This is a genomic window from Paenibacillus sp. FSL R5-0914, assembly GCF_038004525.1.
Taxonomy (GTDB): Bacteria; Bacillota; Bacilli; order Paenibacillales; family Paenibacillaceae; genus Paenibacillus_AQ.
This window is the reverse complement of sequence record NZ_JBBORH010000006.1, coordinates 1-57671: the sequence shown is the minus strand read 5'-3', so window position 1 is coordinate 57671 and position 57671 is coordinate 1. Positions and strand designations below refer to the sequence as shown.

The 57671-nt window shown below is 43.2% G+C and carries 44 protein-coding genes (1 of these 44 running past the window's edge); 13 read left to right on the top strand and 31 right to left on the bottom strand.

The window, feature by feature from the left end; genetic code table 11:
• Together MKX60_RS31255 and MKX60_RS31250 are read right to left on the bottom strand one after the other, a co-directional pair.
• Positions 1-380, bottom strand: the 5' end (the start) of a protein-coding gene (locus MKX60_RS31255) for a cache domain-containing sensor histidine kinase (protein WP_341062057.1). 1336 nt of this gene lie to the left of the window's left edge; 380 of the gene's 1716 nt are visible here — the first part of the coding sequence; it begins with the start codon at positions 378-380; its stop codon lies off the left edge, out of view.
• Positions 377-1948 carry a response regulator transcription factor gene (locus tag MKX60_RS31250; RefSeq protein WP_341062056.1) on the bottom strand — a complete coding sequence of 524 codons (1572 nt, stop codon included), beginning with the start codon at positions 1946-1948 and terminating at the stop codon, positions 377-379. Before MKX60_RS31250 ends, MKX60_RS31255 begins: the two co-directional genes overlap by 4 nt.
• Positions 1949-2192: 244 nt before the next feature.
• On the opposite strand from MKX60_RS31250, the gene MKX60_RS31245 reads away from it, so the two are divergent.
• From MKX60_RS31245 to MKX60_RS31235, 3 genes are all read left to right on the top strand, one after another.
• Positions 2193-3512: an ABC transporter substrate-binding protein gene (locus tag MKX60_RS31245; protein ID WP_076300600.1), complete on the top strand. Its 1320-nt coding sequence runs from the start codon at positions 2193-2195 to the stop codon at positions 3510-3512.
• 68 nt (positions 3513-3580) lie between these two features.
• Positions 3581-4468 carry a carbohydrate ABC transporter permease gene (locus tag MKX60_RS31240; RefSeq protein ID WP_076286224.1) on the top strand — a complete coding sequence of 296 codons (888 nt, stop codon included), beginning with the start codon at positions 3581-3583 and terminating at the stop codon, positions 4466-4468.
• A gap of 1 nt (position 4469) precedes the next feature.
• Positions 4470-5300 carry a carbohydrate ABC transporter permease gene (locus tag MKX60_RS31235; protein ID WP_149646055.1) on the top strand — a complete coding sequence of 277 codons (831 nt, stop codon included), beginning with the start codon at positions 4470-4472 and terminating at the stop codon, positions 5298-5300.
• Positions 5301-5571: 271 nt separating this feature from the next.
• Here the strand turns inward: MKX60_RS31235 and MKX60_RS31230 are convergent, their stop codons facing one another.
• Entirely contained in the window at positions 5572-6078 is a 507-nt protein-coding gene (locus MKX60_RS31230; protein ID WP_042189324.1) for a DL-endopeptidase inhibitor IseA family protein, read from the bottom strand.
• Between the two features lie 508 nt (positions 6079-6586).
• Here MKX60_RS31230 and MKX60_RS31225 point away from each other — a divergent pair.
• Positions 6587-7162 (top strand): hypothetical protein, encoded by a 576-nt coding sequence (locus tag MKX60_RS31225; RefSeq protein ID WP_076286227.1) that lies wholly within the window; start codon positions 6587-6589, stop codon positions 7160-7162.
• A 98-nt stretch (positions 7163-7260) separates the two neighbouring features.
• On the opposite strand, the gene MKX60_RS31220 is transcribed toward MKX60_RS31225, so the two are convergent.
• The 7 genes from MKX60_RS31220 to MKX60_RS31190 form a co-directional block, all read right to left on the bottom strand.
• Positions 7261-7842, bottom strand: coding sequence for a DUF4303 domain-containing protein (locus tag MKX60_RS31220; RefSeq protein ID WP_256716386.1), 582 nt, complete (start codon positions 7840-7842; stop codon positions 7261-7263).
• A 21-nt stretch (positions 7843-7863) separates the two neighbouring features.
• Entirely contained in the window at positions 7864-8322 is a 459-nt protein-coding gene (locus MKX60_RS31215) for an SMI1/KNR4 family protein (protein WP_042189330.1), read from the bottom strand.
• Positions 8323-8384: 62 nt separating this feature from the next.
• Complete coding sequence (locus MKX60_RS31210) at positions 8385-8951, bottom strand: hypothetical protein (RefSeq protein ID WP_076300596.1); 567 nt, start codon at positions 8949-8951, stop codon at positions 8385-8387.
• A 37-nt stretch (positions 8952-8988) separates the two neighbouring features.
• A complete protein-coding gene (locus MKX60_RS31205) occupies positions 8989-9639 on the bottom strand; it encodes a hypothetical protein (RefSeq protein WP_341053248.1) in 651 nt (216 codons plus the stop codon).
• Positions 9640-9773: 134 nt separating this feature from the next.
• Positions 9774-10784 (bottom strand): hypothetical protein, encoded by a 1011-nt coding sequence (locus tag MKX60_RS31200; protein WP_341062055.1) that lies wholly within the window; start codon positions 10782-10784, stop codon positions 9774-9776.
• On the bottom strand, positions 10747-11415 hold the full coding sequence (locus tag MKX60_RS31195) for a hypothetical protein (RefSeq protein ID WP_076286232.1): 669 nt from the start codon (positions 11413-11415) through the stop codon (positions 10747-10749). Before MKX60_RS31195 ends, MKX60_RS31200 begins: the two co-directional genes overlap by 38 nt.
• Before the next feature lie 68 nt (positions 11416-11483).
• Positions 11484-12056, bottom strand: coding sequence for a hypothetical protein (locus tag MKX60_RS31190; protein ID WP_076300592.1), 573 nt, complete (start codon positions 12054-12056; stop codon positions 11484-11486).
• Positions 12057-12396: 340 nt separating this feature from the next.
• On the opposite strand from MKX60_RS31190, the gene MKX60_RS31185 reads away from it, so the two are divergent.
• The 4 genes from MKX60_RS31185 to MKX60_RS31170 all read left to right on the top strand — a co-directional run bounded on the left by MKX60_RS31185 (position 12397) and on the right by MKX60_RS31170 (position 15156).
• Positions 12397-13104, top strand: a complete 708-nt coding sequence (locus tag MKX60_RS31185; RefSeq protein WP_076286234.1) for a glycosyltransferase — start codon at positions 12397-12399, stop codon at positions 13102-13104.
• Positions 13101-13817 (top strand): glycosyltransferase, encoded by a 717-nt coding sequence (locus tag MKX60_RS31180; RefSeq protein ID WP_042189343.1) that lies wholly within the window; start codon positions 13101-13103, stop codon positions 13815-13817. The genes MKX60_RS31185 and MKX60_RS31180 overlap by 4 nt, the downstream gene beginning before the upstream one ends.
• A 342-nt stretch (positions 13818-14159) precedes the next feature.
• Positions 14160-14612, top strand: coding sequence for a MarR family winged helix-turn-helix transcriptional regulator (locus MKX60_RS31175; RefSeq protein ID WP_076300590.1), 453 nt, complete (start codon positions 14160-14162; stop codon positions 14610-14612).
• Positions 14613-14637: 25 nt separating this feature from the next.
• Positions 14638-15156 (top strand): GNAT family N-acetyltransferase, encoded by a 519-nt coding sequence (locus MKX60_RS31170; RefSeq protein ID WP_076300589.1) that lies wholly within the window; start codon positions 14638-14640, stop codon positions 15154-15156.
• Between the two features lie 93 nt (positions 15157-15249).
• Here the strand turns inward: MKX60_RS31170 and MKX60_RS31165 are convergent, their stop codons facing one another.
• The 7 genes from MKX60_RS31165 to MKX60_RS31135 all read right to left on the bottom strand — a co-directional run bounded on the left by MKX60_RS31165 (position 15250) and on the right by MKX60_RS31135 (position 25442).
• Positions 15250-16542, bottom strand: a complete 1293-nt coding sequence (locus MKX60_RS31165) for a galactokinase (RefSeq protein ID WP_341062053.1) — start codon at positions 16540-16542, stop codon at positions 15250-15252.
• Between the two features lie 245 nt (positions 16543-16787).
• Positions 16788-18395: an S-layer homology domain-containing protein gene (locus MKX60_RS31160; protein ID WP_341062052.1), complete on the bottom strand. Its 1608-nt coding sequence runs from the start codon at positions 18393-18395 to the stop codon at positions 16788-16790.
• A gap of 135 nt (positions 18396-18530) precedes the next feature.
• On the bottom strand, positions 18531-20132 hold the full coding sequence (locus MKX60_RS31155) for a hypothetical protein (RefSeq protein ID WP_341062051.1): 1602 nt from the start codon (positions 20130-20132) through the stop codon (positions 18531-18533).
• Complete coding sequence (locus MKX60_RS31150) at positions 20125-20838, bottom strand: ABC transporter ATP-binding protein (RefSeq protein ID WP_076300586.1); 714 nt, start codon at positions 20836-20838, stop codon at positions 20125-20127. Before MKX60_RS31150 ends, MKX60_RS31155 begins: the two co-directional genes overlap by 8 nt.
• A 198-nt stretch (positions 20839-21036) precedes the next feature.
• Positions 21037-21816, bottom strand: coding sequence for a sporulation protein (locus tag MKX60_RS31145; protein WP_076286239.1), 780 nt, complete (start codon positions 21814-21816; stop codon positions 21037-21039).
• Between the two features lie 153 nt (positions 21817-21969).
• Positions 21970-23709 carry an ABC transporter ATP-binding protein gene (locus tag MKX60_RS31140; protein ID WP_076300585.1) on the bottom strand — a complete coding sequence of 580 codons (1740 nt, stop codon included), beginning with the start codon at positions 23707-23709 and terminating at the stop codon, positions 21970-21972.
• A complete protein-coding gene (locus MKX60_RS31135; protein WP_076300584.1) occupies positions 23706-25442 on the bottom strand; it encodes an ABC transporter ATP-binding protein in 1737 nt (578 codons plus the stop codon). Before MKX60_RS31135 ends, MKX60_RS31140 begins: the two co-directional genes overlap by 4 nt.
• Before the next feature lie 151 nt (positions 25443-25593).
• On the opposite strand from MKX60_RS31135, the gene MKX60_RS31130 reads away from it, so the two are divergent.
• The 4 genes from MKX60_RS31130 to MKX60_RS31115 all read left to right on the top strand — a co-directional run bounded on the left by MKX60_RS31130 (position 25594) and on the right by MKX60_RS31115 (position 28305).
• Positions 25594-26463, top strand: a complete 870-nt coding sequence (locus MKX60_RS31130; RefSeq protein ID WP_076286242.1) for a LysR family transcriptional regulator — start codon at positions 25594-25596, stop codon at positions 26461-26463.
• A 210-nt stretch (positions 26464-26673) separates the two neighbouring features.
• Positions 26674-27060 carry a hypothetical protein gene (locus MKX60_RS31125; RefSeq protein ID WP_341062050.1) on the top strand — a complete coding sequence of 129 codons (387 nt, stop codon included), beginning with the start codon at positions 26674-26676 and terminating at the stop codon, positions 27058-27060.
• Between the two features lie 322 nt (positions 27061-27382).
• The gene (locus tag MKX60_RS31120; protein ID WP_341062048.1) at positions 27383-27961 is read left to right on the top strand and encodes an ROK family protein; all 579 of its coding nucleotides are present in this window, start codon (positions 27383-27385) and stop codon (positions 27959-27961) included.
• The gene (locus MKX60_RS31115) at positions 27958-28305 is read left to right on the top strand and encodes an ROK family protein (RefSeq protein ID WP_341062047.1); all 348 of its coding nucleotides are present in this window, start codon (positions 27958-27960) and stop codon (positions 28303-28305) included. Before MKX60_RS31120 ends, MKX60_RS31115 begins: the two co-directional genes overlap by 4 nt.
• Positions 28306-28362: 57 nt before the next feature.
• On the opposite strand, the gene MKX60_RS31110 is transcribed toward MKX60_RS31115, so the two are convergent.
• The 12 genes from MKX60_RS31110 to MKX60_RS31055 form a co-directional block, all read right to left on the bottom strand.
• Positions 28363-31770, bottom strand: coding sequence for a glycoside hydrolase family 2 protein (locus MKX60_RS31110; RefSeq protein ID WP_341062046.1), 3408 nt, complete (start codon positions 31768-31770; stop codon positions 28363-28365).
• 129 nt (positions 31771-31899) lie between these two features.
• Positions 31900-35052, bottom strand: a complete 3153-nt coding sequence (locus MKX60_RS31105) for an alpha-mannosidase (protein ID WP_341062045.1) — start codon at positions 35050-35052, stop codon at positions 31900-31902.
• A 37-nt stretch (positions 35053-35089) separates the two neighbouring features.
• Entirely contained in the window at positions 35090-37384 is a 2295-nt protein-coding gene (locus MKX60_RS31100; protein ID WP_341062043.1) for a glycoside hydrolase family 3 N-terminal domain-containing protein, read from the bottom strand.
• 27 nt (positions 37385-37411) lie between these two features.
• Positions 37412-39856, bottom strand: a complete 2445-nt coding sequence (locus tag MKX60_RS31095; RefSeq protein ID WP_341062042.1) for a glycoside hydrolase family 38 N-terminal domain-containing protein — start codon at positions 39854-39856, stop codon at positions 37412-37414.
• 24 nt (positions 39857-39880) lie between these two features.
• Positions 39881-42619 (bottom strand): alpha-mannosidase, encoded by a 2739-nt coding sequence (locus tag MKX60_RS31090; RefSeq protein ID WP_341062041.1) that lies wholly within the window; start codon positions 42617-42619, stop codon positions 39881-39883.
• Positions 42620-42638: 19 nt separating this feature from the next.
• Positions 42639-43958 (bottom strand): glycoside hydrolase family 125 protein, encoded by a 1320-nt coding sequence (locus tag MKX60_RS31085; protein ID WP_076286250.1) that lies wholly within the window; start codon positions 43956-43958, stop codon positions 42639-42641.
• 50 nt (positions 43959-44008) lie between these two features.
• Positions 44009-44995 (bottom strand): glycoside hydrolase family 130 protein, encoded by a 987-nt coding sequence (locus tag MKX60_RS31080; RefSeq protein ID WP_341062040.1) that lies wholly within the window; start codon positions 44993-44995, stop codon positions 44009-44011.
• Positions 44996-45174: 179 nt separating this feature from the next.
• The gene (locus MKX60_RS31075; RefSeq protein WP_341062038.1) at positions 45175-46212 is read right to left on the bottom strand and encodes a glycoside hydrolase family 18 protein; all 1038 of its coding nucleotides are present in this window, start codon (positions 46210-46212) and stop codon (positions 45175-45177) included.
• Between the two features lie 4 nt (positions 46213-46216).
• Complete coding sequence (locus MKX60_RS31070) at positions 46217-48832, bottom strand: transglutaminase domain-containing protein (RefSeq protein WP_341062037.1); 2616 nt, start codon at positions 48830-48832, stop codon at positions 46217-46219.
• 6 nt (positions 48833-48838) lie between these two features.
• Complete coding sequence (locus MKX60_RS31065; RefSeq protein WP_341062087.1) at positions 48839-49864, bottom strand: carbohydrate-binding family 9-like protein; 1026 nt, start codon at positions 49862-49864, stop codon at positions 48839-48841.
• A gap of 29 nt (positions 49865-49893) precedes the next feature.
• Positions 49894-51180 (bottom strand): alpha-L-fucosidase, encoded by a 1287-nt coding sequence (locus tag MKX60_RS31060; RefSeq protein ID WP_341062036.1) that lies wholly within the window; start codon positions 51178-51180, stop codon positions 49894-49896.
• Between the two features lie 27 nt (positions 51181-51207).
• On the bottom strand, positions 51208-52596 hold the full coding sequence (locus MKX60_RS31055) for an alpha-L-fucosidase (protein ID WP_341062035.1): 1389 nt from the start codon (positions 52594-52596) through the stop codon (positions 51208-51210).
• A 216-nt stretch (positions 52597-52812) separates the two neighbouring features.
• Here MKX60_RS31055 and MKX60_RS31050 point away from each other — a divergent pair, with 216 nt between their 5' ends.
• Positions 52813-55074, top strand: coding sequence for a helix-turn-helix domain-containing protein (locus MKX60_RS31050; protein WP_341062034.1), 2262 nt, complete (start codon positions 52813-52815; stop codon positions 55072-55074).
• 93 nt (positions 55075-55167) lie between these two features.
• Here the strand turns inward: MKX60_RS31050 and MKX60_RS31045 are convergent, their stop codons facing one another.
• Positions 55168-56781, bottom strand: a complete 1614-nt coding sequence (locus tag MKX60_RS31045; protein ID WP_076286256.1) for an extracellular solute-binding protein — start codon at positions 56779-56781, stop codon at positions 55168-55170.
• Positions 56782-56816: 35 nt separating this feature from the next.
• On the bottom strand, positions 56817-57671 hold an 855-nt coding region (locus MKX60_RS31040), incomplete at its 5' end, for a carbohydrate ABC transporter permease (RefSeq protein ID WP_341062033.1).

The following is a 57671-nucleotide window of genomic DNA, read 5'->3' as shown; positions in this document are numbered from 1 at the left end:
TTCTCAGAATACAACATAATCTCAGTCATATCCCCAACCATATACATTAAATTAAAAAAAATAGGTTCAATTTTATCATTCAACGTCTTAAATTGAGCGTACAAATCCTGATCTGGATTACTCATCAAATCAAGAAGCGCAGGATGAAATACAATCGATTTCATGGATACATCCTGTCTCTGAAGACGGTAACTAATTTCTAACGCCAGCTTCCTCGCCTCGTTATCCGCGCTTTGCTGAACCTGACTTTTCAATGAAGCTTTGGAACTTTGATAGGCATACAAGCCCAGTACAATCGTTGGCAGGAAGATAACAATCACATATGAAAGCAATAATTTCTGACGCAGGCGGATATTACGAATAAATTTGAGCAGACTCATCTTCTTCCGCCACCCTCCCGATATTGAATAGGAGTCAGGCCGTTATGCTGCTTAAACATTAAATTAAAATAGGAAGTATTCGCAAATCCAACTGTACTGGCAATATCAACAACTTTAATCGTTGAATCTCGCAGTAGCTCCTTCGCTCGCTCCATACGTACAGCTGTAATATATTTGATTAGGCTTTGACCTGTACTTTTTTTAAAGAGGAAACTTAAATAACTTGGCGATAAAAAGACACGATTAGCTAAATAGTCAACCCCAATATCATTTCCGTACTCCATCTGGATGAGTATCTGTACATCTTCAATTACTTTGCGGCATTGATCATCTGTATTCGTTTTAATTTGCAGCAAATGTTCCTGAAAAACGGATAAAATGACTTGCCTCAACTCAGCAATTGAATTGCAAAGTGCGATTCGCTCCAAACCTTCCTTTAGTAAACTGCTGCTTTTTTTGCCTTGAAGCTCTACTACTTTTTTCAATATTTCTGTAAATAAAAGTTTGGCATACGTAGAACTAAAGCGCTTACTATTTCGCATACTCGCAATGAGATACTCTATTTGATGCTCGAGTGTACGATATTCATTTCGTGCAATGGAAGTATAAATCTCCTTAAGCATAAGCTCTAACGATTCGTCGTCTATATGGTCATGAATGCTTTCGGCATCTTTGGAACAAACGACACTTCTATCCATAAAAAACCGAAAATTCATTAACTCTTCCATTTGGGTGAACTCGCCATGAAGCCCCTCTAGCTTATCTACCGGACTACCGACAATAATTAAACATCGCCGGTCGAAGCGAGTCTCCAGCCATTCTTTAACCTTTTCTCCATAAGTCATAAGCTCTTGCCCGTTATCGCTGTTCTTTGAAGCGGGATCAATTACGACGAGCATGATGCTTTGGTATTCATTGATATGTAATAAAAGCATCTCATGTTTACTAGTCGATTGAAGAAATTCAAACGCTTCTGTATGATGTTGATCAAAAAAGTGATTTTGCAATCCAATCATAATCATATACATCCGCTTATTTTCCAGATGATTTAGTCCAGCAAAAGCTGCCCGTTCCTCGTAATGGACGTCACTTTCCCGACCTTGAATGAGATCAAACAGGAGCTTTTGTTTCTCATACGCCACTCCTTTATGAAAACCTTTGATCAGCAACTCGTCCTTCTCTCTCTGAAGTCGTTCGTCATCTAGTATAGCGATTATGGATTGGAATACTTTGAGGAATTCCTTCACATCGATTGGCTTCAACATATAACTAACCGTTCCAAGTTGAATCGCTTTTTGTGCATATTCAAATTCCCCATAAGCACTGTAAATAAGCACCTTAAGGTCCGGAATGACTATCTTTGCCTGCTTGATTAACTCTAAACCGTCCATGAATGGCATGCGAATATCCGTGAATAACAGATCTACATGATGGCCCCTAATATATTCCAGCGCTACTTCCCCATCGTTGGCCTGAGCAACAGAAAAGGGTAGAGCATGCTTCTGAATAAGCCATTCAATAGCATCGATTTCGGCTTGTTGATCATCGACTACTAGAATATGATACATATTTTCCTCCTAACCGTTCATCGGGCGGTATTTACTCGCTTCCAGAGGATACTCACTACAAACCAAAGCATAGCACACTAGGCATTCCAATTCATACCATGATACATTAACCACATGATTTGGTTTCTATTGTCAGATGGATTCTGTTAGATTTCGCAAAAATCTGTTATTTCGATGGAAATGGTATTTACATTACAATGAAATCTATACCGCAAAACAAATTTTAAATTTGGGAGGTCTTTGTATGAAGAGAACGTGGTTAATTCCCACTACTGCTTTACTCGCCTTGTCAATCCTCATAACAGGCTGCAGTTCCAACAGTACGAACAACAGCAGCACAAAGGAAAGTGCAACACCAAATGATACGGCGGCGCCGAAAGAATCAAAGGCTCCCGAACCGGTAAAAAAAGTGAAGGTTAGATTATCATATTGGAACAAAGAAGACAGTGTAAAGGCACTTCTGCAATTATTCAAAGATAAACTTCCCGATATAGATGTGGAGTATCAGTTCATCGATAACAAGACTTACGTAGATGTCATCAAGACCCAGCTTGCAGCAGGCGAAGGTCCTGACATTATCGGTGGAGTAATCGACGCAAATACCGTCAAGACAGGATATTTCGAAGATTTAACAGAACGTTATGCTAGCAAGTATTATGAAACCGGCACGTCCACCGCGACATTTGATAATAAACTGTACGGATTGCCGCAAGCTAGTTGGTTTAACGGGGTTTACTATAATGTTGATCTATTTGCCAAATATGACCTAAAAGTACCAACAACGCTTGATGAGTATTTCCAAGTAGCTGAAGTACTTAAGAAAAATGGAATTAAACCGCAAGCAATCGGTCTAAAAAATCCTAACGTAGCAGGCCAGTCCTTCCTTGGTTTAGCACTTAATGAATTTATCGGCACAACCGAAGGAAAAAAATGGAACGATGATTTTGGTAAAGGAAACTCAAAAATGGTCGATGCCCTGGAGCCTGCTTTGACGACATGGACCGAATACTTGAAACGTGGTGTCTTCACCAAAGATATGCTTGGGCTTGAAGAAGAACAAGCGATTGATGAGTTTACAAGTGGCAAGGCAGCTATGTTCCAAGCAGGACCTTGGTATATGGAAACCTTTAAGCAAAAGGCGCCTGACATGAAGATTGATATGTTCCCGAACCTGGGTACAAAAGGTGGCCCGGGTTGGATGGTCGGTGGTCCAGGGGTATCGTTTGGTTTGAATGCGAAGTCCAAAGTCAAGGATGCAGCGTACAAGGTGCTTGACCTGTTATCTACACCAGAAGGTCAGAATGCTTACTGGGTCGATAATAAAGGAGGTTCCTCTTTTTTGAAAGGGGTTACTTTTGAAATGCCAGCAGAGTACAACGGTGCTCAAGAAGCTTTCAAGGCGGGCAATGTCATGTACCCTGTTAATAATTGGGGCGTTGCTGGCCCTGCTTTCTCAGATCTAGGAAAAGGTATTCAAGAAATCATAGCAGGTACTAAAACGCCTCGACAAGTGCTAGAAGCGGTAGACAAAAAAGCAGTTGAACTGCTGGAGAAATCTAAATAGGTCGTATAAATTACAAGGGGCAAAGCGATTTGCTCCTTGTACATCCTATAAGCTAAAGGTTGTTGCATATGAACAAACCAAACATTTTCAAACGAGAAATCAATTATGTTCTGCTTCTGCTTCCTGCCTTACTTATTTATTGTACCTTTTTCATATATCCGACGTTAAAGACCGCTGTATACAGCTTTACGAACTGGTCAGACGTACATCCCGTTGTTGTCAAGTATGTTGGATTAAACAATTATATCGCTCTATTTAAAGATTCCCTCTATTTAACAGGGATTAGCAACACATTAATCTATGCAGTACTCGCGATGCTCGGACAGAATTTGCTAGCCATTCCATTAGCGGTATTTCTCAATAAAAAATTAAAAACAAAAAATCTGCTGCGGGCTGCGTTCTTCCTTCCTGCGGTGTTCAGCGTATTGGTTATCGGTTTTCTCTGGAATTTTATGTACTCACCTTCCGACTTCGGCTTGATTAATCAACTAGTAGTTGCTCTTGGCTTCGAACGCATCAATTTTCTCGGAGATCCGCGTCTTGCGCTCTACTCAGTCATTATCGCCTCCGTATGGCAGTGGGTGGGTTACACAATGGTTATTTATTTGGCCAACTTACAGAGCATCTCAACAGATTATTATGAAGCGGCGAAGATCGACAGAGCGAACGGGTGGCAATTGTTCCGTTATATCACGCTTCCTCTACTGCTTCCAGCGATCACCTTCAATACGGTTATGGGGATGATAAACGGTATGAAGGTATTTGATATTGTTTATGCCTTGACTGGAGGTGGCCCGGGGTATTCTACTGAAACGATCGTATCACTCATGATCAAAAAAGGGCTCAGTGAAGGTTTCTATAGCTACGGAGCCGCATTCGGAATCGTCTTCGTGATCCTCGTTGGCTTCATCACCTTTCTTCACTTTACACTAATCAAAATGTGGGAGCGGCGGTAATATGAATCGATATACTAAAGGGTCTGCCGTTACTGAAATTCTCTTGATCGTCATAGCCGCGATTTTTTTGATCCCTATTTACTATTTGATTATCACGACTTTTAAAACCCCAGCTGATGCAGTCTCTAGTCCGATGGGCCTTCCAATTAATATCACATTCGACAACTACGTTCGCGCCTTTAAAGCAATGAACTACTTCCATGTGTTAGGAAATAACCTTCTCATTACGATTTCCTCCGTCGCGGGTATTGTTATGTTTTCTGCGATGGCTGCTTACAGCTTGGTACGACATACGAACCGCTTCAATCGCCTCGTGTTCCTTTTATTCATGGTTGGAATGATGGTACCGTACCAAATGGGGATCTTGGCACTTTATAAACAAGTATCCCAGCTTGGACTTATGAATTCCCACACGGGTGTTATTCTTATAGAAATTTGTTACAGCCTCCCGCTCTCTATCTTTTTAATTAAAAGCTTTATCGGTTCTACCGTTCCATTTGAACTGGAAGAAGCAGCAAAAGTAGACGGCTGTGGGGTGTGGAGAACTTTCTTGCAGATTGTGTTCCCGCTGCTTATGCCGGTGATTGCCACTGTAGCGATCGTGAATACGCTGGGTGTGTGGAATGATTTCATGACACCGCTCTTGTTCTTGCAATCCCGTTCAAAGGGTGTATTACTCTTAGAAGTGTTCCGCAATATTGGGCAATTCTCGACCGACTGGACGAATTTCTTCCCGATGATGCTCCTAGCGGTCGCACCACTCATTCTGTTCTACATTTTCATGCAAAAATATATCATTAACGGCATCACGTCCGGCTCGCTAAAGGGATAGGGAGTTAATGACAAGGGGTTCACACTGAATCATACAGTTGTCAGCAGAAAGTAAAATATTACACTGAACCTAGAAATTAAAACAGCGATAGCACAGGACGAGAAAAAAGTCCTAGGCTGTCGCTGTTTTATTGAAGTAACGTTTTCTGTTAGTTCAATAATTCATTTTACCGATTTGGCTACTATCCATCTCAATATAAAAGCTCTAGCTCTTCTTTCTGCAATCAGTTTTTTCAATGAATAATTTATCTCCCTATATAACAGGCGCTATTTCATTTTTTCCTTCTTAGTATCCTACTCTTTTTTTTGCATGGATCGTAACGGTAATCGGCATATCGGCTTCTGCGTAAATTGATCGTAAGTACTTGGGTGGATGGGTTGCGCAAGATGAAATAACGAATAGTTTCCCCATCAGCGATTGAGTCGCCTGGAATACCTAGAATAGCATCAACTATTATATTTGTGCTTGTCTGTTTTATAATTTTTAAACCCAACACTCTGCTAGGCAATCCCCCCGTATCTGCATCAGGAGAGTAAAGACGTCCTCGAATGTTTTTAAAACCTGCGGAGCAAATCATGCGATTTGCGTACACATTGTTCCAAAATTGGCGATAATACCGAAAAATTTTGATTCGGGTCGAGAATCGCAAGGGAAGTCTGTAGTAATCAAAATCACCGATTCGAATCGGTGGACTGTTTAGATCATACGAAAAGACTACTTTCTCCCATGCCTTTTCCGCATTCTGAATAAATGCCATAAGTCGTTTTCTCGAAACCATGCCGTCCCCCTCCTTATCGCTCTTCCATTGCATTCTATGTATGTTACCTTATGGAAGGCACGGCAAGAATGGATCCTCGTATTTCATGATTTTTCATTTCATGATGTTTGCCGGCTCATAAGTAAAAACCTTATTTTTGAGACAGCAACTTGTAGCAAGGAACGATTACTGCTCGCACTTCACGCATTACAATCTTCGTTGTCAAGGAGCAAATGAAGATGATAGCGGATATCCGAGCATTGAAAAATAAAACAGATTTCATCCTTGTATACCTACATTTCGGGAGAGAATATCGATCATTTCCATGCAAGCTGCAGCACACAAAAAAAACGCGACTAAACCGTTCCTACCGGCAGCCGCGTCATTTCTTGCTAAGTAATTTTCTTATCGTTCTAGCAGTAAATCTAAATCCCGAAAGCCTGGAGTGCTTTTTCGATGAAATGTCCAAACGTACCTTTCCGGTAAAGCATATGTTGCAGATAACTGAATTTTCAAGGAGGGAAGCATATTGAATAAGAAAAGAAAACGTCAACTCCCCGTTCGCAAACAGCAAAACGAATTTATAACACCTGCAATTTTAAGACGAACGATACGAAATGTGCTGCCCTTCTATCGCGAAATCGTGCGCAATCCAGCATACTCAGCTGCATGGGTACAAGCGGTGAATACGATTGATTTTGTGCAGATGGAAAGACTGTTTCAAAAGGTAAGCCATGCCCCAATTGCAGAATTGGGATCAGGGTACAGTTTCGGCTTTCGTACACCTATGCGGGATCGACTATACGTCAACGGTTTTTTTCTTGACCCCGCTCAAAGTAAGTATAAAGTGGGAGAACATCTCGTAGTAGTACAAGCTATTCTTCCCTTATACCTCAGGTTGGCGACTGATATTCCATTTGCAACGCGTGTCACTGCCGCAATTAATTCAGGTAATACGACAAGACTGAACAATTTAATTCGTGGATTAATACGCTCCCGTTTTTTACTAACTATCAGAGCACAAGATTCAGGCTTCAGAATCAGCTTTAGATTTCCGATCAGTCGCAAAATATATACTAATTACACCTTACTAGGAGTGGGCTAGTTAGTTGTGAAGACTGCCGGCTTTCACTGGTGGCAGCAACTGATTGAACTACTCGCGACTAAAGTGGCAAGATTCCAAAGTACGGGAGACTAACGTTTCTACTCCGCCGCTTCCGCCAACCATGCTTGCATAACCGGTGATTCCGCCCGATTTAAACGTAGGGCAATTTCGGTATTAACCTCATCCGGCGGCATGACTTCGACAAGGACGCATACTGACTCTCGCAGTTGATTCAATGCAAACACACCTTCATCATCGAGCATTTTCATTGCCAGCTCCATGGCCTTCAGCCTCAAATCAAACTCGCGATTCCCTTCGTCATTCTCAAGATCCGCAATGAAAGGACGCTCGATGAATCGTTGTTTAACGTGATCGAAGTTCTCATCCCCGAAACAACAATAGGGTGAATCGGCATAGGACCATTTGATCAGTTCAGCAATTGTCGAACCCGGTGTGTCACTTTCGTCTCCTTGTCTGGTCGATTCCATCTCCAAAGCTTCCCACGACCAGGCAGAGATGCTAGGCGCATGTCCCTCGCCAGTAGTATGTAGCGTACAGTAATAATAATGTTCGCCATTTTCAAAAAGAGCACGAAATGACTTTCTGGCAGCAGCGGCGATTTCTATCGCCAGCGTCTCTATTTCTTGCATCGGCTTCATGATAATGGTCCTCCTTTCCATTAGTCGATCAGCTCAGGTTATTTAAGAACGCTCGTCAATCAGCCGTTCTAGAAATTCCGCAAACGTTGAAGCATACTTGTCGATCAAATCATTCATGAGATCATAACACATGATCGGAAATTCCCCCTGTTTATCTCTAGTAGACGTATCAAAAAAATAAAGCTCGTCGCTATCCGGCACGAACAAGTCCAGTCTGTGGGGAAACCGACCTACCCACCATTCCTCGGCTTTATTCAGTCTATGTATGTAAAGAAGGTCGCCGTCGTAATACTCTCTATGTTCCGGAGCTGCGATCGCTAGAATATTGCCGTCTCCCAACCGGGCATTACCGTAATGAACCAGCCACCAGCGATAAGATGGCGGCAGGCAGAATCCTAATTCCTCTTCAGCTTCTGCTATCCAGCTTTCTTCCGCACCATGGCCAGGAAACCATTTTAAAGCGGAGGTCGTTTTCAGTTTTTCTGCCAAACGCTCATACATAAGTTCGATCCCCTCTCCTTATACATGGGTTTATTGTAAGTTTTGGATATCTCTCCAATCTTCTACAAATGATATGGCGGCGCTTTTCCTGCTACAATGTTATCAGGATGAACGTCAGTTGGCTCATAGTCATTCATACGGAGAAGGATATACTCAATCTCTTCTAATGGCATCTGCAATTTTTGGCTGACTTCATAAAGACCCATGTCTTGCGAAAGTAGTTTCCGTGCTTGATTTAGCTTTCCATTTAGCCAATTGTTTTCAAGCATCCATTTTTTCACCAGATCCAGTAGTTGATTTTGAGTTTCCTTATCTGCATGCTTATTATATTTAGCGACTGACTCTGACAAATAGTTACAAAGGTGACTGCCTAATACCTCACGTTGCTCATGCTTGGACATCCGTTGGTACTGTTCATAACTTATGCTGATATCTAATTCGAGGGTATGATCCCTGCTATCAAAACGTCTGGATGTTGTTCGACCATAACTTTCAGGTAAAACACGCAATACAAAAAAGATATCATAGGGAAACTTCCATGTATTTGCTAATTCCTCTAAGGGCAGCAGCTCATCTCTCAATTGACCCACACACGTTCCATGTGTATCCAAAGTAAAAACTAGTTTCATACATACCTCCCTCTCCCACACTTAAGGAGTATCCGGATCATCTGTTATTTTCTGAGATCGCTTCGCAGCCTTTCGACAAGAGCCACTGCTCCATAACTTCAAACGCCTGCCCCGCATCCTGTTCATAGAAGACAGCCACCTCTTGCTGGTAGGCATAATTCAATCGTACATAGCCGCCCAGCTGCCGGTAGAACAGGAAACAAGCATAGGCATTCTCAATGGACAAATCCGGCGGAAATTCGTTTTGGCATAAGTCGGCCAGTTCGGGCAGCGTAAGCTGATCCTGTCCTTGTGGCAAACGCAAAAAGAGATGGCTCCGAGTGCCCGTCCACGGTTCATAGTAGATGCTCTCCCCTTGGCTGATTCCATACACCTGACGATATATTTCATCCAGCACCAAGGCGTACATCCCTTCGTCTTCCTGCTCCCGTGCCTGCAGGGAAATCGCCTTTACGTGCTCCGCATGCCGAGGTAGCCAGAGCAGCCTAGCTGTCTGGGGATGTACTGCCAGAAAATCACCGTCCACCGTTGTACCTATAACGATACACTCGCCGATCTGTTGCTCACTAATGGGGCTGTTTTCGTCATGCTCCCATAATCCGTACTCGGCAAAAGGTTTAAGCACCTCCGCATCGGGAAGCTGAACATTCAACCACCCTCTGTAAGTCCCTTCACCGAATCGCCGCAAAAACCTGAGGTAGCCCTGTGGATAAACAGTAACGTCTTCCTTCGCAAGTGCTTGGTTTTGGCCGTCAGATAGCGGTTTTGGCTGAGATACGATGTACATAAATACTCCTCCTGTTAACTGAACGATCCTAACTTTTATTGAAAACCCAATTTTGCTAAAGATTGTTGTATTTCCCGGTCTGCTTTACTTTTGAAAGTTGCAAACTCCACTGAAGATAAAGATTTCGGAAGTTTCTGATGGATAAAGGAATCAAAATCGATTGCCGTCTTGAGAATACGAAGCGTGTGCAGCAAAGGTAGTTGCTCCATTCCCGCCAAACGGGTTAAGCCTTTACAATTCCTAATAGAAAGTTCCTCCAGTGCCTTCATTTCCTGGTTAAAGCTGATTTCCTTCAGTTGGATTTGATCCTCAATAACAAGTCTCTTCAGCGCTTGAAAGGCTGTAATATTGGTCAGGTCATGGAAGCCGCGGACTCTAGTAATCTCCAGGTTCTCGATTGTATTCTCTTCAATTTCATGAATGTGCTCCCGGCCTCCAAGCAAAATGCGAAGGTGCTCCAGCTTCCTCAGCCGGTTAATACAATGTAACGGCAGTTTGCTGATCGAATGCAGCGCGAGATAATTCAAGTTCTCCAGATAACCTATAGCATCAAGGTTTTTAACCTTACCTCCTACATGCAATTCCTCCAGATCAGAGAACTCTCTAAAATATTGCAGGTTGAGGGTCTTTTTATCCGAGATAATGTTTAATTTATTTAGAGAGTGCAACGTATCAATCCCCAGAATTTCCGAATTCTCCAGCTCGTATATGCCTATGCTCAAACTGCGCAGGTGATCCAGCTTCGCCAATGCTTCAGTGTTATGTGCCTGGGTGAGACTATCGAGGTGCAGCATTTTCACATGAGGAATCCGCAAGAGAGTATGACAATCAAAAGACAGCGAATAGTGGGCGTAGAAACGTACTCCGAAATCCTCATTCCAGCGCGCGCAAAGCTCATCCACTTCTTCCAATATGGAGCCATAAAAATCCGGGTGAGAAAATTGAATAATCACTTGGTTACCGTCGTGCAAATCCCGCTCGATCAGATCCCGGTCCAGCAGGGCAGGATTATTGATCAGAATTCTTTTTTTCCATATTTTCCGCATCCATTAATCCTCCTTTTTTGCCATTGATCACAAGCCCGTATTTACTGAAAATCCACGATTTGCTCAAATCGTGAATCGCATCATGGCTTATACGCACAGAAGGCTTTTGCTCCTTCATAGCATCTGCGTCATGCGCCGAGAAGCGAAGCGGCTTTGTCATTTTATTAATAGAGTCTTTTATTTCATCGAAAAACTTATATGTTAACGGCTTATGATCCCTGATATCCTCATAGATATAATACTTCCCGTTTTCATCTTCCAAATCCATTTGAAAGCCTTTAGGAAATGAAAGCAAGATACACGGCAATTCATCCTCTGCCCATTGTCCGTAATAGGGAAAATGGACACCTTCATTTCTCGCAAAAAATCCGGAGCCTTCATTATCAGACGCAACAGAAATGGAATAAACAAAGAATGGGTGACCATCATTCCTTTTTTCCTCTGCCGTAAAATAATGATAAAATGACTGATACGCCTCATACACCTGATTCTGGTCATGCTCTGTCTGGGCATAATTGGTTAGATAAAATTGCGCTTGCTTATGTTCAAAAAGCTTCAAAACGCTTTCAAACTCTTCCGGCCTTATGAAGAATCTAAGTTTATAAAATCCACTGTTCTTTAATCTATCCATTTCTTTTCTCTCACCGCCATGTTCTAAAGTGTCATCTCAGATGACCTTAGCCATTTGCTCATGTATTTTCAAAATTCATATTTCGCAAATCGTTCTTTGAGAGTTTCTTCGTGCGGGATCCACTCCCAATCGCTCCATAATGACATTCTTACGAGTTCTGACAGCTTATCTACGGCTTGTGCCGGACTCGTAATGCTAATGAAGTCGTCAAAATCCTCATTGCGGATATCCAACGCTTTCTGCAAATAGTCATCGTTAAGACGCTCTTCTTTGAGTTGTTCATATTCATCCCTCGTCCACTGTTCACAAAAGATTCTTTCGGCCTCAATATCTCCATTCTCGAACAACGACAACTCGAATATTTCCTCATTTATATATCCGGCGGTCATCACTGGCTCCTCGATAAGCCGAGACAGCGTTTTGCCGATCTTCTTCACCGTACCCCATACAAAATAATCATGGAGCACGCTGATCCAGTACTCGTTGCTTTTGCTTACGTACATGACAACATTGAACTCTTGAGCCTCATTATTTGGCTTGCCTAATACTGTGGCATGCCCTTCGCTTAGCTCTCTTAATGCTCCGACAGTCTTCTCAAGGTTGTTCGACTTGATATGCAAATTTGCGAATGATCTTCCCACGAGATGGCCTCCTCTAATCGCTTTCTTATTCAGACTAATTCTTATTTATATCCTATAGATTGTATCTAAGTATGTCTCTTATTTCCATTATAGTGATCATTTGTCCTGAGTCTTCCTACTTTTCACCTGAATTTTGAAAATGACCTTTACTAGGGAGAGATACTGTATTGTTGCTTCAAGCTGAGCTAGATCTCGATAACACAGTCATGACTGTGGTTTTGTGTTCTTTATAAAAATCCATATTTGCATCCCTGAGGTTAATATGCCGTTACTCTATTCTAACTTGGACATATCGTATTATGAGACTTTTTCCAAAAAAAGCATCTGAGGGGTTGGTTAGATGAAAGGTGTTTCTATTATTACCTGTACAAATCGTCAAAATTATTTAAACAACCTACTCCAAAATTACAACAGACAACGATATGCCCAAAAAGAACTCATCATTATTATCAATAACAATGCAATTCCACTTTCCCCCTACCAACACTTAGCTAAAAAATACAAAAACATAAAGATATTTCGTAAGCCAGAACATCAAACTCTGGGTTCATGCTTAAACTATGCCGTCACAAAATGCAAATATCATACCATCGCCAAATTCGATGACGACGATTATTATGCCCCTCATTATTTGACAGAAAGTATTCAGACATTAAATAGAACAAATGCTGATATTCTTGGAAAACGAGCTCATTATATGTATTTAAGTGGTTCAAAGACTTTAATCCTTCGTTTCGCGCATGACGAACATCGAACAGTTACCCATCTCCCAGGCGCTACACTCGTCTTCAAACGTAAAGTATTCGATCATGTGAAATTCCCTAATAAAAACGTGGGTGAAGATGATCTTTTTTGCAGCAGAAGTAGAAAGAAAGGTTATAAGGTTTATTCTGCGAGTAAGAATAACTTCGTAGCCATCCGTAGAAAAAACTCTTCAAAGCACACATGGATCATCAGTGATAGCACTTTAATAGCAAACCATAAGATCATCCGTAATATTAAAAATTACAAAGCATTTGTTGGACGCAGTCCAAAGATCAAATTATGAAACGGGCTACAGATTCCACTATATCTGCTGTATCTATTCTGACCTGTACGAAACGAGCTGACTGTATAAATACACTGTTTGATAACTATCGACGACAAAATTTTAATCTTAAAGAACTTATCGTAATCATAAATAATGATAGTTTGAAGATAGATGACTATACAGCTGCTGCAAAAAAACATAAGAATGTGTGGGTTTTTAAAGTACCGGAACATCATTCTCTCGGTTATTGTTTGAATTTTGGTGTGCAATTAGCGAATTATAGTTATATTGCAAAATTTGATGATGACGATTATTACGCTTCCAACTATTTAACTGATAGCATGCAAATACTCCATAAGACTAAAGCAGATATCGTTGGAAAACGGGCTCACTATATGTATTTGAATGATAAGAAGTTACTTTTGCTTCGTTACCTCCGAATGGAGAATAAATATGTAACCAATGTTCAAGGTGCGACCCTACTCATTAAACGCAAGGTGTTCGATCAGATTTCTTTTCCAAATCGGAACAGAGGTGAATGCGTTAAATTTTGTGCTGATTGCGCAGCTCATGGCTTTAAGATTTACGCAGGTAATAAGTATAACTTCGCTGCAATTCGTAGAAAAAACTCCAAAGATCACACCTGGATCGTCAGCGACAAGAAGCTTTTATCAAAAAGTGTTAAAGTTATTAAAGTAAAAAACTTCAAAAAATACGTCACTCGAAACTGAATTAATGAAATACGAAATGCAGACTTTGGCCAGATCGAGTTATTTGCTGATGTTACCGGACACTGTTCAATAACGAGAGACTACCATTTGTGCGGTAATAACCCAATAAAAAGACTGGATGGCAACATAACCATCTTGCTATCCAGTCTTTTTATAAGGGCTTCCAATCGTGAAATACCAAGAGTTAGTTTTATAAATTTCTAATACATAGAAGTCACGCTTCACTTTACTCACCTCGCTATTTTATTTATTTATTTTTTATTGCAAATGCAACAATTATGAGATAAGTTAATATATATTATTTATTGCATTTACAACAAAATACGCGCTAAGGAGTTATTTATGAAGGAAATCCTACGTGAAATTGGAATGATAGCTAGGGCATTAGATTCAATAAGCAATATAGAATTTGCAGAACATGACCTTACAAAAGGGCAATATTTGTACCTTGTTCGAATATGTGAAAACCCAGGAATAATTCAAGAAAAGTTAGCTGAGATGATAAAAGTAGATCGAACAACAGCTTCACGTGCAATTAAGAAATTAGAAATTAATGGATTTATTGAAAAGAAAGAAGACAATCAAAATAAAAAAATAAAAAAACTATTTCCTACAGAGAAAGGGGTTACTTTGTACCCATACATAAAAAGGGAAAACGATTATTCCAATAAGGTCGCATTATCTGGATTCTCCGAGAGTGAAGTAGAACATATTTCCACCATGCTGCAGAGAGTTAGAAAAAATGTAGAAAAAGACTGGGAGTTAGTCAAAAAAGGAAACAAAAGAGATTATTGACTTAGTAAACGGAGGACAAATAAAAATGACCATAAATATAAAAAAGTGTACGTTTGAAGATTTAGGGTTGCTCCAAGAAATCAGTGTTGAAACATTTAACGATACATTTCAGAATCAAAACTCACCTGCAATTATGAAAGCTTACTTAGATCGTGCTTTTAATTTGAAACAATTAGGAAAAGAATTATTAAATAATTGTTCGGAATTCTATTTTATTTTTTTGAATAAGGAAGTTGCTGGGTATTTAAAGCTAAACTTTAATGATGCCCAATCAGAAAAAATGGGTAATGATTCGCTTGAAATCGAGAGGATTTATATCAGGGGGAAATTTCATAAACGGGGACTAGGTAAATACCTGATGAATAAGGCATTAGACATAGCAAAAGATCAGAATAAAGAGAAGATTTGGTTAGGCGTTTGGGAAAAAAATGAGAATGCAATTAAATTCTATGAAAAAATGAATTTCGTTCAAACAGGGACTCACTCTTTCTATATGGGTAATGAAGAACAAATTGATTTTATAATGACTAAAACACTCATTTAATATTCTCATATTTCGTGAACCAGAACATCATCAGAAAAAAAATCGGCACCAAGTATATAGCTATATGCTAACTAGGTGCCGGCTGATAAACGCCTATAATAGATTTAAATTAATAGCACCATGTTTACGAATGCGGACAGGATAAATCTGCTCAACACCAAATGAGTGCATATATGCTTTATAGGAATCCGTATATTCTTTTGGCAATAAAGCCATTATAACTCCTGCAAAACCGCCTCCATGTACCCTGCAGGCTCCTGCCCCCTTCTCCTTGATAAACAGCTCAGTTAATGCCAAATATAGTGTCACACCCTGTTCAGTAGGAGTAGAGTTAGAATAGCAATTTTGCAGCCATTTCCAGGATGAGTTTCCAGATTCATTTACGAGTCTTATGAAGCTGTTTGCATTATCGTCTGTCAAAGCTTTTACTTGTTGATCAACTCGAATGTTTTCCTCATAGAAATGCAGTGCTCTCAATACAGCTCTATCTCCAACACTCTCTCTAAGTTTGTCCAGGTTGTCCAATATATCTTGCTTTTCTAAATCACGAAGCACATTTTTCCCAAGTTCTCGGGCAACAGCCTTCATTTCTGTTGGAATTGAGGAGTATTCTTCACTTAAATCTGCATGGTTTGCACCTGTGGGGACAATAAATAACTCATAACCTTTGTCAATGGATGAAAAATTTAATGTAGTGATCAGCGGAGCCTCGATGGTTTTAAAATCAATCGAAATTAGTCCCCCATATCCACAAGCAATTTGGTCGAGCAAACCCGATTGTTTGTTCCACTCTGAATTCTCTGCATATTGGCCTATCTTGGCACAGGTAACGACATCCATCTCGTTATTGTTGTAGAAGAAATTAATAATTGAACATATCAACATCTCAAAAGAAGCTGATGAGCTTACACCTGCTGCACTTATGACATCACTTGTGATACAAACATCAAAACCGCCTAATTTATAACCGTAACGTTCAAAACCGTCCAAAATCCCTTTAACTAAGGTATATGTTCCTGAAAGGTTAAGGCTATTCCCACTCGAATTCAAATCAATATTGAAGTCTTCGTTATAGGTAATGCTTTTTATACGAATAATATTTTGATCATTTTTCGCAGCCGCTCCAATACAATCCATGTTTATACTGGCAGCAATTACTTTACCCAGATTATGATCTGTATGATTGCCACTAATTTCACTGCGCCCTGGTGAGCTAAAGAGAAACACTTCGCCCTCTGCAAATTTTTTTACATATTCCTGAACCAAGGTCTTATATCTTTGCTTTTGATCGTTAATGATAGATGGAACATCACCATACAGACTTTCTAATGTTCTTTGAAATTCTTTTGATTCGATCAGTTGAATTGTTTCTGTAATTGATGGCATCCTTTGAATTCCTCCATATGTATAATTGCTCAAGAAGAATATAGCATTTATTAATTATTTCATACTAGTGAAAAATGTAACTTTTATATGGATGATTATGACTTATAATTCCTCAAATATATATATTTAGTGTATATGTTGCGTGCCAAGAGCTTTCACCGTAACGCGCGGTCGTTGCGCTGTGATAACTAAATAAAAAGACTGAATGCCATAGCAAGATAGCTATATGCATCCAGTCTTTCTTTTTAAAAGCTATAATCGTAAAATTTCTCTGCATTACTTACGCTAGACCATATATCTGCGCTTTCCCCACCTATATACCAATAAGCGATTCCGGCTAGATTGTTCTTAACGCTTAAATCGTATTTCGCTATTAAAGAACGGCCATCCTCAATCCAGATCGTGTGCTTTATGGACTGCTTCGAATAGTTGGCAACATATTGTCCTAAAGTCTCATTCCATACAGGTTTCATTCCATAGCTACTAATAATCTGATTTTGCTCCGGAAGCGAGATATACTTTGAAGATGAAACCGTACCATTCTGATTCAATGTCCAGTCCCGATTATATAAAGGCAGTGCCAATATAACCTTATGGCTGGGTACGTCCTTTAGTACAGTATCCACTGCATGTTGATCAAAAGGAATAGAAGCATTGGACCCTGGAAGCTTACTCCCGTCATAATGTTCGTCATAACCCATCATCACCATATAGTTCACTTGCTTACCTAGTGCAGCGTAGTCAAAAGCATCTGTCCAATCTGTTCCAAGATCAGGAGAGACGTCTATTGATAGCTTCGCGTTAAGAGCATGCATTTTCTCAGCTAATAATGTAATGAACGAGGTCAAATACTCACGATCGTCAGGCGCTACATTTTCAAAATCAATGTTTAGTCCATCTAATCTATATTTGCTCACTAAAGCTACTAATTGATTTACTGCAGTATTCCTTGTGGTTACACTCGACAACATTTGATGGGTCGCTTCTTGATCCGATCGATTGCCTACCATCGCCCATATTTTCTTATTATTCTTCTTTGCCCATGTGATCAGCGAAGTATCCGTTGAATCCGTTACTGCACCTGTTTTTCCTACATAATACCACCGTGGTGATAAGGTGTTAACGTTGGATTTCAGAACCGTATTCTCATATTGTGCCGTCGTCTGCCCATATTGCCAGCCTATAACGATTCGATCCTCCGGCTCATCATCGAGTTCTGCTGCCCAACTCTCATTTTGCAGCACTCGGTCAATGAGGACGGCCGTTTCCTGTCTAGTTATAGGATCAGAGGGTCGGAAATTCTTGCGATTATCCCCCTTCATTAAACCTAGATCATTTACAGTTGCAACAGCTGATCTTGCCCAGCTAGCAATTTCATTTCGATCATTGAACGAAGTTAGAGCATGAGTATGGTTTGTTTGCTTTAAAGCTTTGGCCATCCATACAGCCGCTTCCTGCCTGGTAACTGCTTTTGCTGGCGTGAAAGTAGTTGCCGATGTGCCGTTAGCCAGCTCAAGCTGAACAGCTGCCTGTATCCAGCCGTAATACCAAGCTTTTTTAGCTACATCTGTATAAGGAGATACTGGACTGACTGCCGGATCAAGCTTTAGCAGACGGTCAAGAACCGTAATGAATTCCGCCCTAGTAATTGATTGAGTAGGTGAAAAGCTTGTCGCCGTTGTGCCGGTTAATATGTTGCGGTGATACAAATCTATAATTTCATTTTTAGCATAGCTAGTATCTATATCCTTAAAAGGCGCCTCATCATCAGCCGATATATGTTGAATAAATACTCCCGCTACAAGCACTACTACAAGTATCGTAATTACAAATCTACCAAATCTATTGTTCACGAGATGATCCTCCTCGGATATAATCTTCGAATTATACCAAGGATAGAAGCTATAAACACTGCTAAAATATTGGTAGAGCGCAAAAAAAATAGGGCATCCCACTAGCCGTTACGACTATTAGGATCCCCCTATGATTTAAAGAGCCCGAAATAAAAGCTCCCCTTTGGATTGAATGTATTGATACATCGCACCACACACCACTAATATCAACATTCCAATACCTAACAATATGAGATTACCGTTCAGATCGGCTAGAAGAAGACTCAAACCAACTGGAATCAGTAAGCTTATAAAGCCTATCAACATCGCAACTAAAACAGATGCACTTTGTTTGACTACCGATACTTCATTTGTCCACTCCAGTTTAGGTAACTTCAAATTAACGAGTACACCAGTCATTGCAGTAAGACAAGCATATAAGACGGGAATAACCAATAATAGCAAACTTTCCATCCATCCGGTGTCTAGAGATATCATGAGGAGCAGACTACTGACAACTACAATCGGCACGGTAATCGTAAGATTCACTGCGATTTTACTTAGCAATATCGTTATTGTCGGCACAGGTGCGCTTTTTAAAATCCAAATATTATTACCTTCGAGCGAAATAGAACTGGATGTCGTACAGCTTAAAGTTACAAAAACGGAAACAAACAGTGGAGCCAGTCGATTCAGATAATTTGAAAGCTCTGGTATCTCAACGAGTTGACCTAGTTGGTCTGCACTAACGAACAGTAAGGCGATCGCTAACACAAGTAACATTACCATGCCTATACTCGTGTTAAGTACATAGATAGAAGAACTAAAATAGCGACGCAGCTCTTTTTTATACAATGTGTAAAGCGGTGAAGATACTGCAAGTGATTTCATTTGATATTTATTTTTTGAAAAAGAAGTCGTTAGACCTGTGTGGATCGCTTTATATTTGCTACCAAGCACGATGGTAAACAGCATAAAAGAAATCAGCGAAAACCCAATAAACAATACTAAGGAATCAAACTGAAACGAGCAAACCGCATTTACATACATAAGCGTCAAAGGATACAAGTTGTATATTTGATCAGCAATTTGAGCGCTCATATCCGCAAGTAATTGTGGATTGTTACCATTTATTTGACCTGAACCAACAATTATAGCAATAATTACAACAAAAGTTAGGATGAGCGTTATTATACGACTTCCTTTAAATCTTGAGGAAACCCAGCTGATCAGAGCACCTATAATCGTTGCAGCTATGATCGGCACTAATGGAATAAATAACAGTGTCATCAAAAAATACAAATAATATAGTACGCCGGGATTCACCTTTATAGCATAAACAATGCCTGCAGGTACCATCACCATCAAAGAGAAGAATAGGTTTAACACATAAAGCTGAGCCACCCGACTTGCTACAATATGACTCGTTTTGATTGGCAGCGACATTACGAGATCGTAGTCTTTGGAGCCAAATAATACACCACTAGCCTTATAGATCGTTGTAAAAAATCCGATTAAGCAAGTAACTGCCATCATTATCGCAAGGAGCAGCTCTGGCCGGCCAATCTGTTCAAGGGTCTCTGCTATCATATAGCTATAACCAAATGAAACCACAGCCATCATAACAATTCCAATTAGGATCCCGATGGTCAGCCACAGCATTTTTTGTCTTTCTTTCACATCACGTGTGTGCAAAGCTTTATTTAACCCAAAGGAAGAGATCAGCTGAATCTTCGTCAATCTCCAGATATTAATCATGCTTAATCAACTCCAAAAATACATCTTCAAGGCTGCTGTCACCCTTCACCTCTTCTGTTTTCCCATGCGTAATCAATTCTCCCGCTTTGATAATGGCAATCTTATTACAGAGCTTCTCCGCTACATCCAGTACATGCGTTGAAAAAAAGATCGCACTGCCCTGACTGCAAATCTCCGTCATGATTTTTTTAAGCGTGTGTGCCGCTTTTGGATCAAGTCCCACAAAGGGCTCATCCAGCACTAACAGCTTCGGTTTATGTATCAGTGCTGAGATGATCGCGAGCTTCTGCTTCATACCATGAGAATACGAGGAGATTAAATCCCCCAAATGAGATGTAATCTCAAATTCATCGCCATATTTCTTAATCAACAACTCCCGATCTGCTTTCGATACACTAAAAAGATCACCAATAAAATTCAAGTATTGAATGCCGGTCAGATGATCGTATAGATCTGGATTATCTGGAATATACGCAGTGATCGCTTTGCAGGCTAAAGGATCTTTTTTGATGGAATATCCACCTATTTCGATCTCCCCCTCTTCAAAATCAAGAACACCTACTACTGCCCGAATCGTCGTTGTTTTCCCCGCGCCGTTATGACCGATAAAGCCATAAATATCGCCTTTCTCGACCACTAAGTTCAAGTCATTCACTGCCTTCTTACCGCCCTTATAGCTCTTGGTAAAATGCTTTATTGTCAACATCTTGGCACTCCCTCTCCGTTCGTATTCGTATTAGTAACTTTCATCATGCAATCAATGCCTACCGTTTCATACATTGTTAGGATAGTTTTACTATAGTACGTTTATCCTGTCCATTTAGTTCATTCCTTCATATAAATAAATTTTTCTTTATAAAAACGAAAAAAGAGAGGGGCTCTCCCCTCTCTTTTATAATCCTGTTTATACGTATTTATGGATCGTTGCGAGCAGTTGATCAGCTACATAGTCAACTCCGTAAGCAAGTTGATTGTGATCAAAGCGTATTTTCACAAAGCTCTCATCTGTATCAAGCGCATCGGCGAACAAACCAGCTAAACCACGTGCCTTGCGATCAATCTGTAGGAGCAACTCAATTCCATCCTCATTTGGAAAGAAAACGATTTCTAATTCGTCTAGTTGATTCCGGAACTGTGAGGGGGGAACGAATTCAAATTCTTGAACAAAATCTAACCCATTGATCCTGCCGTAACGCGGTGCATATTCACAAGTCACTTCACGAATTTGGAACCCGAGCTGATTCATCGCATCCAAAATAATAGCACAATATGGATGAGGGCCTACTTGAAGATAATCCTGATCCTTCGGATCAATTGCCTCTTTAATATCAAGTCCGGTTTGAATCCAAACCGGCGATCTACCTAACGTCACTGGCGTTATCGCCGGAAGCTGGAATGAGACAGGAAATTCATAGACCTGCTCCGCCACTACTTTAAATTTACTTGCTAACAGGAATTTGGATACCGTCGCTTCCACTTCCATCTTCTTATCGTTCAGCTCTTTCAAGTAACGCGTCTTAACGAATGCGTAGACGTCATCGACCTCCTGATCCACTCGGCCACCTTGAATTCGAACGGAACCACTGATCGTATCACCTGCGTTCACGAAATCTTGATGGAGCATGAGATCTACTTTTGCCGCTCCAATTCCGGCACTCGCGAGCATTCGTTTAAACATTGACATTGTAATGAATTCCCTCCCTAATATTTGCATATTTAAGGATACGAAGGGAACCATCTGAGGTTTCATTTACGGGACAGTAAATGCCATGCTACTGACAAAAAAGAAGCATCCTCACCCAAAATAGGGTCGAATACTTCTTTTTATTCACAAAGTCTACGCTGAGGCGAACTGACTGTTATATAATCTGGCGTAATATCCACCGCTGGCTAGGAGTTGATCATGCGTACCACTCTCCACAATGTCTCCATCCTTCATGAAAAGAATGAGATCCGACTCCCGAATCGTTGACAATCGGTGGGCAATCACAAAGCTGGTCCGACCAGCGATCATAGTCAGAAAAGCTTTTTGAATCCGTACCTCAGTTAATGTATCAATACTGCTTGTAGCCTCGTCTAAGATGAGCATAGGCGGATCTACAAGCATTACTCGTGCAATGGTAAGCAGCTGCTTCTGTCCTTGGGAGAGATTATCCCCTGAGCCACTGATCTTCGTATCATACCCTTCAGGCAGACGTTTAATGAAGCTATGAGCATTAGCAGCTTTAGCAGCAGCGATGACTTCCTCCTCTGTAGCCCCAGGTTTTCCGTAAGCAATATTATCTCTGATCGTGCCCCCAAAGAGCCAAGTATCCTGCAACACCATCCCAAAATTACGTCGCAGACTGTCACGCGTAATGGTCTTAATATCCACACCATCAATCTTGATGGACCCACGGTCCACATCGTAGAAACGCATGAGCAGGTTTACTAGCGTCGTCTTCCCTGCTCCAGTCTGACCTACAATCGCAACTCGGGTACCGGGCTTCACTTCTAGACTGAAATCGTTAATCAAGGGACGTTCTGGATTATAAGCAAAGGATACTTTTTCGAAGGTAATGGTTCCTTGACTTGTACTCATGATTTTGGCGCCCTTAGAATCAGCGGGTTCTGGTGTTAGATCGAGAATGGCGAAGATCCGCTGCGCAGAGGCAGTTGCCGATTGAAGCTGTGTAATCACACCTGTTATTTCATTAAACGGCTTAGCGAACAAGTTGGAGAAGATCAAGAAACTGGACAGATCCCCTACCGTGAAATGACCCCGAATTACCATAACACTACCGATCATAGCTATAACTGAGAACGTAACGTTATTTACTAGCCGCGTTGTCGGATTGGATAAGGAGCCATAAAATTGTGACTTCACACCGGTCTGATATAATGTCTCGTTTTGTTCTTCAAACTGAGACATTGCACGTTCTTCATAATGATAAGCGGTGACTACTTTTTGCCCACCGATCATTTCCTCCACATAGCCATTGAGACCACCGAGAATCTTCGCCTGCTCTTTAAACATCTTTTGAGATCGCATCGTAATAAATCTGGCCACAAAAAAGGTGGCGGGTGCTGACAGAAGAACTACTAAGGTCATCAGAGGACTGATGTACAACATAAGCACAATTGCCCCTACAATGGTGATGATCCCTGTAAGCAGTGTGGAGAAACCTTGCAGCAGTCCATCAGAGACGGCATCCATATCGTTAACAAACCGGCTGATACTGTCTCCTTGCGGGTGGTTGTCGTGAAATTTTAAAGGCAAAACATTTAATTTATCAAAAAGCTCCCGCCGTAAGTCATATACAGTCCGGTAGGCGATTCGATTCGTCAGATAGGTAAGGAGCCATCCAAAAAAGCTGCCGACAATATATACCGCTGCCAGAATCAAAAGCAGTCTAAGTACGGCGTCAAAATCCACCTCTCCCGGTCCGATCATAAAATCAATGGCTTTACCGATAAGTAGTGGTCCGATTAGACTGGCGATCACACTGAGTAACGCGCATATAACTGCCCCAATAGCTATTTTTCTATAATGTCCTGTATATACAATTAGTCTTTTCCAAATGTTGTTTTTGTTCATTGGCCCGACTCCTCACTCGATAGCTGGGACAGGCAGATTTCTTTGTACACTTCACAACCACGCATCAGCTCCTCATGGGTTCCGATACCGGCGATCCGCCCTTCCTCAAATACCATAATTTTATCCGCTTGCCTTACAGTGCTCACCCTCTGCGAGACAACGAGTACGGTCATTTGCTGGCTGCTCTCTTTGAGCGCTTTACGTAGAGCCGCATCAGTAGCGAAATCTAGCGCACTGGAGGAGTCATCCAGAATTAGAATCGACGGCTTACCTACCACTGCACGAGCTATGGTCAAGCGCTGCTTTTGCCCCCCGGATAAATTAAGTCCGCCACGTGATACCTGAGTATTCAATCCTTCTGGCAATTTACGAATAAACTCTTCCGCCTGAGCAACAGAGGCTGCTTGCATGATTTCTTCCTCGTTTGCGTCTTCCTTACCCCAACGAATATTCTCAGCGATTGTTCCAGTAAACAACACTGCTTTTTGCGGCACAATCCCTATTTTCTCACGAAGCTGATGCAGCTTATAATCTCTGACATTCACTCCATCCACTTTAACTTCACCTTGCACTGCATCATAAAAACGTGGAATTAAGTTCACGAAAGTAGATTTACCAGAACCCGTACTGCCAATCAGCCCCACAGTTTCTCCGCGGTTAATGACTACCGAAATATCCTCTAATGCCAATTCTCCTGTTGTATTATAACCAAACGATACATGATCGAATGATATGGCAGGAGCGGTATGATCAGGTTCAGTCATCACAACATTCCCGTCCTCGGACACGGATGCTTTGACACTCAGCACTTCATTCACACGATTGGCAGAAGATGAGGCTTTTGTAAAAATAATGACCAAGTTGGAGACCACTATAAGTGCCAGCAAGATTTGAGTGACGTAATTGATAAAGGCAATGATCTCACCTTGAGACAATCGCCCCCCATCAATGTGAATTCCACCTACCCATAAAATAGCTATGATCGCCGCGTTTACTACAAGTGTCGTCATAGGTCCAAGTAAAGCGGAAATCCGCGAGACCCGGATCGCTGTAGTGGTTAAATCCTCAGATGAGGCATCAAAACGTTCTTTTTCCGTACGTCTCTTCGCAAAAGCACGAATGACTCGTATCCCCGACAAATTCTCACTAAGAACGAGCGCAAGGGCATCCAGCTTCTGCTGGTATTTTCGATACAAAGGTGCACTTCGAGTGATAATAAAATATAATATAATGCCAAAAATCGGCGTTGCCGCTATTAAAATCAGCGATAATCTAAAATCCAAAATCATGGACATTATGATAGCCCCGATGCAGATAAACGGCGCACGAATAACCAGGCGAATCAGCATAGCCACTGCAATCTGCAGCTGGTTTACGTCATTGGTAATTCTGTTAATCAGCGTAGGCGTACCGAACGTATCCAGCTCAGCGTACGATAAAGATGTAATATGTTTGAACATTTTATTACGAAGCGTCGTGCCGAATCCCTGAGATGCTCGTGCTGCATAGTATTGGCACACCATGGAGCAACCGAAGCCAAGCAGAGACATCAGCACCATCAGGCCACCCATACGGTATACATAAGCACTGTCATGATTTCCTACCCCGTTATTGATGATTAACGCGACAATGGTAGGCAAAATCAGCTCCAGAATCGCTTCCATCAACTTGAAGATTGGACCGATGATGGCTTCTTTTTTGTACGGTTTTAAATAGACTGCAATTTTAAACAACGTCATCCACACCCAACATAAGAAGTATTTAAGCACTTGAAATATGTATAATAACAGTTATGATTATGGCATATCTACTCACATATTAATAATATTTGATTCGTATCGCTCCCATACGATTAACATATCTCAAGTTCGGAGGATTCTTTTTATGGATATTAGACAGCTTAAATATTTTATGGCTATCGCTGAGGAAGGGCAGATTACTTCTGCAGCCAGAAAGCTGCAAATGGCTCAGCCTCCGCTCAGTCAGCAGCTTAAGCTGCTTGAGGAAGAACTAGGCGTCAAGCTTGTAGATCGAGGTCCGCGCAGTGTACAACTTACCGAAGCAGGAGCCATTTTGCGTGACCGGGCTCAACAAATTCTGGAGCTGGCTGATTCCACTGCCCGGGAGCTCAATGATTTTGTCAAAGGCTTAAAAGGAACTCTTGCCATTGGCACTGTCTCTTCCTCAGGAGCGACCCTGCTCCAAGATCGACTATGTGAGTTTCACAAAACGTATCAAGGCGTTAAATTTGAAATCCATGAAGGGAATACCTTCAGAATCATCGACCTTTTGAACAAGGGCATTGTAGAGATTGGCATTGTCCGGACACCCTTTAATGCTACAAATTTAGAATGTCTTTACACACAAGCTGAGCCTATGATTGCCGTAATGACTCCAGAGTATGACTGGAAAACAGATGAAAACTTCGTTGAGATCGGTGAGTTAAAAGATAAGCCGCTCATTATCTACCGCCGTTTTGAGCAGCTTATCCGGGAAACCTGTCTTGAGAATGGTTTTGATCCGCTAATTTTCTGTATGAATGATGATGCGCGAACAACACTGCTCTGGGCAAATGCTGGTCTCGGCATCGGAATTATCCCCAAATCCGCTTTCGAATTAACGAGTAATCGTAATTTGATTTATAAAGAAATCAGTAGTGAGTCGCTTCGCACGCGGGTCGCCGCCGTCTGGATCAAAGATAAATACTTATCATCACTAGCTTCCAAGTTTATTGAAAGCTTTAAGAATGGTTAAACAACAGGCATGTTACTATATATGTAGCGATCGCACCGAAGAACTCTATTATTCTATGAGTATCTTGCCATTCTCGGCGAACGCAACGTTCAATTATACGGAGATTACTTCCCGATTCGCTTCGACTACTTGGATACGATAGAGGGTGACAATTTATCTTGCCAAGTCCATCCTAAGCAATCGTATATTCGAAGTGAATTTAATGAATTTATGGAGCAGCAAGAATCCTATTACATTATGGAGAAGCAAGGAACATCCCATGTCTATTTGGGATTAACGGATACTTGCACCGAAGAAAATTTCTATCAAGCGGTGAAGGCAGCGCAGGAAACGGCTATTCCTATCCCATTAAAAGACTATGTAAACGAGTTTGAAGCTGAAAAAGGCGACCTATTCCTCATTCCAACAGGTACAATGCATGCATCAGGAAAAAATAATCTTGTCCTCGAGATTTCATCAACAACATGGTGGTTTACGTTTAAAATCTATGATTTCTTGCGCAAGGAATGGATGGTAAACCTCGTCCGATTAATATTGATCACGCCTTTCCGAATATTGATTTCTATAAGAAAACAGCGTGGGTGCAGGAGAATTTAATCGCTAAGCCCGTACTATTACAATCCCAAGGTCGCAACGAAATGGTGGAACTTGGTCAACGAGAGGATCTACTTTTCTATGTACACCGATTACATTTAACTGATAAATGGGAAGATCATACGGATCACCAAATGGTCATGTTCAATCTCGTAGAAGGTGAGAATTATATCCTGCGACAATGAATCCGTCTCAGTCGAATTCCGGTATGCGGAGTCCTATATCCTGCCTGCTGCATTCGGTGCCTATCTAGTTGAGAATTTAGGTAGCCAGCCTTGTACGCTCATAAAAACTGTGGTATCCAAATCTTGGGATGTGAGCTTCCTTGAAGACTAAATTCGTTATCGCACTCGACGTTGGCGGGACCTTTATCAAGTCCAGTCTCGTCATGAATGGCTGCTCCATTCAAGCTTCTCAATTCCAAGTCCCTTCGCTTGCAAGTGAGGATGCCAGCACTACGCTCCAGCAATTCATGACGATCATGCAATACCAATATATGTTTGGAACAACATTATCGAACGATTTATCTGCTGCAGTGTGGCATATCGGAATTGCATTTCCCGGGCCATTTGATTATGAGCAAGGAATCTCCTATATCCAAGGTTTATGCAAGTTTGAATCGCTTTACGGTATGAATCTCAAGAAGATTATTCGTAGCTTGTTGGAAGCAAATAATGATCAGCCATGGGCAGCAGCACTCGTTCATGCACCTATTCGTTTCGAGAATGATACTAAGCTTTTCGCGCTAGGGATCAGTACCTTATTTCCACAAGAACGTTTTATCTCTTTAACACTCGGCACAGGGCTGGGCTCTGCTTTCATTGATCAAGGAAAAATCCGAATTGAGGGTGAGGAGTTCCTGGTAATGGAGAGCTCTATGATAAGCCTTATCGCCATACAATGATCGATGAAGTGTTCTCCCGTCCTGGTATTCTACATGCCGCACAGGAACGTGGATTTTGGATAGAAGGCATGGATGTGAAGGAGCTCGCTGATCTGGCAAGACAGGGAAACCTCGCCTATCAACAAGTATTCGAAGAATTTGGTTCGTGTCTAGCTGAGATGCTTGATCCCTATATCGTGGGCTTTGGAGCACAGCGACTCGTGCTTGGCGGACAAATCGCGAAAAGTTTTGATGTATTTGGACCTGCGCTCGAACAGGGACTACTACCACATCATCTATCTATTTATACATCTGAGCATGTTATAGAGAATACGTTCAAAGGTATTGATCAATTATTCTCATAAAAGACAGAAGGTCGGCTACCCATTATTTGAGTAGCCGACCTTTCACACCTCCATACGCTATTTACCGTACTCTATAATCATTTGAGGATTATTAGTCATTCTGATCGTAGTCATTTGCGAATAACCTGATTCAATACGGATCGGTTCTCCGCAATAATTCCCCCAGCCTAACGCTGGGTAGTACCAGCCTTGATTGATAATAAGCTGTGCTTTGATTTTTGCAGGAATGGTATCATTCAGAATTTCGAATGCCTCGATGACAACTTCCGCTCCCTCGTAATCGACGGGGACTTCAATGGTAATCTTATGGTGAGCAAGTGGAAGTTCTCTGCAAGTAAATCGTTGTTGGTACAGTGGCATACCAATATCACTATGTGTACCAATGATGTGCTTGGGCTGATCATCTACGTGAACATGCATCGTTCCACCAGTTTTATGTTTCTTATACATGAACTGAACGCCTGTACCGTAAAATGAGAATTCAATGGTAGATCCCGGAGTATTCGAATGCCACACCGTACCTATGATAGCTTTTGAATCTTGTAGGTGCTGCCATTCACCCTTATAGGTTAATGAATCGGTATCCGCATAACTAACTAATGTAGGCGGTTGATACATATAAGCTATTCGAGCAGCCTCGTTTCCGTTGGATTCTACGCGTAGAGTGGCGTCCGTATCTGCTAGGCCAACAGCATAGAAGTGAATATACTCTCGCATCGTTTGGAAATCATTAGTAACTATTCCTTTAGTAGAATCGTCTTTACGTTCCAAATAATAGTTGCGCATATCGTCTTTCCATTCCCACGCAGGTTGCTCTCCGTAAACATCTGGTTGTTCATCACTAGCTTTACGAACCCGGTTGGCACGGCCGGTAAGTCTCCCTATATGATTCTCAGGATAAACACTGAATCGTCCTGATTTCTGCCATTCCACATAATCGATGTGCTCAGGCATATCGATTGCTACACCAAGTTCTTGTATCTCAAGCTCAAGTTCAACATTGTCCACCGTATAGCGAATTTCAAATTTACCACTTGCGAACAGCTTCTGAACAAATAAAACTTTTATGCCTAGTGTGTAATGACCAGTAGTTGTGACTACAATCTGCTGGTCATTCTCGCAAGTTTCTACATGAATGGAACCTGGAATCCAATGACCAAGCTCGACACCAGTCAAATTCAAATGCGGGCCACCTGTAAGTATGACTCGATTTTGGAAAGTTGCTTGAGAGAGCATCGCTGATTCTTTGCAATATGTGAAAGAAACCATGTTGTTACGAATGAGATATTGCTCATCCGTTTCTTCGACCTTTAATGCTTCATACTGGGCATCACAGAATATGAACTTTCTTGTTGCAATTGGGAGCAGATATTCATCTACGACTATCCCATCCGATGTTTGAAACTGTAAATGTATGCGCTCTCGATCGCTCCAATCTCGTGCTGGAAGTTCGAGTTGCCCACTTGAGTATGGCTTAATATCAGGTCCATAGAAAGACGGTTGAGCAATAATTTGCCCATCCACGTGAATGCTGTAGCAAATGTTCACTTCATTCAGGTTAGTGTGATTGAACCAGTTACTAATTGAGATGACGAGTGGGGCATATCCTGGATTCCCTACGGTGCCTTCCATAATCCGAATTGGGGAGTAGGCTTTCTTAGTCATCCAATATTCAGGCTTTTGTCTGCGCCAGACATCACTCATATTCCCCCATTCTCCGTAACCTGCGGCAGTACCAATTGAATGCTGTTGATGTCGTTCGGGGACACCTTCTGGCAGGAAGAATATATCATCAATATTAGCCCACAATGCACCACCAAGCGCACCATGCGTATTTACAATTTTATCCCACATCTTATATACACTCTCACCCCAGAAGTTGCGTACGTTATTGTCTCGTTCAAGTTCCTCGATGTTATAACAAGCGATATGTGCATATTCATCATGAATAACAGGGGAAGAATAGTTAATTACGATATCTTTCTCAGACACCCCATAAGTGACTAAGTGATAATCCATATCATTTGTATAATCAATATAATGTGCGCTGTAAATATCGGTTGTACTGCCATCCTCAACTAAGAACGGATAACTGAATTTAGTTGGCCGAGTCGTCTCCTCTTGTTGAACGTACTGCAGTTGTCTTCTGAATTTATCCCCTTCCTCATTAGCGCGCCAGCCACTCTCATTAGCTAATGACCATATTATGACGCTAGGATGAGAACGATCACGTTCTATCATTTCTGCTAATTGATTCATATACCATGGTTCGTCATCCCGCCATGGTCCAGGTCCATTTGCATACTGGAAGTTAACGGCTGTTTCTTCCTCTACATACATGCCAAGCTCATCGCACGCCGCAAGAAACTCCTCCGATGGTGGATAGTGGGAGGTTCGTACGTAGTTAACATTTTGCTCTCGTAGCAATATGACATCCTGTATATCCATTTCTGGTGTTGTTGTTCTACCGAGCTTTGGATGGATACTATGGCGGCATGTGCCTCTTAATTTAATTCGTTCTCCATTAATGTAGATTTCTTTCGGATCTGTCCCGTTCTTTCCTGCGAAGCAGATTTGTCGGAATCCAACCTGTACTTCAGCTTGCTCGATCAATTGATGCTCATCGTCAAATAACTTGGCATGTAGGGTGTATAGATAGGGCTGCTCAGCATTCCATTTCTTTGGGTGTTGAATGTTGAAGGATATATCGAGGTGTTGTTGCTCAGGCTCAAAAAAGATAGAGTGCTCTTCAAGTGTTACGAGGGATTGTTGTTGGTCTGTTAGCTCCAATTGAACATAAGCAGCATTAGCTTGATTCAGTTCGGCACCTAATGATACATGCAAAAACGCGTTATTGTAAGCGGTGTCAAATTCAATGTCATAATGAAATCTAGTAAGATGCGTCTTAGGTACTGCAATAAGCTCTATCGATCTTAGAATCCCACCAATATTATGATGAGCGTATTTGCTACCAATTGAAGGGTCCCATATGTCATCGATGAATTCAACGACGATAGTAGTAGCTTGCCCAGCGCGGATCTGATCCGTAATATCACAATCCCATGTCGTAAATCCACCCTGATGATCACGGTTATACAAACCGTTTATCCATACCTTAGCTTTGGAATATATACCATGGAACCTTAGGATTACATGCTTTCCATCATAATCTTCTGGAATCATAAAAGAAGTTGTGTAGTAGTATGGTGTGTCATTTTCGATATTATAGCCTTGCATAGCAACTTCACCAGGAACAATGATTTCATGCCAATCATAAGAATCGAGGTTTTGTGCCTCAATATGTTCAGTTGAGAGTGGATTCATACTGAAATACCATTGATTCTCAAGACATGTATTGAGACATATCACAGGATCTTTCGTGCCCGAAGTATAGGTAGGCTTCGTAATTATTGTAGGTCTTTTCCATGCTGTCGAATTGTTTAGTACTGATGTTGCCATGATCATGCTAATTCAACCTCCGAACATAGATTGATGGATGCCTAGCGTCAATATCATTCCAAAATGGACATAGGAAGAGAACGAACCGCAGTCGTCTTCCTATGTCTTTCAGATGCAGGATTCGTCCAATTTTGACTATACAGTCTTAATCTTGATCGTTTTTATTTCATAAGGTGTAAAGGTCAGTTGCCAGCTGTCCATTAACATGACTTCTTCTTCCAAGGCATTCGATACATACACCGCTTGATGTGGATACGGCCACTTCAGCTCGATCGTCTCACGACCTCCAGCGGATTCATACATACGAAGAATGATGCCATCGTCATCCTCAGCCCATTTGACCGTCTCCAAGACAACATGCTCACTTGTAAAAGGAAGCAATGAACAACATCGATCCCATACATTCGTGCTCTGTAGCTCTGTAGCATCTACGGTGGATGCTGCAATATAAGCAGGTGGATGATTCAGCTCTGCTGCTGCTCGAAGTGTGTGTCCTTGGCGCCAATCGCCGGCATGTGGATACAGTGCATAGGTGAACTCATGATATCCCTGATCTGCCGATATATCCGGCCATCTTGGCGCACGTAGCAAGGAAAGACGAATCGTACTTCCTTGGGTATCATAACCATACTTACAATCATTCAGCACACTGACACCATAGCTATGCTCAGACACATCAGCGAAGCGATGACCACATACTTCATATTGCGCTTGATCCCAGCTTGTATTGCGATGTGTATTCCGCTCTAAAGCACCGAACGGTATTTCATAAGTGGCTCGACTTGTTACAACATCGAGTGGGAAGCCCACCTTCAGCAGCTTATGAGCTTCCTGCCAATCCACCTTTGTTCTAAACTCAATGCGAGCATGATGATGATATAGAACCATCTCCTGCTCAATCGTGGATTGTCCTATACGCCAACGGAAGCCTATAACATCAGCAACAGCTCCTGAGCTGATTAGCTTCTTCTCTAACAGAAATGCCTCTCCAGCAGACTGTTGCTCATAGCGCGGATCAATGTCCCACGCATCCCATAGCGTCGGACGATCATGGAAGAAATGGAACTGATTCGCCCGCTCTCCCGCCTTCACGATTTCACGATTCGCTTGTTTATCGTATAAGCTTATGATTTCTCCTTGTTCATTGAAGCGTATATGATAGTAGGCTGTCTCCCACTCATCAAGCAGCTTTGGTAATACTTTCGGCGATTCTGGCACTACAGCTACTTCATTTTCACTTACTAGAATCGTATTGTAGCCCATTGCTGGAACATTCGGTACGCGAATTCGAAGGATCCTGGTCGTTCCATGGCTACTAACTTCATAATCCAATGATTCACCATCCGTAGTCACGATCGATAAGCGATGCCATTCAATATTCGTAACACCTTGATCGATAAGATCCTGGGTAGTCAGCTCTAATACACAATCACGGCTCCAGCCCATACTATTCAATACAAGGAACGGTGTTCCTTCCATCGTCCCTTCGATCTGAACATGAGATGCAATGGCTGCCATCCCGATCTCTAAGCTTGTCTTCCCGCGCTGGAATATTTCCTCATACTCTCTCATCGATGTCTCATACGTTTCTGTAATGGCAGAACCCGGAATAATGTCGTGGAACTGATTTAATAAAATCAACTTCCATCCCTCATGTAAATCATGCTGTAACGTCGTTGCTTGTTCTGAGCTCAGCGATGATCGCACCAACGTAGACCATAACTCTGCTTCACGATACAGAACCTCAGCCTTCCGATTATTACGTTTGTTACGCCCATGTGTCGTATACGTACCTCGATGTAATTCAAGATACAGGTCACCGTACCAGCTCGGTAAATTTGGATTTGCTTCGGAAATACCCGTGAAGAATGCCTCCGCGCTACTAAATTGAGATGAGGGCTGACCGATCATGAGATCCGAGCGATGAATATATTCGAGCATCTCACGCGTGACACCACCACCGCCATCCCCATGCCCATACAATAACATTTGTTCCGGATGCTTAGCTTTCTCTTTATAAGATTGCCAATGTTCATGAACATCCTTCGGCTGCGTATCCTCGTTCACCCCATGATTGCAAAACGATAGCATTGACGTTCCATCAATGCCTACCCAATAAAACAAGTCATACGGAAATGGGTTCGTATCATTCCAATTCAGCTTCGTCGTCATGAAGTAACGCATGCCACCATGCTTCAAAATTTGCGGTAATGATGCACAGTAGCCAAAGGTATCCGGTAACCATTCTATAAAGGATCGCTTTCCAAATTCCTGCTGATAAAATCGTTGACCGTAGAGCATTTGCCGCATCAATGATTCACCACTTGGTATATTGAGATCCGGCTCCACCCACATGCCACCGACAAGCTCCCAGCGGCCTTCACGAATTCGTTCTTTTACACGCTCATATAACACTGGATCATTCAACTTCAAATACTCGAAGAGCAACGGCTGACTCTGTGCATACCGATATTCAGGAAATTCATCCATTAAAGCATTTACAGTTGAGAACGTCCGACTCGTCTTACGCACTGTCTCACGACATGGCCACAGCCATGCAATATCAATATGAGATTGTCCTACCATATGGATGACACCTTCGGTATTGCCACCGATCTGTCTTATTTGTTCGACAAGGTGGTGTTCAATTGAAGCTGCGGCACCGCCTGCAATCTTCTCTTGTGATAGCAAAGTAAATGCATCCATAGCTGTATATAGAGCTTCCATCACGCGAGTACGACGAAAATCTGACGCTGGTAGCAATTCCGCAGCATTCATAATGACGCTCACAGAATACATCAACGACTGCACTGTTGTGTTCACATAGACTAGCGTGCTATGAATCTTGCGAATGGGTGCATGAATGGTTGCTTGCTGATTTAAGGGATCCACAGGCTCCGGTACAGCATCAAACAGTTCAATCTCCACTTCGATTTGTTTGCCAACCCGATCAGGTAATTTTACAAATGGGTGATTTCGATCCAACCCTTGAAAGGACTGTCCGTTAATACGAAGCAGCCCTTCCCCACCTGATCCAGAGGTAAAATATAACCCTACTGCATCCTCAGGCCATTCGTTCGGAATGGATAACGTCGTACGCAGCATATACGTTGTACCTTGTTTGCTTGGGAATAAATCAAAGGCTTCGCTTCCTACAAAAGCGCGTTCCTCCGAATATTTACCCGGTAAAATATATTCTGTTGATTGTACGTCCCAGTCTTTAATGGGGATCGATTCGAGCCACTGTCGTTCAGATAACTCTCGAATGAACCGTTGTATTCTAATCATTAATAATCCCCCTGATCGTTCGTCCGCTTCATCGCACTCATTGTACAACCTGTAAATCGATGGACAATGTTTGCTCTACATTCGAGCCCATATAAAGTTCAAATCGACCCGGCTCGACGATCCACGTTAAATCTGCTGAGACAAATTGCAGCTCCTGTGATGAAATAGTAAAGTGAACGGTACGCTTCTCCCCAGGCTCCAAATAAATTTTACAAAAGCCCTTCAGCTCCTTATCCGGGCGTGATATCGAACTAACACAGTCCTTGATGTACAATTGCACGACCTCGTGTCCAGCCATATCACCCGTATTCATCACATCCACTGAAACCGTACACGTACCATCAACAGAAATACTTGGTTGATTCAATTGTATATTGTCATAGTGAAAGCTCGTGTAGCTAAGCCCATACCCAAATACATACTGCGGATGGAAATCCGTCTCTAAATATCGATGCCCACGCGAACGCTTCTTATTATAGTACACAGGTAATTGTCCCAGATGCTTCGGAATGGATAGCGTTAATCTTCCTGATGGGTTGTAGTCACCAAACAGGATATCCGCAATCGCATGACCGCCCTCTTGCCCTGGGTACCATGCCTCCACAATCGCATCAGCATGCTCATCAATCCATGGCTCAACAATTGGGCGACCATTGATATACACAACAATCAGCTTCTTTCCTAAACTGTGAAGCTCCTGCAACAGCTCGAGCTGTACTCCACATAAATTCAGTTGGGCACGATCAAAGCCTTCTCCACAATCCATATCACTTAGCATAAACGTATCGGTAATGACCGCAGCCCCAGTCTTCAAATCAATCGTACCTTCTCCAAAATCACGTGCACTCGATCCGCCTACAACAGCAATAATTGTCTCTGCTGAAGCCGCAGCTGCGATCGCCGCTTCGAATCCTTCCCGAGATGGGTCCTTCACTCGACAGCCTGGTGCATACACAACCTCACTAAAGCCTGAACACTTCGCGCGAACGCCATCCAACACGGTAACAATCTGCTCCCGCTCCTGCGGTGACGTATAATCGCCTAACTGGTTATACATATTGTTCGCGTTCGGTCCAATCACGGCGATCTTGCCACGGGATGGAGATAACGGTAATGCCTGTTCCTTATTCTTCAGTAACACAATGCCTTCGCGTGCAGCTTGCCGAGCCAATTCTCGATGAGAGGATTGACCAATAACCTGCTCTGCCAACGCTGGATTCACATAAGGACGTTCGAATAATCCTAATTCAAATTTCAAGCGCAAGATTCGCTCCACCGCAAGATCTAGATCTGACACCGCGATCAATTGCTGATCAAGAGCAGATTGTAGATATTGGCCAAAGGTCTCACCGGACATCTCCATATCTACGCCCGCTTTCAATGCTAGGCTGGCCGCTTCCTCTTCCGTCTCACAGATTTGATGACCATGTCTGAGCTGGCTCATCGCTCCACAATCCGTGATGACGAAGCCGTCAAAGCCCCACTTGTCACGTAAAATATGCGTCAACAGCTCTTTACTAGACGTACAAGGTACCCCATCAATTTCGTTATAGGCCGTCATAATGGATTTGGCTCCTGCCGCAACCGCACGCTGAAAAGGAAGTAAATCCTTCTCCATCAGCTCACGCATGCCCATACGTACGGTATCCGCATTACGCCCACCATCTGGACTACCATAAGCTACAAAATGCTTCAAGGTTGCAAGAATGGTATGATCCGTATTTAACGAATCCCCTTGCAACCCTTTCACCGCAGCTATTGCCATTTCACTAATCAAATAAGGATCTTCACCAAAGCATTCCTCTGTCCGCCCCCATCGCGGATCACGTGTCACGTCCAATACAGGAGAATAGGTAGCTCCTCCCCCTTGTGCACGAGTCTCTACCGCTACAGCTTGACAAACCTGTCGGAACAACTCTGTATTCCAGCTACTTCCTATGGTCAGTGGTACAGGGAACACCGTGTTCCCTATGGCCATATGTCCATGGGAGCATTCCTCACCAAATAGAATTGGAATGCCCAGTCGCGTATGCTCCATTGCATATCGCTGAATAAGATTAGTAACCTCGGCCCCTTCACGCAGGGACAAGCCTGTTTCAAGTGTAACCTCTGTCCATGGATCTGCTCGAAGCACACCATATAGTGAACCGACTCCACCATTCGCAATTGCGTCTTTAAATGTATCCGTGAGCTGAACATCTCCGTCGCCTTTTACATATGTCTTCCAGCCAAAAGGCTGGAGAAGCTGTCCAAGCTTCTCCTCCAGCGTCATTTCGGCCAACAAATCTGCAACACGCTCAGCAATAGATAACGAAGGGTTTTTATATTTCATTCGATATATACCTCCAGTTTTGTTGAGCTAGTGTTGGCGCCAAGCTAGAATGCCAGCATTCATTCCACGGCATGCATCCATGGAAGCATCCGGTTTGCTGTAGTTCTCGCCCCAAGTGATGAAATATCTAAATTCATAGAAACCACCCAATGTCGCAGAGAAATTAGTTTCCCAATAGTTATTCATCACCCAAGCGTACAAATGAGCTGGATCCTGCTCTAGCTTCTCATCACCGTTAAGCAATCGATACCCATGTTCTAGCGAACCTAGCTGAATTAATGGAGTGTCTGGCATCGCGATCACAACGCCTTGCGATTCGGAAACATATACAGCTCCTTCTCCAACCGCTGTGTAATCTGCTAAGCTGCCTGGTAATTGATCCTTCCGCATCCGTGTCAACGCATCCATCTTATCCACCCATAAGTCATACTTATCCGTTGATAATGAGCCACCAAAAGGAAGTGAAACATATAAGTTTTCAGGCTTCCATACGCTCTCTTTATGCATACGTACGGCCACATCCACACGTGGACGATCCGCGTATACTGTTAAGAACAAGGAATAATGCTCACAGCCATCCACCTTATAGGTCAATTGAATAATGCCATACACCGGACCTTGCGTAATGAGCTCCGCACTAATTAACTCGCCCGTTGAAACGATCGCATCCGGTCCCTTCCGATTACGGCCCATCAGACGACGCACCTCGGTCATTTCTCCAACCTTCGTTGCAGGTGTAACATCATAGACTGGCGTAAAAGCTGCGTGCTGGCGATCAGCTCGAAGTAGCTCTTTTCCTGTCGTTTTATCGACCCACGAGGTGATCCCTTCGCCCTTTTTCCACGTGATGTGTACAAATGGAGTTTCTACATAGGAAGATGTCATGCGGAAATTCTTCACATCATGCGTAACATCCAGATCCATCACGCGATCGGATGCTAAATAATCGTTCATAAAAGCGGTTCCGATACTTGGTTTCACGGCGAAGATCTGAAGTACTCTCTCTTCACTTGGCTGCAATGTTACCGGAATCGTTACGATCACACCTCGAGATGCCAGACGAAGCTGTGCTGGAATGACCTCATTCGTCGTAATATCACGCACCTCAAAGCCATTCTTGATCTCATCGTGATACCATCCTTCGAGAATGAGATGCGCATAATCTTCTTGTACGAAATGATATGGATTATGAATTTTAAACTTCATAGGGCGCCCAGGAGCAAGTAATGCATCGCCCTTCGCCTCAAGAATGTCATACAACGCACGATGCGCAATCGTACTTGCATTGGCAGCAAAGGCTTCCTTCCGCAAGCCTAATTCCTGAACGAACGGATTCCAAGGCTCGGAAATGGATGAATGATAGCCCCATGTATGCTCAGCAAACATCGTTAACTGATATTCCATCTCCTTCATCGTCTCCGATGTAACGATTTCACAGTTCGGATCCAGCCTTCTAACCTTTTGATATACACGTTGTGCTTCACGGAATACTTGTACATGCTTCGGTGTTGAACCTACGCCATCCGTCCACCAGTCTGGCCAATCTCCACGATACACAGGAATATCTTCCGCATGCTGCTGTGCATGAGCACGAACTTCATCGAAGAAATCATCTAAAGTTGCCATCTGAATCTCAATATTTTCGCCGTGCTTCGCATTCCATTGACGAATGAAGGTCATCGTCTCCGCATTCGGTGGATTGTTATCCGTTGGTAGCCCTGAGAACATAGCCGGGAAGAAGTTAAAGGCATAGCCATCCTCTTGCAAACGCTCAATGTAGCGAAGTATACGCTGTTCAGCAATCTCGAATGTAGCGCCATGACTCATATCAAATTCATCTTTGATCGTATATTTCCCGCCCATACCAGGTACAAGCCCCAGATCATTACCGAATACATAATGCTCCCCACTCCAGGTCAGCAAGCGATCACCGGAAGGCATTTCCCACCAGAAAGGCTGCTGCTTCTTCCAGCAAGGAAACATTCCGTGATGGGTATGAATGCAGGTAGATAAATTATGAATACCGGCATCTAACAATGCCTGACCATACCCCCAGCTGAAGCCGTTAATGTCTGCAGTCATCGCTGATGTAATTGGAGCTTCAATGGAATATCCAAAATCTCGTACACGGGCAATCATCGATGTGAACAAATCTTTGCCGATTAATTCCGTCATATTCAAGTACGTACCGGACAAGCCGATATCACCACGCTTAACTCCGGCTACGAACTCTTCCTTTTCTTGCTCCGTTGCCCGACTCAGGAAGGTTTCGATAGGCCAAAACGTTTCACATACCCACTTAAACCCCTCCCATTCAGGTCGACGACCGGATTGAATTTCACGCAAAATGTGAAGCACCTGCCGGATAAAGTCTACATGATATTGTTGGATCTTCTCCTGACGCTCTGTGTAGCCGATATCGGTATGGGAATGATGAATTGCATAAATTTTCCAAGTTTTTGTGTTAGTCATCTTTTATTCTCCTCTACTTGGTGCTCATATCGATTTATTAAGAACAACAGTTACGATCTCGGCCGCCTTTACTTCAAGCTGGATGACAGCGTTTGAATCGGCCGTAAGCGCTTCCTCATGTGATTCGAGTATATTACTTTTATACGCCTGACTATAGTTCATACGAGGTTCGAAGGCTAAAGTCGTTGGTGAAGTGGTCATGTTGAACCAACGAATCGCAAGATCACCCGTTGCTTCAGCTACCTTCACGGAAGAGAGCTGCATGTCATTTCCACTCGCCTGCAACCATTGATGTTTCGGCTGAAGACTACCATTATGAATATCTGTCGATACAGTCATCCATGGTATTTGATATTGATAGGCAAGCGCATACGCTTCTTCAGCTACCGCAGAACCATGTGGAATAATCATGAGCTCCGCCTGAGCAGGACCTAGACATTGTGCTTCTGGTGTGTAGAAGACGCCCCAATCTCCAAGCTCACCTGTGCAGCGTAGCAATGTAACGGCAATCGTATTCCGTCCATCACGTAACACTTCGTATTCATTTAACCCTTTATTAGCGATGGTTAAGCCCGTCACGTCGTCCTTCACACTAACGAACGCTTGCTGATGTTGACTATTGTCTGGGTTCGTCCACTCACTCGAAGGTTCTGTGCTTCGTGTTGCGATCTCAAACATCGAATCCGCCTGATGCACATCGCTGACGAGATCCGTTGGGAACAGCATTCTGATGCGATGATCCTTCGCTTGATTATCGAAGGAGCTCTTCACTTGAAGTCCCTTACTATATTTCTCAAGCGTTACAGTCGTTGTTATATGGAGCTTCACGGTTTCGGTTGAACGTCCAGCCTGACGACTCGGGAACCACACGATGCCTTGCTGCTCTGCTGCGAGCAATTCATCCGCACTTACTGGAATGTCCCAATCATGAACGATTTGTACCGTACATGCGTATGGCTGATCGGATACGATAGAAATATCAGCTATAAGCGACTCTGTCGTCAATACGTTCGTATTCTTCGGCTGACAATACATGTATTCATTTCCGATATCGCCGCTATTCTCATAAATACCGAGACCGCAATATACTTTACCATTTGCCTTATCCGTTAATGTGATCGAGCCATTATCTTCAATCCGTGCAGCAATAAACTCATTCTCTAGCGTCCGTTCATGAAGTAGCGAGCTTTCCTTTATTTCAGAATGTGGTCTCTCTACTACATCCTTCATCCAGGCATAAACTTGATGACCATTTGCAGGAACTGCTTCGACATGAAGCTCTAATCGAACACGTCGTGAGAAATACGGCTGACGAAATTTATCATCAGGCAAGTCATAACCGAAGTGGAGCCCCAGATCGGTTAGCTGATATTCTAGCTGACGCCCACCATGATCAATCACGCGATGAGGATGAATCTCGTGCGATATCATCTGATTACGCATCTTCTCGATCGTTTCGCCTTCCCGGAAATAGATACGAGCAATATCCAGCTCCACCGTAACTACCCCACTGCGGTCATGGCCTGTCGTATTAAACACAATGAATGGACATGCGTGATCCCCGTATTCGGCGAAGCATGATGTATCCACATGATTTGCGATCGTCTCCATACTGTTCTGTACAATAGATTCTGTAACGTGACGGCTCTTGTCGAATCGCGTTACCATCTCACGATGTACCTCATCCACACTACAGCCACAAATACTATCATGCGGATGATTCTGCATGAGCGTCTTCCATGCATAAGTGAATAAGTGATGTGGATACGCATGTCCCAACTGATGAGCATAAGCAGATAACGGCTCAGCAACCTTCTCGAGCAATGTCTGACCCTGCTGGTTCATTTGCTTCAAATACACACGAGAGGAGGCCGTATTCACTAACGTTCCCCATCCATCTGTACGCTGACTTCGAAGCTCACCTTGGACGGTTGATAATTCACAATCAAGTGAACGATGCAGTGCATTCAGATAATCATTGAAATTGGAGTGAATAAACTCCGTGTCTGGATAGAGTTCACTAGCTGTCCGAATGGCTTCCGGCAAGTCCAGCTGAGCTGGCTGGTGATCACAGCCGTTCATATATAGTAGCTCGCTCGTCGATGCATATTTTTCCGCATCCGCTAGCTTCCGATCCCAATATGCCTTGGCTTCTACCGGATCTACTGGGACTTCATTTCCATTCGAGTACCAATTCGCAAATAGAATACCGAGTACCTTGGAGCCATCTGGGCCTTCCCAGATCAATTCGGAGTAAGACGATTCATAATCTCCATCCGATACCTCATTGTTGAAGCCCGTCGGCTTCACACCACGACCGAAGAAGGCGTTCTGAATACCTGACTGCTGCATCAGCTGAGGTGTCTGTCCACACAACCCGAAGGTATCAGGAAAGTATCCAATTTTGGATACTTCCCCATACTTCAGTGCATCTTGATGACCGATCTGCATATTTCTTACATTGGCTTCACTACTGGTGAGGAACGCATCCTGCAATATATACCATGGACCAATAAGGATTCGACCATTTTGAATATGACGCAACAGCCGCTCCTTCTGATCCGGTCTAACTTGAAGATAATCCTCGAGAATGATCGTCTGCCCATCCATGAAAAAGCTACGAAATTCTGACTCCTCGTCCAACCGATCTAGCAAACTATCTACCAATTGAACGAGACGAACATGATGCTTCTCATAGGGTAAATACCATTCACGATCCCAGTGCGAATGGGAAACGATATGTGCCGTTCTTTTCTTCGTCATGCCATTGCTCCCCCTCTCACTACAAGATACCTTCCTGCATCGCCTTGTACACGAGTTGAGAGAACAAGCTATTCGACCAAGCAAACCATTTTCTTGTGAAAATCGTTGGATCGTCGGAATGGAAGCCTTCATGCATATAGCCTGTATCCGCATCCGTCTTCTCCAGTAACTCGATCATCGCTAGCTTCTCTTCTGCTGTCGTTGCTGTGAGCCCTTGCATAGATAGTGACAAATGCCAAACATAACCTGCCGGTGTATGTGGACTACCAATACCTTTTGCTACTTTACCTTCAAAGTAATAAGGGTTTTCCTTGGATAACACAAATCTTCTCGTGTTCTGATAGATTTCATCCTCAGTTGTGCAATAGCCCAAGTAAGGAATCGAAATCAATCCCGGAGTTCCCGCATCATCCATGAGACAGTGGTTACCATAGCCATCCGTCTCAAAAGCATAAATCGGTCCGAATTGCGGATGACGATAAATACCGTATGTTTTGATCCCATGATCGATATCTGCTTCTAAATCCTTCAACTCTTGCAAAAATTCCATATCACGGAATACCCACTCCGCAAATTCCTGCATTTGGCGAAGTGTAACCACCGCGAACATATTTCCTGGAATGTTGTAGTGGAATTCGCATACATCATCGCTTGAGCGGAAGCCTGACCACACCATTCCTGTATAGTTGACAGGCATTCCAAGACCTTTATTTCGTAAGGAATCCTCAGGAATACCGTTATTTCGAGTGAAGCGATATGGCGATTCTTCAAAGTGACGCTGTTCTGTGATGAACAAGTTATACATGATACGCATAGCCGATTTGAACCCAGCATCGAATATATCTGTAATCCCTGTTTCCTTCCATAGCGCATAAGCAAGCCGCATCGAGAAACATAAGGAGTCAATTTCAAATTTACGCTCCCATACCCAAGGGGACATGTCTGTTATATCCGTCGTATTCCAATGCCAATCATTCGCAGATTCATTAAATGCATTCGCGTATGGATCAATATGAATGTACTGTATATGACGCTTTACTAAGCCTTTAAGAATGCGTTGAAGATCTTCGTCCTCTTTGGCAAACGGTACATAATGAATGACCTGCTCTACCGAATCCCGTAACCAACAAGCTGGAATGTCTCCTGTGATGACAAAAGTCGTTCCATCCTCTTTTAATTTCGTCGTCGTTTCCAAAGTATTCGGGAAGCAGTTCTTAAATAGCTGAAGTAGCTTCGGTCGATGCGCAAGCTTCTCTTCTGCTTCTTGTAGAACTTCTTGAATCGATTGTGGCAAGTTTAAGGATGGCATCGTAATTTTGGGTAATCTAAACTGTTCCATTGATAAGCTCCTCTACAATTGAAATTCTGTCATTGCATCTGATGATGTCGTTACAGCGGATACTTATCCATATAGTCCAGCAGCTCATCCACTGTTGTAAATGCCACGCCTGTTACGGTATCGGCACAACCATAGTAAATGGCAATGCGACCTGTCTCGCTATCTGACAATGCGGCACAAGGGAAAGTGACATTCGGTACATCTCCCACACACTCATACAATGTTTCTGGTCCAAGAATGTAATTCCGTGATCGTGCGAGCACCTTCCATGGTTCGTGTAGATCTAATAATGCCGCGCCCATACGATATACGAACCCGTTACATGTATTAATGACACCATGATAGATCAACAACCAACCACGATCGGTTTCAATCGGAACCGGCCCTGGACCAATTTTCTTCGATTGCCATGCGGATGCATCTGAATTAATCGTCCCCATCACATAACGATGTTTACCCCAATACGTTAGATCTGGACTCTCACTAAAGAAAATATCTCCAAATGGCGTATGGCCTGTATCACTTGGACGGCTTATCATGGCATACTTGCCATTTATTAAGCGTGGGAAGAGCACTCCATTACGGTTATATGGCAAGAAAGCGTTTTCCAATTGATGAAATGTTTTGAAATCATACGTATAAGCAAGACCAATCGTTGGTCCATGATACCCGTTACACCATGAAATATAATATTTATCCTCGATTTTGCACACGCGCGGATCGTAGCGATATTCCCGCTTCGTTACATATTCGTCACCTTCGAATTGGAGCGGTTGATCATTAATTTCCCAATGTAGCCCGTCCTGACTAAAGCCAGCGAATATATCCATACTTACGGATCTAGAGTCACAGCGGAACACCCCTGCAAATCCACCTTCGAACGGAATCACCGCAGAATTAAAAATACTGTTCGAGTTCACCTGTGCATCACGCTGAATAATCGGATTTTGAGTATACCGCCACACTGGGGCATTATAGCCACTCGGCTTATCCTGCCACGGCATATTTGGTAGTGCCTCACCAATAATTTTGCTCATTTCCTAAACTCCTCCCACGTCTTTGAATGTAGTCTACGGCCTGTCCTCAACGATTGAGTCCAACCTTTCCCCCATACTGTAAATGATAATAAAGCGCATTAAAAGTCTATTTATTCGTAATCTAACGTTTGTTGACTAGGAAATCATGTTTGTTAACTAATTGAATGGGGCGCATCATTTCAGTCTCTCGATAGGCCCGCATACATCGCATCGAGCAGTGTATGTGTCTTGTCGCAGCTGTACTCCCAGAACATCGCACCCGCAAGCTTTTCACGTTGGACATATTCACATTTATGTGTGATCGATTCCACGTCATCATAGGAAATAAACGTATCTCCATTAAATAAATGTGGCGCTTTGGCCTCATCATCCCAATGACGTGTGAACCCATTCTTGTCGATATAATAGGCTAGAAGTTCTGTATATTCCGGACCATAACCTCCTGTTGTACCCGCCATTTGTAAAAATCCATCATTCCTGTTCGGCACCTGCTTCCACATCCGGGAATAGAATGCTACGCCAATGACGATTTTCTCTCGGGGTACACCTGCCTGCATGAACATATTGACGGATGCTTCTGTACTAATTCGGAACAAATCTCCCGTTGAATTGTACAGATTGGTGTGATGTCCCGTTAGAATCTGGAATCCTCCACGCATATCGTAGGTCATCAATTGAACAAAATCTAAATATTGTTGTACTTGATCCATCTCTGTACCATCGATATAATATTGATCTGCTCCTGCAGCGATCGTAAGCAAGTAATACCTGCCCTCAGCTGCACCTTTCATATCTAACGCTTCTCGAATGGTCTTCAACAGCAGCGTAAAATGACGTTTATCATCCGGTGACGAGGCAATATTGGCTTCACTGTAGCAGGGATATTCCCAGTCCAGATCGACACCATCGAATGGAAGTTCTGTTACTACTCGTACAGCCGAAGCTGCGAATTTCTGACGTCCTTCTTCGGTAGATGCCGCCTCGGAGAAGCCCCCATTTCCCCATCCGCCAACAGAGAGCAGCAGCTGTACGTTCGGATTCATCGCTTTAATCTCGTGCAACTGGTTCGTATATTGCAAATGTGCCGTTGTAATCTGATCATCCAACACATAACCGAATGCAACGTTCATATGCGTCAGCTTCATCACGTGGTCGCGCGTTAGCTCAGGTAATTTGGAATCACTCACGTAGCCTGCTACAATCATTTGTTGATCCATCCTTTCACATCCTCGATAAAATTTGCATCGCTTCCTTACTGGCTGCAATCTTATATCCCGAAGACATATAACGAATCTGATCATCACGATCTAGAATCATCAGATGTGGGAAGCCCGCTTCACTCGATTGGGCCACTGTAAACAATTCAGGTAATAGATGATACGTTGAATCACGTACAAATAATGTCCTTGCTGGAAGATTCGGATAATCGGCTGGTTGAAATGAAGTTGTCCATTGCTTGTCACCCACCACAAGAATGATAGGAGCATCTATCATATCGAACTCATGCTTCAACTCCGACAGCTCGCGAAGCAGATGCTTCGAAGGCTCCCGTTCCGGTTCCAGCCATGCGACATAGGCGCCTTGACTGCCCAGAAACTCAGCGAAGATCTGCTCCGATCCATCCCATGTAGCTAGCTTCTCGAATCGATCTACCTTGCCATACACGGGAATGTCCTGCGTAGCTTGACGATACTTCATAACCAGCTTCGTCTCTTCGACTTCTGTCATTTCAAAATAGGTGAGCTTGGTCAGCACGGTTCCATCCTTCAAGCGAATCCCCGTCGTCAGACGATATGCTCCCTGCTCCATCTCAAGGGGCGTATCATACAGGTTATTGGCGCCGTGCGGGTAGCTTAACGTTTTATAAAAACCGTTCTCCAGACGAGCGATCGTAAAATTCTCATAGTATGCAGCCGCTGGCTGGTCTGACGCTGCATCCTGATCACGAAGAATAATTAGAGTTCCGTTCGCTACTGCTGCCTCATTTCCAACTATACCTTTCGTAAATGGGGCATCCACAAAATGACCATTCACCATAAATTGCGGCTTAGCCTCAATGGGATGCAGTCGCGCTGGAATGCCTAGGCTACGACATATAGATACGAACATAATATCGAGAGAGCTACGATCTCCTACACGCAGTTCGAAAGTTCCAACAGCAGTACCCTTCCCTTGCAAATTCGGTAGATCATTCCATATATCCCACGCTTCATCGATGAATTGAACAAGCTTCGTTGGGTCCTCACGGAACAATTCCACTTCTTCTGAAGTGAAGGCTTGTTGGAAAAATGTACGATACGGTGTAATCATCTCGTAATGAACGCGAGGACACAAAATGTAGGGAATGAAGACGTCCTCCGTGAGCTCACCACGTACAGCAAGCGCACCAGCCACATGATCTATAAGGGTTGGAAGGAATGTATCGATGAGATCCTTGTCATGAACACACTCCAATAATCGTAATGCCCATTCTCCATATAGAGGTGTTGCTTTACTTAGATAAGCTGCGATCTCAGCACTATTGCCACGTGCTGTCTGAAGTACGTTCCATACTCGACCCGCTGATAGATCAAGCGATTCTCCGAGCTTCCTCGCAGCTTCTTCATTCAAGAACGTCGCTTCATAATGTGCACGAATCGCGATTCCTTCCTCCAAACGCTTATTGTGTCGCTCTATCCGTGCCTCGGACAAGTCCTCCATGACCTCGCCTTCACGCGCTGGTGGTGGAACCATATCATAGTCAACGATCGTTCCTACAAGTGGCTGATCCTCTTGATTCAATACAAGCTCAATGTGCTCACAATCACCCATGGATATTTTCATTTCTCCCCAAATGCCGTCCTTCGCTGCACGAATGATGAGGTCACCAAGACCTGTCTTGAACGAAGCTTCCCCCTGTGCATTAGACGGAATGCTGGCAATTGGGTAAAATTCCGCCATGTTATATAACTGGAATTGCACCTCTGCAGCGTGCACGGGCTGTCCGCATGCATCTTTTACATGTACCGTAATTGTCTTCGTAGGCGCATAATTTTCTAGTACATTAATTTCAGTAAACCATTCATCTGCGAGTGTAATATCTTCGGGTCCTTCATAATTCGCGAAAATACGTGTGTTAATGAGCATGGCTCGGCGCGCTGGTGGGCCAAACCATCCTTGATTATGACGCGCTTCCGGCTCACAAGCCCCAATGAAATACCATTCACCATCAGCCCATGCCTCCACCCATGCGTGGTTATCGTCACAATGCGCCCAACGCGGGGTATACACTTGACGTGCAGGGATCCCGATACTACGAAGCGCTGCTACAGCTAGCGTAGATTCTTCCCCACAACGCCCACGCGCATTTCGCAGCATCGTTAGTGGAGAAATCGTCCGCAGATCGCTCCCAATGTACGTTGCCGTTTCGTGGCACCAGTAATTCGCCTCCAGAATCGCTTCCTTCATGGGCAGATTACGTGTTCGTTCCGCTAACTGTTCATGAATAATATGGCGATGCTCTTCAATGTTCTCGGTATTCACACGATACGGTAGCACGAAATGTAAAAAGAGATGATCAGGTACTTGCCATGGCATATCGCGGCGAATCTGCAGCATCGTTCTTACATGATTGAAGAAAAGCTCCCCGTTATAATCCGCCAAGTCATTGGCTGGCATATACGCAAAGAGAAGCTTCAATGCCCAAGCTTCTTCCGTCGTTAGCTCGTTCTCAAATACATGGAAGAGCTGCTGTTCACGTGATCTGGCGAGCAGCTTCTTGGCCTGAAACTTCTGCTCAATAAACGCTAAAGCTTCCTGTGACAATGAAAATACAGAAGTAGGGGTCGACATGGTCATGAATGTTTACTCCTTCCACAATAAGCCGTCTTCGCGAATATATAGGCGAGCGGTTCCATCGGTTGTTAAGGCTGAGATATGGAATGATTTACTCGTTATCTCCATATGAGGCTCGATGCTCCAATCATCTTCACCCCGCAGCAGCTCGAACGTTGCTGCATAGTGTCCATGTGCTTCGTAATAATTACGTTCACGATAATACAGCTTACGGAGCTGCCATTTCACCAGTTCATCCGCAGGCATGTCGAATGACTGCGGGCCATCAACACCTACGAACATCACATAACCCCATAGCTCTGGATAATGCATATTGATAATTCCCAGAGGTGACCATACCCAGTTGTCTTCCGGATAAGGCTTTCCGGTATCCGGGTTTATAACCTTGCAGTACTGATCGTCCACAACCTCAGTCCGCCATTCAACACGCGAGAAATTAACACGCCAGAATTCACCTGCAGTAGGTGGTTTTCCATTCGCAGCACATTCTTTCAAGCTACGCCATGGCATGGCAACTTCAATTGTCCATTTCCGCTGATCAGCATGCGGGTTATTTAACTCCCCCTCGATATGAACAGCCGTTTTCAAACCTTGGATATCCCATCCGTTGACCGGAGGTCCTCCGTCACGATATGGTTTCACAAGCAGTAAGTCCCACACCGTGTTCAAAGCGTTAATCTCAAACTCGTAATATTGATGTGAAGCCCCTGTTGGATCGATAAAAATCTCAAAATCATTATCATAGAAAATAACGGAATCACGTTCTGTCAGCGTACCCCAGATCTGATCCTCTATCAGCTCTGCACCAAAGTAAAAATACTCATCATCCCATAGCATCTTTACACGTGTCTGCTTCGCGGGTAACGGACGCAGATCCCCTTCAATATCTACGAAATCATCCGTCCATGTTGCATGCTGCCAAAAGGGCTTATCCAGCTTCCCATCTAGGACAAGCGCCTCCGTCGCTCTTCTGCATAAATAATGCTTAGGCACATATGTCACAACATGCGGTTCTGGTACTCCACTTCGATTCATCATCGTTGTCCTCTCCTTACTTTCGGCATTTAGTTATGCGTAACAACTGCGCCAGCGCCACCGTACATCCTAACCTCTTCATCAAATTCCAGCTTAAGCACGCTTACCTGTTCATGCATATCCTCTGGTGTCATATGAATCCAAGTCGTTCCCGGAATATCGAACCAGGGTACACCGCCATGAATTTCATGAGTGAGTTCTTTGCCCGAGTGTAGTACTGTAATTTTCTTGATCGGATTGCATAGTCCCTTGAGACAGATATTCTCCTTCGGCGTATCATAGACGAATAAATATAAGGTCTTCTTGTCCGTGGATAAGGTACTCCCACCCAGATAATAGCGTGTCATAATTCCATCCTGTGTATCGTAGATTGCCTCCTCGTGTGCACGAATCCAGTCACCTAGTCCCAGGAGAATGTCCTCCTGTCTTGGATCAATCGTGCCATCCTCCATCGGACCAATATCTAGCAGCATGTTGCCGCCCATACTGATGCAATCGCAGAACATGCGGATAATTTGGTTCAAGGATTTATATTTATGATCATCGTGGACATATCCCCAAGATGTATTAATGGTCGTACAGAATTCCCAAGCACCTTCTGGGCGAGTAATGGGAATGCCTTGCTCTGGTGTCTTATAATCGCCATGCCCTTGCAAGCGTGAGTTGATAATCACATTCGGAGACAAGGATCTCAAATATTCCTTGAATGCTGGCAGCCCCCACTGTTCTGCACTACGCTCCCAGTCACCATCGAACCATAATAAATCGACAGTACCGTAATTCGTCATGATTTCACGTAGCTGATTATTGTTAAACGCGAGGAATTTCTGCCATGTCTCTTCATCCTGTATGCCATCTACCGGACTTGAGAAACGATTCAACTGACTCAAATCAGCCGGTACGATACCACTCTCGAATACGGAAGGATAATCGGGATGAGACCAGTCAATTAAGGAATAATACATGCCTACATGCAGACCACGTTCACGGATCGCATTGGACCATTCTTTTACAATATCCCGCTTGGCTGGTGTCGCCTTCATGACGCTCAAATCACTGTACTGCGTATCGAACAACGCAACACCATCATGATGCTTGGTTGTAAGCACAGAATATTTTGCACCTGACCTCGCAATGATATCTGCCCAATGCTTCGCATCGAATTTGGACGCTGTAAAACCATCCAACTGCTTCATATACTCCCCATGTGACATTTTCCCGTTATAAAACGACCATGATTCCGCTACACCTTGCACCGCATAAATCCCATAGTGAATGAAAATTCCTAGCTTTGCGTCCGTAAACCATTGTTGCATCTGCTCTTCCTCCCATAGTTCAACTCGTTATTTTATGCGAAATACATGTGCAATTGGGGCAACTCCCGTAAGCACGCTCTCTGGTAAATGAACGATCAATCCCGTTGTTGTTCGTTCGAATGTTAGATTTTCTTGTCCGCCAACAAGATCCATTTGCGTTACAGCCTGCTCGAGTGGAATACAAATTACTTTGCTCACCGTTTCCTGCTCTTTCGGGTACAAATGAATGGCATAGGTGATATCGCCTTTTTTCGTGAAATGTGTATTTCCAGCAGAGTATGGCGCGCATACGCGCGTTCCATAGATCGCCTCCCCATGAACGTTGAGCCAAGCGCCCATTCCTTTCATCCGATCCAACGCTGTTGGTGACAAGCGGCCATCTGGTTGTGGAGCGACATTAAGTGCCAGGTTTCCGCCTTTGGCTACAACTTCAACGAGCAAATGGATTAATTGACGTGTCGTCTTGTAGTGATCCTCGTACCGATAAGAGAACGCTGTCCCCATCGTAATACAGCTCTCCCATGGAATAAGCAGGGGATGCTCGGGCAACGTTTGTTCAGGTGTAACGACATTCTCATACGGGCCGCCAACGGTACGGTCTGCACTTAGCAGCCATGGCTGCTGCTGACGTGCCTTCTCCACCACTTCACCCAACCGAATATCCTGTGGATTATTCTTATTCTGTGGACATACCCACCCCGCATCCAACCAGAGCATTTCAATCCGGCCATATTTCGTCATCAATTCCATGATCTGATCATGTGTGAACTGTACGAATTGCTCCCATAGCCATGGATAATCTTGTGTTGGATACGAAGGACCTCGATTCATGAACGTCCCCGTCTCCATACCTGGGGCCCAGTATGTTGGTGTGTGCCAATCGGCTTTGGAGAAGTAGGCGGAGATCCCAAGTCCTTTGGCCCGAAAAGCATCAAATACGTTCTTACAAATATCCGCGTACTTATGTGCATGGAAAGGACAATCCTTGCCCGTAATGCGATAGTCTGTTGTCTGCGTGTCCCACATACAGAAGCCATCGTGATGCTTCGTCGTAAAGTTCAAATATTTAAAGCCACCCTCTGCCGCAACCTCTGCCCACTTCTCAGGTTCGAAACGAAGCGGATTAAAGGTTTTATTCAGCCCGAAGTATTGCCGCTTCAATTCCGCCGAATCAACTACCCAATCAATATCATCTCGTGACCAATCTCCATCCTTATCACTAAGCGCCCACGATTCAACAAGTCCAAGCTGCGAATAAGGTCCCCAATGCATCATCAAGCCCAGCTTCTGATCCTTGAACCATTCCAGCTGATCTAATAGCTGCGAATCCTCCGGCTTAACGTACTCCTCCTCTGCGCTGTAATTGTGAACTCCTTCAACAACAATTTGCTCCTCGACAACATTAGCGTCACTCATTTTTGCACGACCTCCATGCAGCTCTTCTGAGGCTGCGATTCTATTGATTTAGTATGATATATTTCCAAAAAAACATTTGACATAATAATAAATATCCGCTATAAACATCCTATTATGGAATATAAATAAGTATTCAAGCGCCGATCTATATCTTGCTGTATTCATAGCTTGATAGGAACATCTCCATGTATACGCCATAAAAAGGGGGAAAACACTTTGAACTATAACTATTTCAAATCGAAATTGTTTCTGAAATTCACCGGTTCGTATCTACTTATCCTTCTTATTCCGCTTATATTTGTAATCGTTTTCATTTACCGAAATGCTACCGATAATTTACAAAAGGAGATTGAAAATGCTCACTTTAATCAGCTCACCCAAATTAAAACGGTGGTGGATGGACGCATGAATGATTTAAGAGATATGGCGTCACGGATGTCATACGACGCTCGTCTCGCTCATTATCGAATACTGGATCCTTATGAAAGTCGTGATGCCATAGCGGCACTAGATAGCTACAAATCTTCCAATTCCATTGTGGAGGATATATTTCTGTACTATCATCATGACCCTAATATTTATTCCAACCATGGCATGTATAGCCTGGATGTATTTCGTAGCTCCTATCAGTTTGGAAGCTGGAAGAATGATGAACTTGTGACTGCTTTAAACTCGTCCAAATTTCCATCTATTCGACTTACGAACATGCTGAATCAAAATTCACCACTCGAGCAATCTGTATTAACCTATATCCTGCCGATCATTCCCAACACCTCAGATCCATATGCTTCTGTCATGTACCTCATTAAAGAGAAAGAGTTGGCATATCTGATCGATTCCGTTCTCGGTAACTATCGAGGATTAACGTATATTTTTGATAATCATGGACGTGTTTTATCCTATAGTGGCCATGGAGATACAGCTAGCCAACAGGATATCCAACGGTTATCAGAGCTTCCACCCGGCATACATAATCTATCGATAAACAACGAAGATCATTCGGTTATTTCCGTCACATCGGATGTCAATGGCTGGTCATATGTGACTTTAATGGCGAGTAATCAATTTTTCAGTAGCGTACTTAATGTTCGGAGCTTCATCATTATTTTATTCATTGTGATCGCCATTGTAGGAACGGCCATCGCTCTATTATTCGCTCGGATGCAATATCTTCCGATTGCTGAGCTCGTTCGCTTCACGAACAAAAAAACAGATACACCGGCCTCCGGAAATGAGCTCGAGTATATACGAACAACATTACAGCAGTATAGCTCCAAGGTTGATCTCCAAGAGCCCTATGCACGCAACCATGTTCTCTCCATGCTATTAAAGCATGGACATGCACAAATGATGACGCATGGAATATTCGATACCTTTCATCTGCACTTCGACCAAAGTCATCATTTTGTCATGATGATGGGCTGGGATGACTTAGAACAGCAGCATCTTCAGGCGCGACAAGAAGTACATCGCAAGCTTGCGTTTATTGAATTTCCAGCGCTTGCTACACAAGTATACGGTGTAGAGCTCCCGCAATTGGATCAGCTCGCACTCATTGTGAGCTTACAGCTCGAAGATGATGAGGCACTCGCTGCACAAATCGTTCACATCGTGGATGCGATCCGTGAATATACGTTAGGCATAATGGATATCCACCCGATGATCGGTGTAGGCAAATGTTATGAGAGCCCTCAGCAGCTTAATCAATCCTTTGTTGAGGCTTGCTCCGCCTTCGAATTGCGTAAATCGACCGAGCATGGAACCACCGTGTATTTTGAAAAGCTATCCAGTGCCCATGATCAAACAGTGTTACTCCCTAGTAACGAGCTATTAAAGCTTGCACAAAGCTTGAAGCAGGGCAACTACGAAGTCGCCAAACAAATTATTCACACAGCCATCCATGGGCTTGATAATAAACAACGATCTACCCTGCTGATGCGATGCGTATTGTTCGACCTGCTGAATACCATGCTCAAAACTGCAGTTGAGCTAAAGATGGATAACATGATGCAGTCTGCTTCTCCCCATTTCATGAATGGTCCCGTCCATCTTATAGAGCAGAATTTCTACCGTTTAGCCACTCAGATTTGTACACAGGTAGAGCAGACGCATAAAAAAGAAGAACATTCACTCATGGATCATATCGTTGCTTTTATCGACCAGCACTATGTTGATCATTCACTTAGCCTCGAATCTGTTTCTGCTGCGTTTACGATTTCACCTTCCCATCTCAGTCGTTCATTCAAGGATAAGGTCGGCATCAACTTCGTCCAATATATTTGGCAAAAACGATTAGATAAGGTCAAGGAACAGCTCGTAATAACAAGTGATTCGTTAAAAGATATTATCCAGCGCGTCGGCTACCTCGACACACCAAACTTTATTCGAAAATTCAAAAAGGAAACCGGTTATACCCCGGGCCAGTATCGACAGATGAATAGTAATCATCCCAATACTGAGCCTAACGATACCGTATAATCCTTCCTCGCTTAGGGTTCATCATAACTTCCCGGTCATGCCTAGGATGACCGGGAAGTTTTTCAAAATATGAGAATGTATAAGCTACACAAATTATTCGCTAGCAGCCCATGTATCGTATGCTTGTTGATACGTTGATTCGAGCTTCTCATACCCCATTTTTTTCATTTGAGCGATATATTTGTCCCAATTGGATAATGGCTCTGCGCCTGTAACGAATTTCGCTTCCATTTCCTTCACGTATTTATCCAAATCGGAACGGAGTGTTTTGATTTCCGTCTGTTGGTCTACCGTCAGGAATACCGATGGGAAGGGAGTCTTTGCAATAGGTGTAAGCTTTGTAGCTGTTTCTTTGTCAATCCAGTCATCAAAGCTAGTACGAAGACCTAAAACATAGCTGTTCTCATAGGAACCTGGTGTATTAATCCCGTAGTTTGGCGTGATTGTACCGCGGTATTCTTCACGATCCGTACCATCTGGAACTGGCAGCCATTCTTTCTCGCCTGTTGCTTTATCTTTGTATTTAAATAACGTACCTTCAGGTCCATACGCCCAGAAGGAATACCCTTCTTCGCTAAATTGGTAATCAATCCAGCGCATACTTGCTTCCGGGTTCGGGTTCGTGTTTGAAATCGCGAAACCGCCAATGGTGTTAATACCAGGATGCTTGCCGTATACAGGTGTTCCAGCAATATCACTAGATACAGGCTGCATCATCGGGTTATCTTCACTCGGTTCACCACCAAGCGTGAAGTATGGGAAATAATCGGAGAATAAGGCCACTTGATTGTTTTTCCCTTTTGCTTTCTTCTGCTCATCGGTTTGAGAAAATGTTTCATGATCCAGCAAATCCTCGTTCCATAAGCGATTCAAGAAGGTTAAATATTCTTTGTAGGCTGGTTCAGCTTGTGGAAAGTGTACTTTGTTCTCCTTATCTACGTAGATATCCTCGTTATACATCCCCCAGAATCCGAGGAAGAACATCCGTAAATCATCTAATTTCACAGAGGATAGAGGAACCTCATCGTCTTTACCGTTTCCGTTCGCATCTTCCTCTTTAACCTTCTTCAAATAGTTGTATAGCTCTTCTGTTGTCTGCGGTAATTTGTTTTCCATGCCGAACTTCTTCAAGAACTTCCCGTTATACCACATCGGTCCACGATACCATACCGCAGATGGCTGAATATTGCGTAGTGCATAGATATGTCCATCTGGTGTTGTCATTGATTTGCGAATATCCGGATTTGCATCGAGAATTTTTTTTAAATTAGGTGCGTAGCCCTCATCAATGTATTTTTCTAAAGGCAGCAACAATCCTTGACTTCCGTAGGTAACTTGATCCGATCCTTTTAGATCCGCCGCATAGAAAATATCGGGAAGCGTACCGCTTGCAAATACCAAATTCTTTTTCGTCTCAAAGCTGTCTTGTGGGGCGTTTTGAATCTTTAACTTAATATTCGTCATCTTCTCGTATTCCTGAATAACAGGCATCTTGTTCCAATCCTGACGTCCTATATCCGGTGCCATAATGGATAGCTCAATCGGTTTATCCACGATAGGAAAGCCCGTCTTATGAACCTCTGTGGCTGTGTCTGAGCCTTCTGTGCTTGCTGTCCCCTTATCGCTACTTGATCCACATGCAGTAAGAATAGACATTGACATGGAAAGAACTAACAACATGAGTCCAGCTTTACGATAAATCGTCATACAAAAACCTCCCCTTTGTTATTTGTATCTTAAGATCAACCCTTAACAGAGCCAATCATGACACCTTGCACGAAATAACGCTGTAAGAATGGATAGACAACAATAATCGGAAGCGTAGATACGATAATGACCCCATACTTCACAAGTGAAGCAATTTCTGCCTTGTTGTTCTGGGCTGCTGCAGCTGTCGCATCGATAATGCCACCTACTTGAGATTGCATTTCCTGAAGCACGAGAATCTGACGAAGCACAAGCTGCAATGGATACTTCGCATCATCATTCAGGTAGATCATGGCGCCGAAATAGCTGTTCCAATGCCCTACCCCGTAGAATAAGGCCATAACTGCGATAATTGGCATCGATAACGGGAGAACAATCCGCAGGAATAAGCGAATATTCGTCGCGCCATCGATTTGAGCCGCATCTTGAAGCTCAGCTGGAATGGAGTTCGCGAAGAAGGTACGAGAGACAATAATATTCCAGATTGACGCTGCGCCAGGAAGTACTAGTGCCCACATCGTGTTGACCATGCCTAGCCCTTTTACCAACATGTATGTAGGGACGAGACCCCCTCCAATGAACATCGTTACCATGAACATCCCCATGAAAAACCCACGACCTACAAAGTCCTTACGACTGAGTGCATATGCCGCTGGCATCGTAACGACCAAGTTAATCGTTGTGCCTAGCAATGTATACAAAATCGTATTTCCATACCCCGTCCAAATCTTCGAGTTCTGAAATACAATTTCATACCCCTTAAAGGTAATACCTTTTGGAAGAAGCCACATTTCACCGGAAGCAACCATCTTCGGATCACTGATAGATGCGCTAATAATATATAAGATGGGATATGCGACTAACAACAATGCAATTGTCACATACGTATA

What these genes read in the sequence shown, in the direction of transcription:
- MKX60_RS31250 (WP_341062056.1), bottom strand. Translation starts at nt 1,948, where the DNA reads ATGTATCATATTCTAGTAGTCGATGATCAACAAGCCGAAATCGATGCT.
- MKX60_RS31245 (WP_076300600.1), top strand. Translation starts at nt 2,193, where the DNA reads ATGAAGAGAACGTGGTTAATTCCCACTACTGCTTTACTCGCCTTGTCA.
- MKX60_RS31240 (WP_076286224.1), top strand. Translation starts at nt 3,581, where the DNA reads ATGAACAAACCAAACATTTTCAAACGAGAAATCAATTATGTTCTGCTT.
- MKX60_RS31235 (WP_149646055.1), top strand. Translation starts at nt 4,470, where the DNA reads ATGAATCGATATACTAAAGGGTCTGCCGTTACTGAAATTCTCTTGATC.
- MKX60_RS31230 (WP_042189324.1), bottom strand. Translation starts at nt 6,078, where the DNA reads ATGGTTTCGAGAAAACGACTTATGGCATTTATTCAGAATGCGGAAAAG.
- MKX60_RS31220 (WP_256716386.1), bottom strand. Translation starts at nt 7,842, where the DNA reads ATGGAAAGGAGGACCATTATCATGAAGCCGATGCAAGAAATAGAGACG.
- MKX60_RS31215 (WP_042189330.1), bottom strand. Translation starts at nt 8,322, where the DNA reads ATGTATGAGCGTTTGGCAGAAAAACTGAAAACGACCTCCGCTTTAAAA.
- MKX60_RS31210 (WP_076300596.1), bottom strand. Translation starts at nt 8,951, where the DNA reads ATGAAACTAGTTTTTACTTTGGATACACATGGAACGTGTGTGGGTCAA.
- MKX60_RS31200 (WP_341062055.1), bottom strand. Translation starts at nt 10,784, where the DNA reads ATGCGGAAAATATGGAAAAAAAGAATTCTGATCAATAATCCTGCCCTG.
- MKX60_RS31195 (WP_076286232.1), bottom strand. Translation starts at nt 11,415, where the DNA reads ATGGATAGATTAAAGAACAGTGGATTTTATAAACTTAGATTCTTCATA.
- MKX60_RS31185 (WP_076286234.1), top strand. Translation starts at nt 12,397, where the DNA reads ATGAAAGGTGTTTCTATTATTACCTGTACAAATCGTCAAAATTATTTA.
- MKX60_RS31180 (WP_042189343.1), top strand. Translation starts at nt 13,101, where the DNA reads ATGAAACGGGCTACAGATTCCACTATATCTGCTGTATCTATTCTGACC.
- MKX60_RS31175 (WP_076300590.1), top strand. Translation starts at nt 14,160, where the DNA reads ATGAAGGAAATCCTACGTGAAATTGGAATGATAGCTAGGGCATTAGAT.
- MKX60_RS31170 (WP_076300589.1), top strand. Translation starts at nt 14,638, where the DNA reads ATGACCATAAATATAAAAAAGTGTACGTTTGAAGATTTAGGGTTGCTC.
- MKX60_RS31165 (WP_341062053.1), bottom strand. Translation starts at nt 16,542, where the DNA reads ATGCCATCAATTACAGAAACAATTCAACTGATCGAATCAAAAGAATTT.
- MKX60_RS31155 (WP_341062051.1), bottom strand. Translation starts at nt 20,132, where the DNA reads ATGATTAATATCTGGAGATTGACGAAGATTCAGCTGATCTCTTCCTTT.
- MKX60_RS31150 (WP_076300586.1), bottom strand. Translation starts at nt 20,838, where the DNA reads ATGTTGACAATAAAGCATTTTACCAAGAGCTATAAGGGCGGTAAGAAG.
- MKX60_RS31145 (WP_076286239.1), bottom strand. Translation starts at nt 21,816, where the DNA reads ATGTCAATGTTTAAACGAATGCTCGCGAGTGCCGGAATTGGAGCGGCA.
- MKX60_RS31140 (WP_076300585.1), bottom strand. Translation starts at nt 23,709, where the DNA reads ATGAACAAAAACAACATTTGGAAAAGACTAATTGTATATACAGGACAT.
- MKX60_RS31130 (WP_076286242.1), top strand. Translation starts at nt 25,594, where the DNA reads ATGGATATTAGACAGCTTAAATATTTTATGGCTATCGCTGAGGAAGGG.
- MKX60_RS31125 (WP_341062050.1), top strand. Translation starts at nt 26,674, where the DNA reads ATGGAGCAGCAAGAATCCTATTACATTATGGAGAAGCAAGGAACATCC.
- MKX60_RS31115 (WP_341062047.1), top strand. Translation starts at nt 27,958, where the DNA reads ATGATCGATGAAGTGTTCTCCCGTCCTGGTATTCTACATGCCGCACAG.
- MKX60_RS31110 (WP_341062046.1), bottom strand. Translation starts at nt 31,770, where the DNA reads ATGATCATGGCAACATCAGTACTAAACAATTCGACAGCATGGAAAAGA.
- MKX60_RS31105 (WP_341062045.1), bottom strand. Translation starts at nt 35,052, where the DNA reads ATGATTAGAATACAACGGTTCATTCGAGAGTTATCTGAACGACAGTGG.
- MKX60_RS31100 (WP_341062043.1), bottom strand. Translation starts at nt 37,384, where the DNA reads ATGAAATATAAAAACCCTTCGTTATCTATTGCTGAGCGTGTTGCAGAT.
- MKX60_RS31095 (WP_341062042.1), bottom strand. Translation starts at nt 39,856, where the DNA reads ATGACTAACACAAAAACTTGGAAAATTTATGCAATTCATCATTCCCAT.
- MKX60_RS31090 (WP_341062041.1), bottom strand. Translation starts at nt 42,619, where the DNA reads ATGACGAAGAAAAGAACGGCACATATCGTTTCCCATTCGCACTGGGAT.
- MKX60_RS31085 (WP_076286250.1), bottom strand. Translation starts at nt 43,958, where the DNA reads ATGGAACAGTTTAGATTACCCAAAATTACGATGCCATCCTTAAACTTG.
- MKX60_RS31080 (WP_341062040.1), bottom strand. Translation starts at nt 44,995, where the DNA reads ATGAGCAAAATTATTGGTGAGGCACTACCAAATATGCCGTGGCAGGAT.
- MKX60_RS31075 (WP_341062038.1), bottom strand. Translation starts at nt 46,212, where the DNA reads ATGGATCAACAAATGATTGTAGCAGGCTACGTGAGTGATTCCAAATTA.
- MKX60_RS31070 (WP_341062037.1), bottom strand. Translation starts at nt 48,832, where the DNA reads ATGACCATGTCGACCCCTACTTCTGTATTTTCATTGTCACAGGAAGCT.
- MKX60_RS31065 (WP_341062087.1), bottom strand. Translation starts at nt 49,864, where the DNA reads ATGAATCGAAGTGGAGTACCAGAACCGCATGTTGTGACATATGTGCCT.
- MKX60_RS31060 (WP_341062036.1), bottom strand. Translation starts at nt 51,180, where the DNA reads ATGCAACAATGGTTTACGGACGCAAAGCTAGGAATTTTCATTCACTAT.
- MKX60_RS31055 (WP_341062035.1), bottom strand. Translation starts at nt 52,596, where the DNA reads ATGAGTGACGCTAATGTTGTCGAGGAGCAAATTGTTGTTGAAGGAGTT.
- MKX60_RS31045 (WP_076286256.1), bottom strand. Translation starts at nt 56,781, where the DNA reads ATGACGATTTATCGTAAAGCTGGACTCATGTTGTTAGTTCTTTCCATG.